Annotated in this window: 47 protein-coding genes and 4 pseudogenes; 41 read left to right on the top strand and 10 right to left on the bottom strand. The window is 54.1% G+C overall.

Annotation, left to right across the window (positions count from 1 at the left end; all coding sequences use genetic code 11):
• Window positions 1-179: 179 nt before the first annotated feature.
• Window positions 180-287: pseudogene (locus AC1DXW_RS21035) on the top strand (LysR family transcriptional regulator); the annotation flags it as partial.
• Window positions 288-340: 53 nt separating this feature from the next.
• Here the strand turns inward: AC1DXW_RS21035 and AC1DXW_RS21030 are convergent.
• Both AC1DXW_RS21030 and AC1DXW_RS21025 read right to left on the bottom strand, forming a co-directional pair.
• Window positions 341-976, bottom strand: coding sequence for a LysE family translocator (locus AC1DXW_RS21030; RefSeq protein ID WP_477757059.1), 636 nt, complete (start codon window positions 974-976; stop codon window positions 341-343).
• Window positions 977-1112: 136 nt separating this feature from the next.
• The gene (locus tag AC1DXW_RS21025) at window positions 1113-1730 is read right to left on the bottom strand and encodes a helix-turn-helix domain-containing protein (protein WP_477757027.1); all 618 of its coding nucleotides are present in this window, start codon (window positions 1728-1730) and stop codon (window positions 1113-1115) included.
• A gap of 45 nt (window positions 1731-1775) precedes the next feature.
• Between AC1DXW_RS21025 and AC1DXW_RS21020 the strand changes: the two genes are divergently transcribed.
• From AC1DXW_RS21020 to AC1DXW_RS21010, 3 genes are all read left to right on the top strand, one after another.
• A complete protein-coding gene (locus AC1DXW_RS21020; RefSeq protein ID WP_477760408.1) occupies window positions 1776-2471 on the top strand; it encodes a B3/B4 domain-containing protein in 696 nt (231 codons plus the stop codon).
• Window positions 2472-2709: 238 nt separating this feature from the next.
• Window positions 2710-3603 (top strand): dihydrodipicolinate synthase family protein, encoded by an 894-nt coding sequence (locus tag AC1DXW_RS21015; RefSeq protein ID WP_477760407.1) that lies wholly within the window; start codon window positions 2710-2712, stop codon window positions 3601-3603.
• A gap of 151 nt (window positions 3604-3754) precedes the next feature.
• The gene (locus AC1DXW_RS21010; RefSeq protein WP_477760406.1) at window positions 3755-4393 is read left to right on the top strand and encodes an FMN-binding negative transcriptional regulator; all 639 of its coding nucleotides are present in this window, start codon (window positions 3755-3757) and stop codon (window positions 4391-4393) included.
• Between the two features lie 358 nt (window positions 4394-4751).
• Here the strand turns inward: AC1DXW_RS21010 and AC1DXW_RS21005 are convergent, their stop codons facing one another.
• Window positions 4752-5234, bottom strand: coding sequence for a DinB family protein (locus AC1DXW_RS21005; protein ID WP_477757171.1), 483 nt, complete (start codon window positions 5232-5234; stop codon window positions 4752-4754).
• A gap of 381 nt (window positions 5235-5615) precedes the next feature.
• Between AC1DXW_RS21005 and AC1DXW_RS21000 the strand changes: the two genes are divergently transcribed.
• The 16 genes and pseudogenes from AC1DXW_RS21000 to AC1DXW_RS20925 all read left to right on the top strand — a co-directional run bounded on the left by AC1DXW_RS21000 (window position 5616) and on the right by AC1DXW_RS20925 (window position 21445).
• Window positions 5616-7019: a pyridoxal-phosphate dependent enzyme gene (locus AC1DXW_RS21000; RefSeq protein WP_477760405.1), complete on the top strand. Its 1404-nt coding sequence runs from the start codon at window positions 5616-5618 to the stop codon at window positions 7017-7019.
• Window positions 7020-7033: 14 nt separating this feature from the next.
• Window positions 7034-7471: an Lrp/AsnC family transcriptional regulator gene (locus tag AC1DXW_RS20995; protein ID WP_477756824.1), complete on the top strand. Its 438-nt coding sequence runs from the start codon at window positions 7034-7036 to the stop codon at window positions 7469-7471.
• A gap of 131 nt (window positions 7472-7602) precedes the next feature.
• Window positions 7603-8652: a homoserine dehydrogenase gene (locus AC1DXW_RS20990; RefSeq protein ID WP_123722605.1), complete on the top strand. Its 1050-nt coding sequence runs from the start codon at window positions 7603-7605 to the stop codon at window positions 8650-8652.
• Window positions 8653-8654: 2 nt separating this feature from the next.
• On the top strand, window positions 8655-10073 hold the full coding sequence (locus AC1DXW_RS20985) for an aldehyde dehydrogenase family protein (protein WP_477760404.1): 1419 nt from the start codon (window positions 8655-8657) through the stop codon (window positions 10071-10073).
• 99 nt (window positions 10074-10172) lie between these two features.
• Entirely contained in the window at window positions 10173-11711 is a 1539-nt protein-coding gene (locus AC1DXW_RS20980) for an amino acid permease (RefSeq protein ID WP_477760403.1), read from the top strand.
• A gap of 35 nt (window positions 11712-11746) precedes the next feature.
• Window positions 11747-12949: a trans-sulfuration enzyme family protein gene (locus tag AC1DXW_RS20975; RefSeq protein ID WP_477760402.1), complete on the top strand. Its 1203-nt coding sequence runs from the start codon at window positions 11747-11749 to the stop codon at window positions 12947-12949.
• 209 nt (window positions 12950-13158) lie between these two features.
• On the top strand, window positions 13159-13476 hold the full coding sequence (locus tag AC1DXW_RS20970) for a DMT family transporter (protein ID WP_477756799.1): 318 nt from the start codon (window positions 13159-13161) through the stop codon (window positions 13474-13476).
• Between the two features lie 462 nt (window positions 13477-13938).
• The gene (locus AC1DXW_RS20965) at window positions 13939-14721 is read left to right on the top strand and encodes a transporter substrate-binding domain-containing protein (RefSeq protein ID WP_477760401.1); all 783 of its coding nucleotides are present in this window, start codon (window positions 13939-13941) and stop codon (window positions 14719-14721) included.
• A gap of 57 nt (window positions 14722-14778) precedes the next feature.
• A complete protein-coding gene (locus AC1DXW_RS20960) occupies window positions 14779-15507 on the top strand; it encodes an ABC transporter permease (protein ID WP_064676932.1) in 729 nt (242 codons plus the stop codon).
• Complete coding sequence (locus tag AC1DXW_RS20955) at window positions 15504-16214, top strand: ABC transporter permease (protein WP_064676933.1); 711 nt, start codon at window positions 15504-15506, stop codon at window positions 16212-16214. The genes AC1DXW_RS20960 and AC1DXW_RS20955 overlap by 4 nt, the downstream gene beginning before the upstream one ends.
• Window positions 16215-16317: 103 nt before the next feature.
• A complete protein-coding gene (locus AC1DXW_RS20950) occupies window positions 16318-17079 on the top strand; it encodes an ABC transporter ATP-binding protein (RefSeq protein ID WP_477760400.1) in 762 nt (253 codons plus the stop codon).
• Window positions 17080-17091: 12 nt separating this feature from the next.
• Window positions 17092-17589: an Lrp/AsnC family transcriptional regulator gene (locus tag AC1DXW_RS20945; RefSeq protein ID WP_477756872.1), complete on the top strand. Its 498-nt coding sequence runs from the start codon at window positions 17092-17094 to the stop codon at window positions 17587-17589.
• Window positions 17590-17706: 117 nt separating this feature from the next.
• A pseudogene (locus AC1DXW_RS20940) lies at window positions 17707-18738 on the top strand (HAMP domain-containing protein); the annotation flags it as partial.
• Between the two features lie 72 nt (window positions 18739-18810).
• Window positions 18811-19596 carry a methyl-accepting chemotaxis protein gene (locus tag AC1DXW_RS20935; protein WP_477760409.1) on the top strand — a complete coding sequence of 262 codons (786 nt, stop codon included), beginning with the start codon at window positions 18811-18813 and terminating at the stop codon, window positions 19594-19596.
• Window positions 19597-20033: 437 nt separating this feature from the next.
• On the top strand, window positions 20034-20153 hold the full coding sequence (locus AC1DXW_RS20930; protein WP_477757070.1) for a hypothetical protein: 120 nt from the start codon (window positions 20034-20036) through the stop codon (window positions 20151-20153).
• 113 nt (window positions 20154-20266) lie between these two features.
• Complete coding sequence (locus tag AC1DXW_RS20925) at window positions 20267-21445, top strand: M20 aminoacylase family protein (protein WP_477760399.1); 1179 nt, start codon at window positions 20267-20269, stop codon at window positions 21443-21445.
• Between the two features lie 224 nt (window positions 21446-21669).
• Here the strand turns inward: AC1DXW_RS20925 and AC1DXW_RS20920 are convergent, their stop codons facing one another.
• The gene (locus AC1DXW_RS20920) at window positions 21670-22563 is read right to left on the bottom strand and encodes a LysR family transcriptional regulator (RefSeq protein ID WP_477755812.1); all 894 of its coding nucleotides are present in this window, start codon (window positions 22561-22563) and stop codon (window positions 21670-21672) included.
• A gap of 146 nt (window positions 22564-22709) precedes the next feature.
• Here AC1DXW_RS20920 and AC1DXW_RS20915 point away from each other — a divergent pair, with 146 nt between their 5' ends.
• Window positions 22710-23096 (top strand): DoxX family protein, encoded by a 387-nt coding sequence (locus AC1DXW_RS20915; protein WP_477755811.1) that lies wholly within the window; start codon window positions 22710-22712, stop codon window positions 23094-23096.
• A 168-nt stretch (window positions 23097-23264) separates the two neighbouring features.
• Here AC1DXW_RS20915 and alr read toward each other — a convergent pair whose 3' ends face one another.
• Window positions 23265-24548 carry an alanine racemase gene (gene alr, locus AC1DXW_RS20910; RefSeq protein ID WP_477755810.1) on the bottom strand — a complete coding sequence of 428 codons (1284 nt, stop codon included), beginning with the start codon at window positions 24546-24548 and terminating at the stop codon, window positions 23265-23267.
• Between the two features lie 388 nt (window positions 24549-24936).
• Between alr and AC1DXW_RS20905 the strand changes: the two genes are divergently transcribed.
• From AC1DXW_RS20905 to AC1DXW_RS20825, 17 genes and pseudogenes are all read left to right on the top strand, one after another.
• The gene (locus AC1DXW_RS20905) at window positions 24937-26310 is read left to right on the top strand and encodes a sigma-54 interaction domain-containing protein (RefSeq protein WP_477755809.1); all 1374 of its coding nucleotides are present in this window, start codon (window positions 24937-24939) and stop codon (window positions 26308-26310) included.
• 183 nt (window positions 26311-26493) lie between these two features.
• Window positions 26494-27642: an iron-containing alcohol dehydrogenase gene (locus tag AC1DXW_RS20900; protein WP_477760398.1), complete on the top strand. Its 1149-nt coding sequence runs from the start codon at window positions 26494-26496 to the stop codon at window positions 27640-27642.
• A gap of 76 nt (window positions 27643-27718) precedes the next feature.
• The gene (locus AC1DXW_RS20895; protein WP_477760397.1) at window positions 27719-29161 is read left to right on the top strand and encodes a hypothetical protein; all 1443 of its coding nucleotides are present in this window, start codon (window positions 27719-27721) and stop codon (window positions 29159-29161) included.
• 363 nt (window positions 29162-29524) lie between these two features.
• Window positions 29525-31240: a sensor histidine kinase gene (locus AC1DXW_RS20890; protein ID WP_477760396.1), complete on the top strand. Its 1716-nt coding sequence runs from the start codon at window positions 29525-29527 to the stop codon at window positions 31238-31240.
• Window positions 31241-31247: 7 nt separating this feature from the next.
• Window positions 31248-32597, top strand: coding sequence for a sigma-54-dependent transcriptional regulator (locus tag AC1DXW_RS20885; protein WP_458372948.1), 1350 nt, complete (start codon window positions 31248-31250; stop codon window positions 32595-32597).
• A 286-nt stretch (window positions 32598-32883) separates the two neighbouring features.
• Window positions 32884-34215, top strand: coding sequence for an ABC transporter substrate-binding protein (locus AC1DXW_RS20880; RefSeq protein WP_477756207.1), 1332 nt, complete (start codon window positions 32884-32886; stop codon window positions 34213-34215).
• A gap of 30 nt (window positions 34216-34245) precedes the next feature.
• A complete protein-coding gene (locus AC1DXW_RS20875) occupies window positions 34246-35565 on the top strand; it encodes an ABC transporter substrate-binding protein (protein ID WP_477760395.1) in 1320 nt (439 codons plus the stop codon).
• A gap of 75 nt (window positions 35566-35640) precedes the next feature.
• Window positions 35641-36537 carry a branched-chain amino acid ABC transporter permease gene (locus tag AC1DXW_RS20870; RefSeq protein WP_248687255.1) on the top strand — a complete coding sequence of 299 codons (897 nt, stop codon included), beginning with the start codon at window positions 35641-35643 and terminating at the stop codon, window positions 36535-36537.
• Entirely contained in the window at window positions 36537-37481 is a 945-nt protein-coding gene (locus AC1DXW_RS20865) for a branched-chain amino acid ABC transporter permease (protein ID WP_223531572.1), read from the top strand. Before AC1DXW_RS20870 ends, AC1DXW_RS20865 begins: the two co-directional genes overlap by 1 nt.
• A complete protein-coding gene (locus tag AC1DXW_RS20860) occupies window positions 37478-38260 on the top strand; it encodes an ABC transporter ATP-binding protein (RefSeq protein WP_223531571.1) in 783 nt (260 codons plus the stop codon). The genes AC1DXW_RS20865 and AC1DXW_RS20860 overlap by 4 nt, the downstream gene beginning before the upstream one ends.
• The gene (locus AC1DXW_RS20855) at window positions 38257-38904 is read left to right on the top strand and encodes an ATP-binding cassette domain-containing protein (protein WP_223531570.1); all 648 of its coding nucleotides are present in this window, start codon (window positions 38257-38259) and stop codon (window positions 38902-38904) included. The genes AC1DXW_RS20860 and AC1DXW_RS20855 overlap by 4 nt, the downstream gene beginning before the upstream one ends.
• Window positions 38905-38914: 10 nt before the next feature.
• Window positions 38915-40069 carry an iron-containing alcohol dehydrogenase gene (locus tag AC1DXW_RS20850; protein WP_223531569.1) on the top strand — a complete coding sequence of 385 codons (1155 nt, stop codon included), beginning with the start codon at window positions 38915-38917 and terminating at the stop codon, window positions 40067-40069.
• 17 nt (window positions 40070-40086) lie between these two features.
• A complete protein-coding gene (locus AC1DXW_RS20845; protein WP_223531568.1) occupies window positions 40087-41241 on the top strand; it encodes an iron-containing alcohol dehydrogenase in 1155 nt (384 codons plus the stop codon).
• Window positions 41242-41396: 155 nt separating this feature from the next.
• Window positions 41397-42668 (top strand): OprD family porin, encoded by a 1272-nt coding sequence (locus tag AC1DXW_RS20840; protein ID WP_477760394.1) that lies wholly within the window; start codon window positions 41397-41399, stop codon window positions 42666-42668.
• Between the two features lie 173 nt (window positions 42669-42841).
• The gene (locus AC1DXW_RS20835) at window positions 42842-43798 is read left to right on the top strand and encodes a cyclase family protein (protein ID WP_223502628.1); all 957 of its coding nucleotides are present in this window, start codon (window positions 42842-42844) and stop codon (window positions 43796-43798) included.
• Window positions 43799-44221: 423 nt separating this feature from the next.
• Window positions 44222-44461, top strand: a pseudogene (locus AC1DXW_RS20830) (histidine/lysine/arginine/ornithine ABC transporter ATP-binding protein); the annotation flags it as partial.
• 12 nt (window positions 44462-44473) lie between these two features.
• A pseudogene (locus AC1DXW_RS20825) lies at window positions 44474-44641 on the top strand (AsnC family protein); the annotation flags it as partial.
• A gap of 106 nt (window positions 44642-44747) precedes the next feature.
• On the opposite strand, the gene AC1DXW_RS20820 reads toward AC1DXW_RS20825, so the two are convergent.
• Window positions 44748-45488 (bottom strand): SDR family NAD(P)-dependent oxidoreductase, encoded by a 741-nt coding sequence (locus AC1DXW_RS20820; RefSeq protein WP_223531567.1) that lies wholly within the window; start codon window positions 45486-45488, stop codon window positions 44748-44750.
• A 193-nt stretch (window positions 45489-45681) separates the two neighbouring features.
• Window positions 45682-47019 carry an MFS transporter gene (locus tag AC1DXW_RS20815; protein ID WP_477755989.1) on the bottom strand — a complete coding sequence of 446 codons (1338 nt, stop codon included), beginning with the start codon at window positions 47017-47019 and terminating at the stop codon, window positions 45682-45684.
• A gap of 383 nt (window positions 47020-47402) precedes the next feature.
• On the opposite strand from AC1DXW_RS20815, the gene AC1DXW_RS20810 reads away from it, so the two are divergent.
• On the top strand, window positions 47403-48251 hold the full coding sequence (locus AC1DXW_RS20810) for a sugar phosphate isomerase/epimerase family protein (RefSeq protein WP_477760393.1): 849 nt from the start codon (window positions 47403-47405) through the stop codon (window positions 48249-48251).
• A gap of 124 nt (window positions 48252-48375) precedes the next feature.
• Here the strand turns inward: AC1DXW_RS20810 and AC1DXW_RS20805 are convergent, their stop codons facing one another.
• Both AC1DXW_RS20805 and AC1DXW_RS20800 read right to left on the bottom strand, forming a co-directional pair.
• Entirely contained in the window at window positions 48376-49656 is a 1281-nt protein-coding gene (locus AC1DXW_RS20805) for an OprD family porin (protein WP_477755286.1), read from the bottom strand.
• A 510-nt stretch (window positions 49657-50166) separates the two neighbouring features.
• Window positions 50167-51876 carry an FAD-dependent oxidoreductase gene (locus AC1DXW_RS20800; protein ID WP_477755285.1) on the bottom strand — a complete coding sequence of 570 codons (1710 nt, stop codon included), beginning with the start codon at window positions 51874-51876 and terminating at the stop codon, window positions 50167-50169.
• Between the two features lie 327 nt (window positions 51877-52203).
• Between AC1DXW_RS20800 and AC1DXW_RS20795 the strand changes: the two genes are divergently transcribed.
• Together AC1DXW_RS20795 and AC1DXW_RS20790 are read left to right on the top strand one after the other, a co-directional pair.
• A complete protein-coding gene (locus AC1DXW_RS20795) occupies window positions 52204-53046 on the top strand; it encodes an IclR family transcriptional regulator (protein WP_477755284.1) in 843 nt (280 codons plus the stop codon).
• Between the two features lie 456 nt (window positions 53047-53502).
• Window positions 53503-54708: a CaiB/BaiF CoA transferase family protein gene (locus AC1DXW_RS20790; protein WP_218497867.1), complete on the top strand. Its 1206-nt coding sequence runs from the start codon at window positions 53503-53505 to the stop codon at window positions 54706-54708.
• Between the two features lie 543 nt (window positions 54709-55251).
• On the opposite strand, the gene AC1DXW_RS20785 is transcribed toward AC1DXW_RS20790, so the two are convergent.
• A partial coding sequence (locus AC1DXW_RS20785) for a LysR substrate-binding domain-containing protein (RefSeq protein ID WP_477760392.1) occupies window positions 55252-55786 on the bottom strand: 535 nt, incomplete at its 5' end.

The following is a 55786-nucleotide window of genomic DNA, read 5'->3' as shown; positions in this document are numbered from 1 at the left end:
CACAGGTTTAGCGCATAACCTGTGGGAGCGAGCCCGCTCGCGAATTCGTCAGCCCAAACAACACTTACATCAGCCCATCCACTGATAGTCAGATAGGCCCTACAGAACAATCACTACCCCAAGAAAAACAATAAACCTGCCCCACGTAACAACGGAGGCCGGTGCGGAGTCATCCTTTCATGCGTCAACTGCCCTCGCTCAACATGCTGCGAGTCTTAGAAGAAGTCGCACGGCATCACAGTTTCAGCCAGACGGCGCTGGGTCTTAACGTTACCCAAGGCGCGGTCAAGTGGCTTACACAATCGATAGACTCTACATGCATAAACAGCCCAGACCCGGGCTAGGAGTTGGAGAACATCAGCTTTACTCCAGCTGCTCCGAAAACTAGCGCCAGGGTACCTTCGATCCATCGGCGTGCTCGGCGATATCCCCGAATCATGGGCGCGGTGGAGAAGACGATCGCATAGCCACAGAAGATAGTGACGCTAAGCACGGCGCAACCGGCCAGGATAATCCCGACCGTTTTTGGCGAAGCGTGCGGACCCAAGCCAAGGGTCATGGTAGCGATCCAGCCGAGCAGCGCCTTAGGGTTTGTGAGATGCATGAACAAGCCGCGCTGATAAAGACTGAAGCCCGAGACTTTTGGCGCGGCCGCTATCTCTTTTTCGAGCCGCTCATTGGACGTTAGAGCAGAGCGGCCTGCTTTGATGGCAAGGAAGAGCAGGTAAGCACCGCCAACTGTTTTTAAGACACCTAGCGCCTGCGCATACTGCGCCAGGATGGCTGAGACGCCCGTGGCTGCCATCGATCCCCAGAAAATCGAACCACTGATCACACCTGCCGCTAGCAGGAGCGCGGGCTGCCTGCCTTGGTTCATCGCGACGCCCATTATTCGCATGTTGCTCGGTCCAGGACTCGCGGCTCCAACAATATAGGCCGTGAATACGAGGAAGAGATGGTGGTAATCAAATGACATTAAAAGCCCCTTAACGAAGTTCTATGCCAGTCAGCGGCTCTGTTATTAGGAGCCCTATGACGGGGCGATGATGGCCGACCACAAGAGCCAACCCGGCGGACTCCTCTGTAAGCTTCAGCGCGATGCTGTCTGAACGTTAAATTTCACGCCCGGATTGGTGGATCTCCGTTACAGACATGGTGAATATCAGTTTTGATTTGCCTTTATTCGAGTAGGCATGAGGTACATCTGTTTTTGCTACGGCTGAGCAACCCGCAGAAACGCTCAGTTCGGTATCTCCTACTATGAAGTGGAGTGTCCCTTTCTCCACGTGAAGTAGCTCAGTTGTGCCGTGAGGGTGCCCTGAGGAGGCAAAGTTTTCGCCGGGAAACATTTCCCAGCGCCAAAGCTCAATCATGTTCGGACCACTGGTTCCAGCCAGGAGCCGAGCCGTCCCTCCCATGTTTCCTGTCCAGAGTGTGGGAATATCCTTGCTTTCGATGAGGTGGGCTGATGGGGCGTCGGACACGTTTACGACATCAGCAACTGAAAGGCCCAAAGCAGCAGCGATTTTGCACAGGATCGCGATGCTTGGGTTAGCCGTGCATTTCTCTATCTCGACCACCATGCCCTTGCTGACACCGGAGCGACGGGAAAGCTCGTCGAGAGTGATTTTCCGCTTCTTCCGTTCCTGTTTGAGCCTACGGGAAACTGCCTCGCTAACGGTTTGAACGTCGGCCCCGGTGTTGGTCGGTATATTGACTATTTTGGTCATTGATCGCTAGTATGAAGTGAAATTTAGGATTAAAGGGATTCTCTGATGCTGTCCGTACTGCCGTCAATCGACCAAGACGTAATCAATTTGGCACCTGAGTTCAGAGCGCTCAGCATTGTGGTCGAAGCTGCACCAATCGCCAATCCAGATATTGGCAAGGACGCTTTGGCTCGAGCCTGTCAATCAGTCACGGCGGGTGGTGCACTGTGGGCAGACGCTCACCTGACCGCTTGGGCGGATCTCTTCCGAAAATTCGGTGCCAAGCCGCRGCGCACCCCTTGCTCAGCTGAAGCTCTTCGCAAACGGGTCCTGCGTGACGGCAGTCTGCCGAGTATCGATCCAGTGGTTGATCTCTATAACGCCATCAGCATTGAATACGCAGTTCCTGTCGGCGGTGAGAACGTCGAAGCCTATGTGGGCTCGCCGCGACTCGCTGTTGCAGATGGATCGGAACCTTTCGACACCATGAAAGAAGGTGCTCCAGCCCACGAATATCCTGATGCCGGCGAAGTTGTTTGGCGGGACGATAAAGGGGTGACTTGCCGTCGTTGGAATTGGCGTCAGGGTGTTAGAACGCGGCTCAGTGCAGATGCGAAGCACATGTGGTTCATTCTGGAAAGTCTGCCGACAATGCCGCTCGAAGCATTGACTGAAGCAGGTGACAAGCTGATAGAAGGCCTGCAACTGATGATGCCAGGCGCTCAGATTGAGAGTGTGCTTATCGGTCCAGGTGCCAATTAGTAAATAAGCGAGAGGGTACGGGCTGCTTGTGGGGATGCATACGGGGTTATGTCCAATCTCGCCTCGCACGCAGCCTTTTTTATCGGTGGCAATCATGCCCCCCACATCACTTTGGAAAAGCCTGCAGCTGAATCGAAGAAATCTCCATGGTGCATGGAGTCGATTACTGAGCGATGTATGCTTCGGAGTCCGTCCTGTGGTCATCTAATTGCAGAATCACACAATGGAGTCCTGAACTATGTTTACCGGTCTTAGTGCATTTCCTTTGACGCCAATGAATGAGCGGGGTGTGGATGAAGGAGCATTTGCTCGCCTTGTGGAGCAACTGGTGGCTGCGAAAGTGGATTCTATCGGTGCGCTCGGATCTACAGGAAACTATGTGTACCTTTCTCGGATTGAACGCTCACGAGTCACGCAGTTGGCAGTAGAGGCAGCCGGGAATGTTCCCGTCATGGTAAGCATAGGATCGCTGCGTACACGTGATGTGCTGTTGCTGGCAGAAGATGCGCAAAAGGCGGGAGTCAAAGCATTGTTGCTGCCCCCCGTTTCCTATCAGAAGCTATCAGCTGAAGATGTTTTTTCGCTGTACGAAACGGTCATCGCCAACATCTCCGTCCCGCTATGCGTCTATGACAACCCCGGCACCACCCATTTCGAATTTACTGATGAGCTTCACGGGCGTATTGCCCGCCTGCCGAATGTGCACTCGATCAAGATCCCTGGCGTTCCCGAAGCACCAGATCAGGCCAGGGCACGAGTCGATCGCCTTCGGGCACTGATTCCGGAGCACGTAACGATCGGGGTAAGCGGGGATGCATTTGCTGCTACTGGATTGAATGCAGGCTGTGAGGTCTGGTACTCCGTCATTGGGGGCTTGTTCCCAAAAACGGCCCTGGCAATCACGCGTGCTGCGTTGTCGGGTAACGCCAAAGAAGCGACTCGCCTTTCCGAATCTTTGAAGCATCTATGGGCCCTCTTTACACAATTTGGGGGAAGCTTCCGCGTTGTTGCAACGGCGGCCGAGCTTCGTGGATTCACCCACTCTCCGAGCGTGCCATTGCCACTCAGAACCATAAGTGGAGCAGGGCGTCAGCAAATTGCTGCGGTGATCGACGAGCTCGAACTGAGCTGAGCAGTAAGTGCTGCGAACGCATCCGAAACGCCAAGCTGCATCTTTACAATGATACAGCTCAGCAGGCGCGGTAGGGCCGATGTTGAGTCGGCTTTGACCGGCGCAGTGGCCCCAATGTTGAGCGAGCAGATCAGTTATAGGAGCAAAGTGAATGTACATCCCCCCTCAGTTCGAAGAGTCTCGTGTTGGCGTTTTGCAAGAAGTCATTATGCGAAATCCGCTTGGGTCACTTGTCACTTGTTCGGGTGATGGGATTGACGCCAATCACCTACCTTTTGAACTTGTACTCCGCAGCGGAGCGCTTGGGGTGCTGCAGGCGCATGTGGCGCGGAATAATCCCCTATGGCATGAAGTCGCCCAGGGCAGCGAGGTGTTGGTGATATTTCGAGCTCAAGATGCGTATATATCGCCGCAATGGTATCCGAGCAAACAGGATTTCCATCAGCAAGTCCCCACTTGGAACTACCGGGTCGTGCACGCATTTGGTCGTGTGACGTTTCACGATGATGCACAGTACGTGCGTCGTGTCGTAGCAAAGCTGACCAAGTCTCATGAAGCAACTCAGCCCACACCTTGGAAAATGACCGATAGTCCCAAGGAGTACATAGATGCCATGCTGAAAAAAATTGTAGGGGTCGAGATCGAAATCACGAGGCTGGTGGGGAAATTCAAGATCGGTCAGGATGAGGAAGCCCGTGATATCCGAGGTGCTGGCGATGCTTTGGTCTCGCGTAATGAGCGAGGAATTGGATTAGCCATGCTTGAGTGCGCTGATAATAACGACATTTAGCATCTTCCTTCCCACTTACAAAAAGGCGTCTACTGAAATAAAGGAGCATTTCTATTCGTGACACGCTCCTCATAAAAATCGTCGGCACTTATGAATTTTATTTGCAGTGAGGACGCCTCAGCAGAAGGTGGCTTGCTGAGGCATTTTTTTGAGATCGCTGCTTCGGGCCGGCAGGCCGGCTTACTCAGTTTGAATCACACCGAAACCTCGTTCGACATTTGAGCGGAATTGTCTCAGGTTCCTTTTATGCATCCAGCGCTCGTCATATTGGGGGCAACTGATGCTTGATCGGGTATGCGGATCATCGAAAGATTTCCTATTACGTATCATTGCCATACATGGGGCGGCCCATCAGTGCCTAGAGCTTCAAAAACGTTGTGAAATGGTCCTTGTGATCCAGCAGTAGCTCACGAGGCAAGATAGTCGCCACACTTCCTCGATGCTGCAATCCGTGTGATAGCACGTGTGCAAGAACCTGCTCTTTCGTCATGTTGCCTGGTTTTCCATCCTTGAAAATAAACGCAACCGGATCAGACAGTTCGATTGTAGTGATCGACTGGGTGTAGTTCACAAACCATTGATTCGCTGAAGAAAAGCACTCTTCCAGTCGACCCAGGTCTTGTTTCTGTTCGGTCAGGATGGAGTCAAATTCATCCGGTTTTCCCTGCAGTCTGGCAATGAACAGCTGGTCAACAATATTGATATGGGCTAGCCAGTAGAGTGCTTCCTCCATTTCCGTTGGAAATTTTTTTGCCGCGGGGGCTTTCAAGCACTTGAACAGTTCCTCCTCAGACCATGCCTTGTATTTGTAAAGCGAATGAAGAAGGTTCGTGGCACCCATGGCGTTCTCCTGGATTTCTAATTTTCTGGCTGCCCTGGACCTTCTGATGGGGATGCGGATAGGGCTCCTTTCCGCAGGGGGATAGCCGTGCCCGGTCGGATAGATGGGATAGTCACTATATTGACTTTTTTAGTCAATAGTTGGTAGCTTGAACGGCAAGCGACGAAAGTGGCCATGTGGTAGCTGAGTGATGGGTGATTGGCCTGGCGTGGGCGATGTGCGACTCCTCACCATCTGCGTTTGCAGATGACGATGATCTCGCTCAACGCTTCAGAAGAAGGCCTCACATTGCACAGGAAAGGCTCACTGCAGCACTGAATTTCAGCAGGGCACCGCCTTACGGGTGGAAGGCTCAGAAAAGGCGAGAGGGTGTCTCAAATCATGAAGTACGTCAGCACACGGACGCCTGGTAAAGAATTCGAGTTCAGCGAGGTCCTCATGGGGGCGTACGCACCGGATGGTGGGCTTTTCGTTCCTAGCAAGGTTCCTCGCTTCAAAAGCGATGATCTCCTGAAGCTTGAATGGCTACCATTTCACGAACTGGCACGTCATGTAATCGAGCCGTTCCTAGGTGACTATATCCCTCAAAATGAACTGTCTCGAATTCTTGAGGAGACATTTGACCGTTTTAAAAGTATGGCTGTTGCGCCGCTCTATCAGACGGCTACCAATGAGTGGGTATTAGAACTATTCCATGGTCCGGCAGGGGTCTATCAAGACTTCGGTCTCCAATTGATGTCTCGTCTGGTTGAGTACTCTTTACTAAAGTCCGGAAAGAAAGCGCTTGTCGTTGGTTGCACTGGTGGAGACACGGGTGTCGCGGCCATCAAAGCCTTCAATGGCATGGAAGGTGTGACTGTGATTGTTCTGCATCCTTCCAGAGGAATAACAGATGAGCATCGGCGTCGCTTATTAGGCGCTGCCGAAGAAAATGTTATAAGTATTTTGGTTGAGGGTGATTACGCCGATTGTCATCAGCTGTGCGAAAAATTTCACAGAGGCATTAACGAAACAGGTCAACAATTAATATCTTTCAATTCGGTGAATTGGGTGAGGGTGCTGGCGCATCTGTCCTTCTACTTCTACTCGTCGCTTCAATTAGGTGCGCCTAAAAGAGAGGTGGCGTTCAGTGTGCCTACCGGAAATTTTGGTGCTCTCTATGCAGGCTGTATTGCAAGGGAAATGGGGTTACCCATCAGGCAACTCATTGTAGCAACGAATACCAACGCGGGTTTGCATAACTTTCTTCAGTCTAACCTCTATAGGCGTAATGAGATTCGTATTACCAACACGCCTTGCATGAATGTGTCGTTAGCCTCTAATTTCGAGCGGCTGCAATGGAGTATTCTCAATAGGTGCAGTGATAAAGTGGCTAGAAATATGGAGCTACTAGAGACGGATGGCCAAATTCAACTGGAACAGGATGAGTGGTTAGAGGCGCGAAAGCTATTTGATTCTTTGGCGGTAGAGGATGCAGAGGCATTTTCCTGTATTCATGAAGTCTTTGTTAAAAGTGGTTACTTGATCAGTCCCAATACCGCGATTGGATTACGAGCTGCGCGAATTAACAGGCGTAGCTTACTGACACCAATGATCTGCTTGGCCACGACGCATCCTTCAAGCTCTGCCTCAGTTCTGGCTGAAGCCGATGTTCAATCTCCAATGAGTGTGGTGAGTGCTCACCCCTTCTCTAATGACGAATGCATTTCAATTTCCAATGATGTTGGCATCCTTACGGAACTCATCAAGACGATATCCCAAGACACGAAGTCTCGCTCGCTATAATCCTGGAGTTAGAGATGAAGCGCGTTTTAGATAAGACGGATGAAAAAATACTGGAAGAGCTTACTCGTAATGCTCGACTTGCGCATAACGACATTGCCATGAAAGTTAATTTGTCTAGGAATGCTGTCAGGCTCAGGATTGAACGGTTGGAGCGGGACGGATATATCAGGGGTTATACCATAATCAAAGGTGGGCCACCTTCCGAGGTTGCGCCAATTAATGCCCTTATTTTTGTGTATCGAAAAGACCGAATGCGTGGTGCTGAAGTAGTGCGTTCAATTGTCTCAATGCCTGAGGTCGATTCCTGCAATGTAATGAGTGGTGACCTGGATATTGTAGTGACAGTTGAAGCGGCAAGTTCGGATTGTATTCATCGGGTCTGGAGCGACATATCCACGTTGCCAGGAGTTCTGAATACGGTTACGTCTTTTGTATTGTCTTGCACGAAGTAGGTTGCTAGGAAATCAAAATGCTCTCTCCTGCGAGCATTTTGCTCGCAACAATGATCGGTTTGCCATATTCGTATGAGCACTGCTGCAGTTTAGTATTTCAGTACCGAAAACATAACAATGAGGCCCATGTCGTGACTGAATATAAAATTGCTTTGCTTGGTTTTGGTGGTGTAAACCGGGCGTTGACGCAGCTCATTGCAGATAAGAATGAGCACTGGGCTAATGAATTTGGTTTTAAGCTAAAAATTGTTGGTGTCAGTGATCTTTACTTTGGCTCCATCATCAACAAGAACGGGTTGGATGCCCACGAATTGGCCGCAGTTCCTGCTGTAAAAGGGGGGTTTAGAACATTGCCAGCGGGCAGTGCTGAGCCTGCCAATGAGACGGTTATCCGTTTCTCGGGGGCCGATCTTATCGCCGAGGCGACGTTCACCAACCCTGTAGACGGAGAGCCAGCTACGACGTTCTGTCGCTGGGCTCTGGAAAAAGGTATCAGTGTGGTCACCACCAACAAAGGGCCGGTGGCGTTGCACGCTGAAAGCTTGAAAGCATTGGCCAGAAGCACCGGTGCCCAATTCGAGTTTGAAGGCTCGGTAATGAGCGGCACCCCCGTCATTCGTCTGGCTAAAGAGTCGCTGGCCGGCTCGGAAATCAGCGGGTTTAAGGGCATCTTGAATGGTACGTCCAATTTCGTACTTTCTAGCATGGAAGAAGGTCTCGACTTCTCTGATGCAGTCGCCAAGGCTCAGGAACTCGGTTACGCAGAAGCTGACCCCACCGCAGACGTGGAAGGGCATGATGTTCGTCTTAAAGTAGTCATTTTGGCGAATGAGCTTCTGGGGGCGAAGTTGACTCCGAGCGATGTCCTTTGCAAAGGCATCTCGGGGATCACGTCAAAAGATATCGCCGAAGCAACGAAAGCCAATGCCCGGTGGAAACTAATTGGCAGCGCGGAAAAAATGAGCAATGGCTCCATCACTGCATCTGTTAGTCCTCAATTGTTGCCTCAGGGGGACGCACTGGCCGGTGTGAGTGGTGCAACGAATGCAATTACATTTAATACAAATGTTCTGGGTCCGGTAACGGTTGTCGGAGCGGGTGCAGGTCGGTTTGAAACAGCATTCGCCTTACTCTCGGATATCGTCAGCATTCACAAGAACAAAACTAAGATAGGTAAGTGATCATGAATAGCTTGAGTCTTTCGCTCGCTGTTGATTATAAAGCCATAACAGTTTTGAGTCCGTATGATGGCGCTGCAGTTGGAGAGGTGACGGACATACCCGCTTCATTTGCCACTGCGATCATTGATACGGCGAAGCTTGGTGCGCTGATTGCCAAAGAACTTCCAAGGCACGAACGTGCTCGCATACTGGAAAAAACCGCTGCTTTGGTCGAGAGCGACAAGGAGGCGTTTGCCAGTCTGATTGTTGCCGAGTCGGGAAAAACGATCAAGCAGGCGAGAAAGGAGGTTTTACGCTGCGTCAATACGCTGAAACTGTCCGCTGAGGAGGCCAAGCGTAATGCTGGCGAAGTGATTCCGTTTGACTCCTATGTAGGATCTGAGTCCCGTCAGGGATGGTTTACTCGGGAGCCTTTGGGTGTAATTGTTGCAATTACCCCATACAACGACCCACTCAACTTGGTCGCTCACAAGTTGGGGCCTGCGATCGCTGGCGGTAATGCTGTTGTACTCAAACCCTCTGAGCTCTCTCCGTTATCTGCCATTAAGCTGGTGGCCTGCCTGAACGCTGCGGGTCTCCCTCCTGCGATCGTGTCCATTGCAACTGGGGGGGCTGCGCTGGGCAAGGCACTGGTCGCTCATAGAGCGGTACGTATGGTTTCCTTCACGGGCGGTTTTGTTACCGGTGAGCAGATCTCTCGCAATGCAGGCCTTAAAAAACTGGCGATGGATTTGGGGGGCAATGCCCCGGTTATCGTCATGGGCGATTGTGATCTGAATGAAGCCGTTGAGTCCTGTGTATCAGGCGCTTTTTGGGCTGCCGGGCAAAATTGTATCGGTACCCAACGAATTCTTGTTGAAGAGACAATATATGAAGAGTTCAAAAAGAAATTCGTTGTGAAGACAAGTGCTTTAGTCGTGGGAAATCCTGCTGACGAAAGCACGGATGTTGGGCCAATGATTACTGAAGCTGCTGCAAAACGCACTGAAGAAGTAGTTATCGAGGCAATGGATAAAGGGGGTAACCTGTTATTTGGTAATGTACGCCAAGGCTCGCTTTACTCTCCGACGGTCCTGGAGAATGTTAGCCAAAGCTGTAAAGTTTGGTGTGAGGAAGTATTTAGTCCGGTTGTCATTCTTCAACGCGTGGCCTCGCTTGATGAGGCGCTGACACTGGCTAATGAACCAGAATACAGTTTGCATGCGGGTATTTTCACCAGCAATTTGAATGTCGCCATGAAAGCAGCTAAACGACTCGAAGCCGGCGGCGTCATGATTAATGACTCATCTGACTATCGTTTTGATGCAATGCCATTTGGTGGTTCCAAATACGGCAGCATGGGGCGTGAAGGTGTGCGTTTTGCGTATGAAGATATGACGCAACCAAAAGTGATCTGCTTAAACGGTGTTGGCGGAAGTTGATTAAAGGATCGATGTGAATCCCTAGGATTAAATCTGGTCCTCGGCAAGGCTCTTCTGGTCGGTAGAGCCTTGCCCAATACAACAATAAAAGGTAACAAAATGAGTGTGAATGATCTTAATCCCACACGCGTGCCATCATCTGGTGCAACTCGAAAGAGAGACTTCAGCGCAGAAGATGCGGGCTATCAAAAGGTGCTCAAGCCTCGCCAGGTTCAGATGATTGCCATAGGGGGGGCAATCGGAAGTGGTCTATTCATGGGCGCAGGCGCACGACTCGCTGAAGCCGGACCCTCGCTTGTGTTTGTCTATGCAATCTGTGGCTTTTTTGCGTGGTTCATCATTCGGGCTATGGGCGAACTGGTGATGTATCGCCCATCCTCGGGCTCGTTCGTCTCCTATGCTCGAGAGTTCTACGGTGAGAAATGGGCTTTTGCCGTGGGATGGATGTACTGGACTGACTGGGTAATGGTTGCCATTGCAGATCTCACAGCTACAGCGCTCTACCTGAATTTCTTCAAAGCCTATGTCCCTTTCATGGGCGACATCCCTCAATGGTCCTTGGCACTGGGAGCATTGGGTTTTGTTACTGCGATTAACCTTGTCTCGGTAAAAATTTTTGGTGAACTTGAATTCTGGTTTGCCCTGATCAAGGTGGCTGCATTAACGACCTTCCTTGGGATCGGCATTTACATGGTGTTGTTCGGCACTCCGCTGCCAGGCCATGAGGTCGGGTTCAAACTGATTTCTGACAATGGCGGTTGGTTCCCATCAGGCCTTTTGCCCGCCGTAATCATGATCCAGGGGGTGATATTTGCGTATGGCAGTGTGGAGTTGGTTGGTACTGCAGCTGGCGAAGCCCAAGACGTTGCTACAGTCATGCCGAAAGCAATTCGGGCAGTTGTTTTCCGCATTATTGTTTTTTACGTTGGTTCTGTATTGCTGTTGGCAATGCTGCTCCCCCACACAGCGTACTCGGCGGGGGTAAGCCCGTTTGTGACTTTCTTCGGCTCGCTGGGGATCAAGGGTGCAGACGCGATTATGAACATGGTCTTGATTACCGCGGCCGTGTCTTCTCTGAACGCTGGCATTTACTCCACTGGCCGGGTGCTTCGTTCGCTGGCAATCAACGGATCAGCCCCTAGCTTCCTGGCCAAGATGAACCGTCAAGGTGTTCCGTTCGCTGGCATCATGCTGACGACCGTTGCTTCACTAATTGGTGTCGTACTTAACGCCATTGTTCCGGGGGAAGCCTTTGAAATCGCGCTGACACTCACTGCCGTTATGTTGATCGGTTCGTGGTCAACAATCGTCCTGTGTCAGATCAAGCTCTTCAAATACTCCCAGCAAGGTAATCTGGAGCGTCCGGCGTTCCGAATGCCGTTTGCACCTTACAGTGGTTACGCCACTTTAGTGTTCTTCGGTTTGGTTCTGGTTCTTATCGCATTGGATTATCCCGTAGGTACGTACTCTATTGCATCTCTTCCGTTTTATGCCGCCGCTCTTGTTGCTGGTTGGTACATGGTTCGCGGCCGTGTTCGTGCGATTGAAATTGGCGAATTGGTCTTTGATGAAGATCAAGAATTGGTCCGAGCAGATCAGGCCAATCATCCTGCTTTCACTCAACTTCAGAATCAATGACACCCAACAAAAAAGTAACTTTGGAGGAAATAGACATGCGTCCTGATAAAAAGAATCTGTCCACACTTTCGGCGGCTACACTCGCAGTTCATGGTGGTAACGTAACCGACATCACTACTGGTGCTGTTCGCACTCCGCTGGTGATGGCTAACTCTTATCTCTTGCCTGAAGATCCGGCCACGATGGACTGGTCCAGCCCAGACGGCCTTGTGTACACGCGGAACCAGGGGCATAACCAGGTATGCCTTGAAAAGAAACTTGCTGCACTAGAAGGCTGCGAGGCTGCGGTTGTATTTGCTACCGGCGTAGCCGCTTTGCATTCAGTGTTTTTCTCTTTCTTGAAAAGCGGTGACCACGTCATTGTCAGTGATATTACGTATCAGGCTGTATGGCGTCTTTTCGCGGAGCTTTTGCCTGAGCGTTATGGCATTGAAGCCACATTTGTCGACGTAGGTGACCTAGAGGCTGTTCGCCAAGCGATCCGCCCTAATACCAAACTGATCCATACCGAGACGATTGCTAATCCAACCACTAAGGTTGCAGATATCGCTGCGCTGGCTGAAATTGCCCATGCACACGGGGCACTGATTTCCGTCGATGCTACTTTCACTCCACCTCCGTTTTTCCGTGCCAGTCAGCACGGGGTCGACCTGGTCGTCCACTCTCTGACGAAGTATATCAATGGCCATGGTGATGCCATGGGCGGGGTGGTTATCGGTTCCACTCAGATGATTACCAAGATCAAGAATGACGCTCTTGTTGACCTCGGCGCGACCATCTCTCCATTTAACGCCTGGATGATAATGCGCGGTTCAGTCACGCTGCCTCTGCGTCTGAAACAACTTCTAAATACGGCTGAAAAATTGGCTGAGTTTCTCAATTCGGATGATCGTATAGCCTATATCTACTATCCGGGGCTTCCGTCCCACCCGCAGCATGAACTAGCCCGTCGGCAATTCGCAGGCAAGGGATATGGGGCGATGATGGCTTTTGCAGTAAAGGGCGATCCAGATACTCAGAATCGGTTCGTTTCGAATCTGCGCATCATCACTTCTGCAGTATCCCTCGGGCACGATGAGTCCCTCATCGTTCATGTGGGTGCGGAAGGCCGAGGCGGCTTTGACAAGTACCCTGAAGAGTTCCGTACCTACGGTCACCTTCGGTTCTCGGTGGGGCTCGAAGATCCGGACGATTTGATCAAAGATATTTCCCTGGCCTTGGACGAGACATTCAAATGATCTGAACGCCAAAAAATTGGTGGCACCTTTAGCGTTGGATGTACGGCATTGCTCAAAATATGGTCTGGTCGGTAACCCTCCTTTGCCCCCGTACCAGCGGGGGCTTTTTTAAGAGCCCGATCCATTATTTTTATTTTCAGGGGCGCGGCCCCAATACATGTAGGTTGTATTCGTCTTGGTTGTGACGGATCTTTCAATGGAGGCTTATCATGGCTTGGATATGTTTAATTTTTGCAGGGATACTTGAAGTTGTTTGGGCTTTCTCCATGAAGCAATCTGAAGGTATGACCAAGCTTGGGCCGACTGTTGTTACCTTGGTATTGGTAATGGCAAGTTTTGCTCTCCTATCATTTTCCATGAAAAGTCTACCACTTGGTACTGCCTATACAATTTGGACTGGCATTGGTGCTGTTGGCGCGTTTGCAGTGGGTATCATCCTTCTAGGCGAACCTGCGAGCCTTATGCGAGTTGTCGCAGCTGTCTTAATTGTCAGCGGTCTTGTAATGATGAAGCTGGCTTCAGCTTGATTTTTTCTGTTTCGGTTAGAAAATAAATTATAAGGGTTGGAGTGACGCCTCAGCATTTCCTGAGGGATTTCATGCGCTGATTTTTTGTTTACCTTTGCAAAACAGGTTTTCAGTCAAGCAGATTGCTCTCTGTTACGAGCAGTTTGCTCATAATATTGATCTGTTTGCCATATTTGGATGAGCGAGCCATCGGCGTACTATCGGTGTCCAGTACAAGGACATGAGGTCTTGATTATGAGTGAGTATAAAATTGCTTCGCTTGATTTTGTAATAAATGGAGGTGTATAGCTAAATTTCTATTGCCGTTGATTGAGTAACGCTTGTCACAGCTCTTAAATGGGCGTGCAGTAATGCAACTATTGCGGGGCTTATATCCGAAATGTAGTTGCCAAAAGAAGAATTGTTAAAGTCGTCAGATCGTTAACTGCCCTTAATCAAACTACAACATCTAGGGATTCTCATATGATTTCGCTTCGAAAGCTCCTCGTGTTAGCACTTTTCCCACTTTGCGCGAATGTCGCTCTGGCCAAGGAATACAAAGAACTGCGTTTTGGCGTTGATGCTTCTTACGCACCATTCGAGTCTAAAGCGGCAGATGGTAGTCTTGCGGGGTTTGATATCGATCTGGGTAATGCAATCTGTGCCAAATTGAAGGTCAAATGTACATGGGTCGAGAGCGATTTCGACGGCACGATTCCTGGCCTGAAGGCCAACAAGTTCGATGGCATTCTCTCTTCCATGACGGTGACCCCAGCCCGCGAGAAAGTCATCGACTTCTCAAATGAGCTGTTCTCCGGCGCAACCTCTTACGTGTTCAAGAAAAATTCTGGTCTGAGCGAAGAGGTTACTTCCCTTAAGGGCAAGACCGTAGGCTATTTGCAAGGAAGTATCCAGGAAGCCTATGCCAAAGCGGTTCTGGATAAGGCTGGTGTCAAAACTCAGGCCTATCAGAACCAGGATCAGGTTTACTACGACCTGGTTTCCGGTCGCCTCGATGCGGCGATCCAGGACATGCTGCAAGCTCAGCTGGGTTTTTTGAATTCCCCCCAAGGCACTGGTTATGAAGTCAGCAAGCCCGTTGACAGCGAGTTACTGCCAGCCAAAACAGCTATTGGTATCTCTAAAGGTAACAAAGACCTCAAGGCATTTTTGGATAAGGGCATCCAAGCGTTACACGATGACGGTACCTATGACTTAATCCAGAAAAAACACTTCGGTGATCTGAATCTCTATAGCGGCAAGTAAGGCCCCGGTGCCCGTCCTCGGGGCGGGCGCTTTATTATCGCGATAGGTTCCTGAATTATGTTCGAAATACTGTTGCAGGCCCTCGGGCTCTCCACATACAGCATGAAAGGGTTCGGTCCTCTGTTGCTGGAGGGCGCCTGGATGACCGTCAAGTTGTCAATACTCTCGCTGCTGTTGAGCGTGCTGCTTGGTCTTATCGGGGCCAGTGCCAAACTTTCCAGTGTCAAACTCCTGCGAATCCCGGCACAGCTCTACACTACCCTGATTCGCGGGGTGCCGGACCTAGTGCTGATGCTACTGATCTTTTACAGCCTGCAAACCTGGTTGACCGGGATCACGCAGGCACTGGATTGGGAATACATAGAGATCAATCCGTTTGTTGCCGGGATCATCACGCTGGGGTTTATCTACGGGGCCTATTTCACTGAGACCTTTCGCGGGGCGATGTTAGCTGTGCCCCGTGGACAGGTGGAAGCGGCCACCGCCTATGGCTTAAGTCGCACTCAGCGCTTTCGCTTTGTGGTCTTCCCGCAAATGATGCGTTTTGCTTTACCGGGTATTGGCAATAACTGGATGGTCATCCTCAAAGCCACTGCACTGGTGTCGATCATAGGCCTTGCTGACTTGGTAAAGGCAGCCCAGGACGCTGGTAAAAGCACCTATCAATTGTTCTATTTTCTGGTCTTGGCAGCGCTTATTTATTTGGTAATTACCAGTACTTCAAACTATGTCCTGCGTTGGTTGGAACGGCGTTATGCGGCAGGTTCCCGGGAGGCTGTACGATGATCGAACTCTTGCAAGATTACTGGAAGCCTTTTCTCTATAGCGACGGCCACCAGATCACGGGGCTGGCCATGACCTTGTGGTTGCTCAGTGCCTCAATCTTCATCGGCTTTTTGGTGTCGGTCCCGTTGTCCATTGCCCGGGTTTCATCCAAGTGTTACCTGCGCTGGCCCGTACAGTTCTACACCTACCTGTTTCGGGGAACGCCGCTCTATATCCAGTTGCTGATCTGCTACACCGGGATCTACAGCCTGGCTGCAGTTCGTGCACAACCGGTGCTCGATGCATTCTTTCGCGACGCGATGAACTGCACCATCCTTGCGTTTGCGCTGAACACCTGCGCTTACACCACGGAGATTTTCGCCGGAGCAATTCGCAACATGGCCCATGGCGAAGTCGAAGCTGCGAAGGCCTATGGCCTGACGGGTTGGAAGCTCTATGCCTACGTGATCATGCCATCGGCGCTACGTCGCTCGTTGCCGTACTACAGCAACGAAGTAATTCTGATGCTGCATTCGACCACCGTGGCCTTCACTGCAACCGTCCCGGACATTCTGAAAGTTGCTCGCGACGCCAACTCGGCGACCTTTCTGACCTTTCATTCGTTCGGTATTACTGCGCTGATTTACCTGATGGTTACCTTCGCGCTTGTCGGACTATTCCGCATCGCCGAGCGCCGTTGGTTGGCTTTCCTTGGTCCGGCTCATTAGGGCTTGGTACTCCATATGGCCGCTCATTAGGCCTCGGGCTTTGTCGCCGGCTGTCACAGCTGCACAGCGACGCCACATTTTCCCTTAGAGGATGATTGCGCACATGTACAAATTGACTGTTGAAGAACTGCACAAGAGTTACGGTAACCACGAAGTACTCAAGGGCGTATCTCTGAAAGCCAAAACTGGTGATGTGATCAGTTTGATCGGCGCCAGTGGGTCAGGCAAAAGTACCTTCCTGCGCTGCATCAACTTTCTCGAAACACCCAATGACGGAGCCATGAGCCTGGACGGCAAGCAGATTCGCATGGTCAAAAACCATCATGGCATGCAGGTGGCCGATGCCTCTGAGTTGCAAAGGCTGCGCACCCGTCTAGCCATGGTCTTCCAGCACTTCAATCTGTGGGGCCACATGACCGTTCTGGAAAACATCACGATGGCCCCGCGCCGGGTGCTGGGTGTCAGCAAAAAAGATGCTGAAGATCGTGCCCGACGTTATCTGGACAAGGTGGGGCTGCCAGCGCGTGTTGCGGAGCAGTTTCCAGCATTTCTCTCTGGCGGTCAGCAACAGCGAGTGGCGATTGCACGAGCATTAGCGATGGAGCCGGAGGTTCTGCTGTTCGACGAACCGACGTCGGCGCTGGATCCGGAACTGGTGGGCGAAGTACTAAAGGTGATTCAGGGCCTGGCCGAAGAAGGCCGGACCATGATCATGGTGACCCACGAAATGAGCTTTGCCCGCAAGGTGTCGAGCCAGTTACTGTTTCTGCATCAAGGCCGAGTCGAGGAGCAGGGTGGGGCAGAGATTCTGGATAATCCGCGCAGCGAGCGCCTTCAACAGTTTCTGTCTAATGGACTGAAGTGAATAGAGTTAACAATGAAAAGGAAGGAAAAAAATCCCGATTTTTCACGAACATTGGGGCGTATTGATGAGGCTATCATTGACGTATTACGCCATGACGGGCGCATCACGTACCAGAAACTAGCAACACTTGTGCACCTGACCGCAAGCCCTTGCCAGCAACGCGTACGCAAGTTGGAGAGGCTAGGGGTGATTCGCGGTTATGGTGCGTTCATCGATGTGCAAAAGGTCTCACCGGGATTGTCCCTACAGGTATTGGTCGCTATATCGAGCCAGAATCGGCGCACTGCACAAAAAGCCTTCGAAGCATGTGTAGATAACTGTCCTCAGGTCCTGGAGTGCCGGCTTATTGGTGACCCGTTCGACTATAGCCTACGCATGCGCTGCAAGGACATGAAGCACTATCGTGCACTTACGGAAGTTTGGTTGGAGAATGAGGAGCTGTATATCGAAAAACTAGTTGCCTATCCTGAGCTGGCGGTAGTTAAGCATTCATCCACACACTGCGACTAGCGGTGAAAAGTATCAAAAGATGCAGGCTATGCATGAGATGAGCCGGTGAAGGCCTGAACGGCTGTCGTTGGCGTTAAATAATAAAAACAGAAATTTTTAATCTCGGGTAAATTGCCAATGACTGTCCACTTAAGGTTCAGCCACAAAGTTCTGCTCGCCGCATCGCTCGTAGTCATTGCAGCATTCTCATTATTCACACTGTACAACGATTATTTTCAGCGTGACGCTATACATACAAACCTCGAAAGCCACCTTGAGGGGATGAGCAAAATTGCTGCAAGCAATGTCCAGGCTTGGCTGTCTGGACGTGTTTTGCTGATAGACACCGTCGCTCAGACTGTTGCCAACGACAATACGCCGGACAGTGTGGTGCGCCTGCTGGAACAGAAGACGCTGCTTTCAACATTTAACTTCACCTATCTTGGGGGTATCGACGGCAGCTTTGCGATGCGACCAAAAGACGAATTGCCCGCCGATTATGACCCGCGTACCCGGCCTTGGTACAAGGATGCGATGGCAGCTGGTGGTACGACTTTGACTGAGCCGTACCTGGATGCATCCACTGGCCAGTTGATGATGACCATCGCTACTCCGGTTCACCATGGAAACCAACCTCTCGGTGTGGTCGGTGGTGACCTGACTTTGGATACCCTGGCGAAAATTGTCAGTTCGCTCGATCTGGGCGGCATCGGTTATGCCTTCCTGGTCAGTGCCGACGGCAAGATACTTGCTCACCCGGATAAAGACTTGGTGATGAAAAATCTTATCGATATCTATCCGCAAGACACACCCGCTATCAGTACCCATTTCAGTGAGACTGAGCAGGCGGGTGTTCCTTATATTCTGATGTTCTCGCCGATCAAGGGGCTGCCCTCGGTCAACTGGTATATCGGTTTGTCCATCGACAAGAAAAAAGCCTACCAGGCGTTAGGCGATTTCCGCGCTTCAGCTATTTTCGCCACTCTGTTTGCCGTGCTAATCACGTTGCTTCTACTGGGCATGCTAATCCGCGTACTGATGCAACCTCTGAGGTTAATGGGCAAAGCCATGCGCGATATAGCCCAGGGGGAGGGGGACCTGACCCGACGTTTGGCCGTGCATTCTCAAGATGAGTTTGGAGAATTGGCCAGCGACTTCAACCTTTTCGTGGAGCGAATCCAACATTCAATACGCGAAGTCTCATCAGCGACCGAACAAGTCAACGAAGTGGCAAAGCGAGTGATGTTTGCCTCCAGCTCATCCATAGCAAATTCCGACGAACAGGCCAATCGCACCAACAGCATTGCAGCAGCGATCAACGAGCTGGGTGCAGCCGCTCAGGAAATCGCGTGTAATGCCGGTGATGCCTCACTTCAGGCGTCAGATGCACGCCTTCAGGCTGAGGGTGGCCGGCAAGTGGTAGCTCAGACGATCAACGCCATGAACGAGTTGTCAGGAAAAATACGTGCATCCTGCAGCAACATAGAGACGCTGAATGGTAAGACGGTGAGCATTGGTCGGATCCTTGAAGTGATCAAGGGCATTTCCGAACAGACCAACCTACTAGCGCTCAACGCCGCTATCGAGGCTGCGCGGGCGGGCGAGGCAGGTCGCGGTTTCGCTGTGGTGGCGGATGAAGTACGCAGTCTTGCCTACCGCACTCAGATATCGGCACAAGAAATTCATACGATGATTGAGGAGCTTCAGGTCGGCGCTCGTGAGGCGGTTTGCACTATGAGCGAAAGCGAGCGCTATAGCCATGAAGGTGTGGTTATCGCCAACCAGGCTGGCGAGCGACTAGGGAGCGTTACTCAGCGTATTGGCGAAATTGATGGCATAAATCAGTCTGTAGCCACTGCTACTGAAGAGCAGACCGCTGTAATCGACTCGTTGAATATGGACATCACCGAGATCAAATCCCTCAACCAAGAAGGCGTGGAGAATCTCCTGGCCACCTTGCTCGCCTGTGATGACCTTGAGCAACAAGCCAGCCGACTCAAACATCTGGTGGATAGCTTCCGTACTTAAGTTGAATACATCGAACGCTGCTGATTATTAATAGTTTTTCCTGCTCAGTGGGAACCCTGAGTTCTTGATACTGAGGGCCCATTGAGCAAACTGAATCGCATCGCGTTTCGGATGTATCTCCTTGCCTTAAACGAGGCCAACTCAAAAAGCCATGAGCAAATCGAACTACTTCGAGGCATTAAAATTCAATCACTCGATCAACAATATCCGACCTTTACGTGACCCGGGTTAACGATGGAACGAACTACACATAATGCTGCCTTTCTCAATCGGGTGATTCACCTACAAGCATCGTTCCTCGCAGGCCTGGGCGGAAACGAAAAGCCTATCTCACGTTTTTGTCGGAGCTAAGTGTTCATGCGCGTGAATTTCTGCGTAATAGACTTCAGCGTCAACCAAGTGATATCGAGGACTTGCTACAAGAAACATTCTTGGCCGTGTATAGCAGGCGCGAAACGTACCTCCCAGATCAACCAGCGACGGCTCAGGTATTTGCCATTGTGCGCTACAAACTCGCTCGAGGTGGGCGCGTCATGATGCGTTTCACGACTCGCTAGACAATACAGCTGCCTGCCAGTGATTGAGCAGAGTTTGCAGCACTTAACGTTGATGAGCTTTATATCCTCGCACTTTGCAGGCGAGCCTCCCTTACATGAAACAGGTGAAGTCCATGACCGTTCGACCCATGCTGCCGGGTATCCGTGCCATTGAAGCTGAAATGATTGAGTTGCGCCGTCAGCTTCATGCTTATCCGGAGCTCAGCCTTAAGGAGTTCAAAACCTCAGATCTGGTTGCTGCCAAGCTCGAGTCGTGGGGGTTTGAGGTGCATCGTGGCTTTGGGGGGACTGGTGTTGTAGGGCGTTTGCAGCAAGGTTGTGGAAGTAAGGTCATTGGTATTCGGGCAGATATGGATGCACTGCCGATTCAGGAGCAGACCGGATTGCCTTATGCGAGCCAGCATCCAGGCGCCATGCATGCCTGTGGTCATGACGGCCATACTGCAATGCTGCTGGCTGCCGCGCAGCACCTAGCCAACAGCCGGCAGTTCGACGGTACGCTGGTGGTCATCTTTCAGCCCGCCGAAGAAAGCGATGGGGGCGCTCAGAAAATGCTGGATGATGGTCTCCTGGAGCGATTTCCCTGTAATGCGTTGTTCGGTATGCACAACATGCCTGGGTTGCCAGTAGGGAAGTTGGGTTTTCGGGCCGGACCGTTCATGGCCTCCACCGATACGGTTGAAATTCGAATTGATGGTACGGGCGGGCATGGCGGAATGCCACATAAAGCCATTGACCCCATACTTACTGGAGGGGTAATTGTCATGGCTCTGCAGAGTATTGTGTCGCGCAATACGGATCCTCTGGAGACGGCGGTGATCACTGTGGGCTCCTTTCATTCTGGTGAGGCGCCCAATGTCATTCCGGGGCATGCAGTACTCCAACTATGTGTGCGCGCCTTGAAGCCTAACGTTCGTGCCGACCTTCTCAAGCGGATTGTCCAGGTTGCCCAAGCTCAGGCGCTTAGCTTCGGTGCCAGTGTCAGTGTGGAGGTTGATAGGGAAGAATCATTGCCACCCTTGATCAATGATCCTCAGCTTACTGCGTTTGCCCGACAGGTCGCTGTTGATTGGTTGGGTGAAGAGGGGGTGATTCAAGACATGGCACCTATTGCTGCCAGTGAAGATTTTGCAGTGATGCTTGAGCATTGTCCTGGCAGCTATCTCTTTATCGGTAATGGTGATGGGGAAGGGGGGTGCATGGTGCATAACCCTGGGTACGACTTCAACGATGACTGCCTGGGGACGGGGGCTAGTTACTGGGTTCGGTTAGTTGAACAGTTTCTGGTGTGAGTTGGTTGAGATCAGGTGCAGTACTTACCCGATCCAGTAGCATTTGTAAGTGAGAGACAGGAGCAGCACAGTCACCAGCGCAATGATTGCGGCACTGGTGAAAACCAGGGATTGCCTCCCCGGCAAGCCCCCCATGAATAAAGAAAGTAACTGTCCGGAAAAAATCGCAATTGAAAGGTACGCAAGGTTACGTTCCATCTGAAGTACGTCACTCCGCTCAACGGTCATGTGGTTGTCGGTCCAGGCCAGGAACGTTGAAGTGCTTCATTCAAAAAGCGGGTGAAGGCTTGCACCCGAGCGGTATGTCTCAGGTCCTGATGGGTGAGGACCCAAAGTCCCGTTTTGAGGGCGTTGAGTCCTACGAACGGGACCCGCTCTAGCCCGGGGGTTGAATCTCCCAAATAGCAGGGAAGTGCGGCTATTCCCAAGCCCCCCAGCGCTGCTTGCCTAAGGGTGACCAAAGAGTCGGCCTTGAAAACAATGGACGTTGCAGGAATGCTGGCACGCAGCCATTTTGCAATATCCATTTGACCAAGTGCGAGATCCGGGGCAAGCCATCGATTGAAGTGCGCCGGATCAACGCTCCCATGACGCTCAGAAAATCCCCTGGCAGCGTAAACGGCAAACCCGACATCGGCGATACGCCTACCGATCAATGCGTCGGGAGGACTGTCACTGGTTCGTATTGCTACATCTGCATGCCGTTGGGCCAGATCGCTGATGAAATTGCCGGTGGTGACTTCAAGTGATATCTCGGGATGGAGTTCACTGAACCCTCCAAGTGCCTTCGGTAAAATGGATGCCATCAAAGTATCGCAGGTGGTAATGCGGAGTATGCCCTCTAATCGCAGATCCTTGCCTTCGAGTTTGCGGGACAGTTCGCTGACGGCGATATTCATGATTTGTGCTGTCTGCAGTAATTCTTCTCCGGAGTCAGTCATTGTGTAGCCGGTCGAGAGGCGATCAAATAGTCGAAATGCATGAAGTTTTTCGAACGCATTGATACGCCGCAGCACGGTGGTGTGATTAAGATGAAGTGCGCGTCCGGCAGCGGCAAAAGACTTGTGTTCGGCAACGGCAAGTATCAGGCGTAGATCGTCCCAGTCCCAAGTGTGCATATATGCAGTCCGTAATAGCTAAATTGCAGATTGTAGGGTTGCTGATTACTCGCAACAATATATTCGGAAGGCAGCGCAACGTGCGCTGTCAGTGTTATTTTGGAAGTTGTATGGACGATTCTTAAGGTATCTCCTATGGTGTTTTATTGCTTCGGCTGACAGCTGGTATTGCGTTGCTGGCGCACTCTCTATATTTAAAGGTTCTCGTTTTTACAATGTCAGGTACTTCAAGTTTTTTTGAGTCGATTGGCTTGCCGGGTGTGTTGGCGTGGCTGGTTCTCGGAGTTGAGGTCACCACGGGTGCAATGCTGGTGCTGGGCTTTAAAACTCGCTATGCGGCCTTGGCGGCCATTCCTGTTTTATTGGGTGCCACCTGGGCGCACTCGGGTAATGGCTGGCTGTTCAGCAGTACCGGCGGGGGCTGGGAGTACCCGGCATTCTGGACGGCGGTGCTGATTGCTATCGCGCTGTGTGGCGATGGTGCTTATGCCCTAACGCCGCAGCGTGCATCGGATAAAAATGCCGCCAGCTGAAAGACGGAACAGACGTCCTGAAAAAACCATGACCGCTGTCCAGGCCGAAGCTCCGTTGCCAACTGAACTCTGGTGCGGTTTTTGGCCAACTGGCGGATCAGTGCAACTGCGCAATGAAAAGCCACCCTGATGAGGTGGCTTTTCATCACATGCTACGGGCCTCTTGCTTTAGTCGACCAGTATTCGAATGTTTGAGGTGCCCCACATGGTGTAAACATCGGCGAGCAGTGCACCGTTATTGATGTCTTCCAATTCAGCTTGTGTAATCTCGGCATCGCCTTGTTTGCCATAGAGCGTTACGGTATCGCCGGGCTTGACGTTTTTTATGTCGGTCACATCTACCATAACTGTGTTCATCGAGATTTTTCCGACTGTGGGCACTTTCACGCCATTGATGACGACAAAAGACTTGTTGGTAAACACTCGGCGGTAGCCATCTGAGTAACCTACTGGGATGTTGGCGAGCCTGGAGTCTCGAGTCAGTGTGAGGGTGCGGTCATAGCCCACTGTGTTTCCGGCAGGATAGGTGTTGACCGTAGCAACCTTGCTTTTGAGTGACATGACGCGTTTCAGCTCGGCGCGGCCGATCAAATCGCCGTAAAGTGCTCCGCCCACGCGCACCATGTCCAAGTGGGTTGCCGGGACGTCAAGCGTTGCGAACGAGTTGGCACAATGAACGGTGATTTCGTCACGGTTCAAGTGGGCAGTCTTGATGATCCAGTCCTGCTCCGACATGAACTTGTCATAGGCCTCCATGACGAAGGCCTTATCCTCGACGGCGAAATGCGTCATGATCCCGGTGACCTTCAGTCCCTTCATTGAGGTGATTTCCAGCACGTCTTTTTTGCCCTGCTCGGTGGCAAGCTCCAAGCCATTCCTACTCATGACGCCCGCATTGGTAACGAGATGAATTTTGATGGGCTTGCCATTGTGTTCTGCCAGCGTGCTGATGGCTCGGGCTACCTGTGCATTGCCGATAAGCTCTTCAATGTCATAAGGCAATGCGCTGACGATTTCTCCCTCCGTGGCTTGCCGAACGCGAATTATTTTTCCTGTGTAGCCCTCTTTTCTGGCAATTCGCGCTTCTTCATTACTCGCAATGCCGATGCAATTAATGCCCGCTTCCATGATCGTCGGAATCAATAATGCGATACCGTGGCCATAAGCATCTGCTTTCATCACAGCGCACAAGCTACTGCCTTTCGATAATCTGCTTTTTACGAATTCGATATTTTGCTTGAAAGCAGATTTACTGATCTCTAACCAGGCGTTTGTTTGGGATATTGTTGCATTTACGTCCTGCTTGAAGTTGTACTCCTGTAGCAGCGGTGCAGCGAAAGCCTGAGTGCCAAGTGCAATGAGACCTACTGCGACAAAGTGAGAAAATGTTGTTTTCATTATTTCATCATTTGAGTACTTTTTTGCAGGGGAAGTTAGTTCCGTGTTATTCACTCAATGCTACACCTTCAATGCACAGGTGCCAGTTGGCAAATGGCTTGTTGCATTGAGCTTTTTGCTTGTTGTAGCAAGCTAACTGCTCGTGATGGTTGTTCTGAAGTTAGTGTCTTTGCTGTTTCTTCCAGGTGGGCGGGGAGGTGTGGGAGCAGTTCGTGAGAGGGGAGGTAAGTGATGACTCTTTTCACTTGTCGGACGGCGACCTGTTCCAGCCAGCCCTTGAGTCAACGCCGGCGTCACACGCTTCTATTGGATTAGGCCCCATGCTCTTGGCTGCATGGAACCACTTCAAGGCTTCAATTGCTCTCTTGTCTTCCCGTCACTCTCCATCCCTCAACACAACGTTTACACTTAACGGCTCCGCACTCTCGAAGGAATCTCCCCGGTGAACGTCAACGACGCCAGTTTCGAAGAACTGCTCAACGCTTTGCATGACGGCGTCTACATCACTGATGGCGACGGCAAGACGCTGAAGGTCAATCAAGCCTATGAGCGCCAGACCGGGCTCAGTGGTGCTGATCTCATCGGCCGATCCATGCAGGAGCTGGTGAAGGAGGGCGTCCTCTCGCAATCGGCCACACTGCGTGTATTGCATGAAGGTCGGCCGGTGTCGGTGATGCAGAGCCTGAGTCAGGGCAAGAAATTGTTAGTTAGCGCCACGCCGATTCTCGACGCTGAAAACCGGATTTCATATGTTGTCAGTACCGTACGCGACATGACTGAACTGCTGCGCATGAAACACGAGCGCGATGAGTTGCAACAGCTTAAACAACTGCGCAACAGCACCGCCAAACTTCATGCTGGCCAACGAGACAACCTCCTGCGTTCTCCGCTTATGGCCGATCAGGAGGTTTCCGGCCGCGTCTTCTCGCTGGCCCGGCAGGTTGCCAGTAGCTCGGTGAAGGTTTTGCTTCAGGGAGAAACCGGCGTCGGAAAGACCCTCGTAGCGCAATTCATCCACAACGCCAGTCCGCGTGCCAGTGAACCATTTCTCGCCCTCAACTGCGGTGCACTGCCCGAGAATCTGATCGAAGCCGAGCTGTTTGGCTATGCGCCTGGAGCGTTCACAGGCGCAGGCCCTAAAGGCAAGCGTGGCCTACTGGAGCTTGCGCATCACGGAACATTGTTTCTCGACGAAATTGGTGATTTGCCACTCCCGGTGCAGGTCAAGTTACTCAAGGTGATCGAAGAAAATCGCTTCATTCCTGTCGGTGGCCTGGAGTTGAAGGAGGTCGATGTGCGCATCATTAGCGCCACCCACCATGACCTCACACAGTTGGTGGCTGAAGGACGTTTTCGCGCTGACCTGTATTACCGGCTCAACGTGGTGCCGATCAACATTCCGGCACTGCGCGAGCGCAGTGAGGAAATCCCGCCGCTGCTGCATTACTACCTCGACAGCTTTAATGTCCGTTATCAACGCCAGGTTCAATGGAGTCTCGAAGCCCTCGATCTGATGTGCGACTACGCCTGGCCCGGCAACATCCGCGAGCTGATCAACATCGTCGAACGGCTGGTGGTGACCAATCAGACCGGGACTATTGAGGCGCTGGACATGCCTGAGGAGATCCTCAACCTCAACCCGCTGAATACCGATGACAGCCGCTTACCGCTGCGCAAGGTATTGGAAAATGCCGAGCGCAGTGCGATTCGTGCCGCGCTGCGTGTGCACAAGACCACGCGCCTGGCGGCCAAGGCGTTAGGCGTGAGTCAGGCGACCGTGGTGCAGAAAATGAAACGCTGGGAACATTCTGATTAGGATTTTAATCAGCCCCGAATAAATCGATCAGAAAACTAATCAGGACTGACCGGTAAAACCCCCTCCTGTTTTCGTGCGAATCGCGCAAAGGCCCACGCCACAGGGCTTTGCGGGTATTGGCACGTCTTTCGCTAACGCATATGGCACGTCTTCCAATAAAACAACATCCTCTGGACGAGCACTATGAACATCTCTGCTTTCAAAATCGCCAACAAATTGATCACTGGACAAGGCGCTATCGAGCAGCTTTCGGCTGAACTGACTCGCCTCAATGTCAAAAACCCGCTGATTGTCACCGACGCCATTCTGTTGGAATCCGRCACTGTTGATCTGGCGCTGGCGCAACTGGGTGGGCGCCGTTACGGCATTTTCGATCAGGTCAAACCGGAGCCTGAAATTGCCATCGTTGAGGACTGTACCCGCACCTATCGCAAGGGCAGCCACGACGGGTTGATTGCTGTGGGTGGCGGCAGCGCAATCGATATCGCCAAGGGCGTCGCGGCGTTTGCCGGACATGAAGGCCCGCTGGCCGAACTGTTCGGTGTCGATCTGGTGAAACGCAAAGGCCCCGTGCTGATTGCCATTCCGACGACCGCTGGCACCGGTTCGGAAGTGACCAACGTGGCCATCTTTTCTGACAAGCAAGCGAAGCTGAAGAAAGGCATTGTCAGCGACTACCTGCTGCCTGACGTAGCGCTGGTCAGCCCGATCATGACCCTGACTTGTCCGCGCAGTGTGACAGCGGCCAGCGGTGTCGACGCGCTGGTGCATGCGGTCGAGTCCTATCTTTCGGTGAATGCTTCGCCCATCACTGATGCCATCGCGCTGGGTGCGATCAAGCTGATCGCCAAGGCGTTGCCCAAGACTTATGCCAATCCGTCCAACCTCCAGGCCCGCGAAGACATGGCCACCGCCAGCCTGATGGCCGGCATGGCATTTGGCAACGCCGGGGTAGGCGCGGTGCATGCGCTGGCGTACCCGTTGGGCGGCCGGTTCAACATTGCCCACGGTGTCAGCAACGCCTTGCTGCTGCCGTACGTGATGGAGTGGAACAAGATGGCCTGCGTCGAGCGCTTCCGTGACATCGCCGAAGCCATGGGCGTGCGTGTCGCCGACCTGAACGACAAGGAAGCGGCGGATCAGGCTGTCAAAGCCATGGCGGATCTATGCGCCGCTGTGGATATCCCAACCGGTATGCGCAGTTTCAACGTGCCTGAGGATGCCATCCCGGCGATGGCCGAAGAGGCCAGTAAGATCGACCGCTTGATGCGCAACAACCCGCGCAAGTTGACCGCCACCGATATTGAGAAAATCTACCGCGCAGCCTACTGATCCCGAAAAGCCGCGACGCCCCAGCCTGGCGGTTCGGGCGTCTGCCATTACAAGACCAATAAAACAGGTGCACTCAATGTCCAACTCTACTGCGCAGCGGAGCGAAAGCCCGTACATCCCGCTGGGTCCTTTCAAGGTTCGGTTGCCGTTTATTCACTACAAAATCGAGCTTCCGGACTACCTCCAAGGCTTGCTGATGTGTGCCGTGGATCTGGCCGCCATTCCGCTGATGACCGAACTGCTCGGCATGCCATTTGAGGTCGCGTTGGCTGTCGTGATGCTCAACGGCTTGCTTTACCTCGTGCACCATTTGCTCGGTGACCCGACCGTACCTGGCTGGATCACCCCGGCGGTACCCCTGTTGATGGCTTACTGTGCTCAATTTCCAATGGGCCCGGAGCGTGTCCACGCCTTGATTGCCTTCCAGTTGATGTTGGGGGTTTTTTCAATTGCCCTAGGGGCTACCGGGATGGCGAAGAAGGTTGTGGAGTATGTGCCCTCAGCGATCAAATCCGGGATTATCGTCGGTGCCGGCTTGAGTGCGGTGATCGCGGTGTTCCAGGTTGGCGGTAAATTCAATGTGCTGCCCTGGACCATTTCCATTGCGGTCGGCATCGCCTTCTATCTGATCTTCTCCCAGCACTTCAACGAACTGAAGCAGCGCAACCGCTTCTGGTGGAACTTCGCCAAGCTCGGCATCTTGCCGATCATTCTGTTGGCGGTGGTGATTGCGCCGCTTTTCGGTGAGGCGCCATGGCCAACCATTCAGTGGGGCATCAGCAAACCGGATTTCGCCGGGTTGTGGAGCAACTACACCGTGTTCGGTCTGGGCATGCCGCCACTGTCGATGTTCATCTCCGCGTTGCCGACCATGCTGGCGGTGTACATCATTGTCTTCGGCGATGTGCTCAGTGCGAAATCGCTCCTCGATGAGGCGGAAACTGTCCGCACTGATGAAGTCGTCGACTACAACGCCGATCGCTCTCACCTGATCTTCGGCGCGCGTAATGCGTTCATGAGTATCTTTGGCCCGGATGTCGCCATGTGCGGCCCAAAATGGGCGGCGATGCTGGTGGTGGTGATCGAGCGTTTCAAAGGTGGGCCGAAGGCGATGAAGTCGATCATCGGCGGTGTCGGGTCGTTCCGTTGGGGGACCAACACCGGTCTGCTGTTGTTGCCGGTAGTGACTCTGGTACAGCCGATTCTCGGTGTTGCTCTGTCGCTGACGTTGCTGATCCAGGGTTATGTGAGTGTGCGTCTGGGCATCCTTGAAGCTCGTAGCCAGCGCGACTTGGGTATCGCGGGCGTGATCGGCGCGGTACTGGCGATCAAGGGGGCGAGCTGGGCATTCGGGATTGGCGTTGTGTTGTGCTTGCTGATCTACGGCAAAAACTTCTTCAAGGGCGAGGTGGATGGGACATTTGCCAAGGATCTGAAGGCGGCGCCTACCAAGCCAGCCAAAGGTGCTGAGTCGCCCACGGCTACTAAGCAGGTAGCAGAAGAGGCTATGGCTGACTGACAGGCCTGAGTCGCTCAATCTGACACTATTGCGGTGAGCTTCCTCCCACAGGTTTGGTATTGATCACGCCCTCTGTGATCAACACTAATCCATTTGTGGGAGGAGCCTCGGGCTAACTCCAGCACGCCTTAGCCGCGAAAGAAAGTTCGCCTTGCCTTCGTCATGCGAGCGATACCTTCCAGGTTAGCGATGGTGATCGGATTGCTGCGATCGTGAAGCTGTTAGCGTCAAGTGTGTCGCAGAATATGCGGGGAGGAGGGTAGCTCCGACAATTCGCAGTCGTACTTCCACCGAGACGAATAGACAGATACAAGCTGACGTCCCTATGCTGGCAGCGACTTTATAAAAACAATCAAAAAAGCCATGAACCGCACTGCTTACTTCTGCTTGCTACGCAAGTGGCTCGCCCGGCCGCACGGCAGCCTGGTGGCACGCTATACCTTGCTGTCCGTGTTTGTGATGAGCATCGCCCTCATTATGCTGGCAGTGCTCTATGAGCAATTGGCCAAAGATTTGCTCAATCGCTTGACTGGTGAACGTCTGGACGCCCAGGCCTTGTCCACGGCGAACCGCTTGTCATCATTTCTCGATGATCGCTTTTACCAGGTCTCGGCATTGTCCAATCACCCGAACATGCCGGGGTTTATTGCCGATCAGTCCGCCCCCGGCAGTGACGTGGAGTCTTTGCTCAAGATCGAAGCGGATTTTCCGTTCCTGTATGGCGTGTTGTTTTTCGATGAACAGGATCATTTGGTCAACGTGCTGCCGGGGCAAGCCGCCTCTGGTGAGCCCTATTGGACCAACACTCATTGGTCTATCGCCGGGCTGCCGACCCAGTGGGTCGGTGATATCGAAGTGATCGGGCCATTGCTGGCCGAACCCGGGCGCTCGGGTGGCTTCTTGATCCGCAAGACCATCCGCAATGGTCGCACCGATCACCGTGTGCGCATCGCCTTGCACCTGCGCCTTGCATCACTCACCGAGTTGCTCGTCAGTGCCGGGATGAGCGGGGTGGTTGCGCCGTTGCTGCGGGTGCCAGGCGGTGCCTTTATCGACCCCACCGGGCGCGCGGTCGAGGCGCCGAATCAGTGGCGTGACGGCCCCCAGATAATTCCCGGTTGGCAACTGGTGTTCAGAGTGCAGCCTGGGGCCATCCTTAAGCCGTTGAACGATGCACGCTGGTGGTTGTACTGGATAGCTGCTGGTTTTATCGTGTTTATCCTCATAGTGTTTTTTACTCTGTCGCGACAGTTGCGCTCGCGGGTCAGCACCTTGTTACAGGGCGCTCACCAGTTGTCCATGGGCGACCTCAGTTATCGCCTGGCTGAACAGCCCCGTGACGACGAAATCAACCATGTAGCGCGGGCGTTCAATGTAATGGCCGCGCGCTTGGCGGACATGTTGGAAAACACTGTGCGGACAGAAAATCTCGCGGTACTGGGGGCCTTTGCCACGGGCGTGGCCCATGAGGTGCGCAATCCCCTAACAACCATGAAAACTACAGTGCAAGCCTTGCTGCGCCGAGAAGAAGAACCCGAGCGACGCCACTTGCTGACCGACCTGGGCAAGGAAATCGACCGCTTATCCCATGTCACCAGCGATCTGTTGGAATATGGGAGGCCTCACCCGGCTCAACCCGAGGTGGTTGCCGTGGCGCCGTTGTTCGAGCAGATCGTCCAGCTGGCAGGGCCGGACGACCCGCAATTGCTGTGCGAAACAGAACCAGGCTTGCAGCTTTACGTCGACCCGGACCAGATCCGGCAGATCCTGGTCAACCTTTGTTTGAATGCCTTCCAGGCCTGCGACAACCAGAGTCCCGTGCGCCTGTGCGCCCAAGTATGGGGTGGGCAGGTGCGGGTCATGGTCATTGACCAGGGCTGCGGTATCTCCGAGGCGGACTTGCAGCGCATCCGCCAACCGTTTTTTACCTCCAAGGCGCGGGGTACCGGGCTGGGGCTGAGCATCAGCCAACAACTGCTGGAAGCCAACGGTGCGCGCATGGACATTATCAGTACGCTTGGCGTAGGGACTCAGGTGATCCTGGACTTCCCCGCGCCCCCAGGGAACGAGGCGAAGTAAACCACCGATGACTGACATTCACGTTTTGATAGTAGATGACGAAGAAGCGCTGGTGCGTTCCCTCAGCTACGCCCTGCGCGGCGAAGGAATGCGCATCAGCACGGCCGGCAGTGGTGAGGCAGCGCTGGAGCTGTTGGCGGGGGAGACCACCGGCATCGATATCGTGCTGCTCGACCTCGGCTTACCGGGCATCGATGGCCTGGCCACGTTGGACGGTATACGCCAGCTTCACGCACAACTGCCGGTGATCATGATTTCCGCTCACGGTGATACCCGCGCCGCCGTACAGGCAGTGAAAAGCGGCGCCACTGACTACCTTACAAAACCTTTTGAACTCGACGACCTGCTGGCGACCATCACCAGCACCTTGTCATTGGCCAGATGCGAAGAACCCGCAGTGGCGGTGAGTGATGAACTGGCCGCTGGCCTGCTTGGCCATAGCCCGGCGATGAGCACCTTGCACGCAGCGGTGGGGCGCATTGCCCGTAGTTCCGCGACACGGATTTTGTTGCTTGGAGAATCCGGCACGGGGAAGACTTTGGTCGCCCAAGCCCTGCACAACCATAGCGGGCGAGGTGGGCAACCGTTTATCGAGGTCAACTGTGCGGCATTGCCGGAGCAGTTGATCGAGGCAGAGTTGTTTGGTTCGGAAAAAGGCGCGTATACCGGCGCTCACCAAAAGCGTGCCGGGCTGGTCAGTCAGGCCGATGGCGGCACGCTGTTTCTCGATGAGATTGGCGAATTGCCGCTGGCGCTTCAAGCCAAGCTCCTGCATTTTCTTGAGAACGGCAGCTACCGAGCCGTGGGCGCCAGTGCCGCGAGTAGCGCGGATGTGCGGGTGGTGGCGGCGACCAATCGGGATCTGGCCGATGACGTGCAATCGGGACGCTTTCGTGAGGACCTGTTCTATCGCCTGAACGTGATCACACTGGATATTCCTTCACTGCGCGAGCGCGGTGAAGACGTGCTGTTGCTGGCCCAGCATTTCGCTCGGCGCCAGGCTGTGGAGGAAGGGGTCGAACCGATCCGCTTCCTGCCGGACAGCGCCCAGGCATTGGTCCGTCACCGCTGGCCGGGGAATGTGCGCGAGCTTAAAAACCTGGTAGAACGCTTGACCATACTGTCACCGGGGCAGGCGATCAGCGTGGCGATGTTGCCGCCAGCGTTGCAAGGCCTGCAGATCGAGCCACTGGTACTGGGCGAGCAGCTCGAGCTCGCCGAGCGTGATCTGGTCACCGATGCTCTGAGCCGCGCATCGGGCCATAAGGGCCTGGCAGCAAGCCTGTTGGGGATTTCCCGGCACGCGCTCAAGCGCCGTCTGCATCGCCTGGGACTGGATCGCTCGACCGAGCGGTAACCGCTCAACAATGCGCGCAGGTTGAGCGCCAAGCGCTCAATACAATCGTCGCAAATCTCAGTAGCCGCTGCCGAGGCAAGTGGCTGCGATCAATTTCAAGCGCGCTCACCCCGGGCGCCCAGGTATGCCTGGCAGACTGCATTTCCAGGCTGGCGGCCGCTTGCGTCCCGATCGTAGCCACTTGCCTCGGCAACGGCTACAAGCTTCTCAGCCTTTCTGGCACACCCTTTGCTCTATCCCTCTGGCTAACTAACAAGAGGCGTTGCCAACGCCCTAAAGGATACTTATGTCTCTGCCACGTCCATGGTTTTATTGCTCGCTCACAGTCTGCAGTCTTTTGCTGAGCGTTGTTGCCTCGGCTCAGGTCGGCCGCGTGGAGTTGGGCGCGGCCGCCTCTCAGGCGGACCTGACGATGGGCTGCCTGTACCCGATGACCGAGCGCGCAGCGATCTACGGCCAGGACAGCATCGCCGGGATCCAGATTGCCCTAGGCGAGTTGCAGGCTCAGCGCGAGGCCGGCCAGCAAGTGCCACGTCTGCGCGTGATCATCGATGACGATCAGTCCAAGGCTTCCTATGGCGTAGGCCTGGCGAAAAACTTCATCCACCAGGACGGTGTGCAAGTGCTGTGCGGTATGGTCTCRTCCGGCGTGGGGCTGGCGGTCAGTCAGTTGGCCAAGCGCGAGAAAGTACTGATGATCGGCACCGACCATGCGTCCTCGCGCATGACCCTGGAAAACGGCCACCCGTACTATTTCCGCGTCACCAATGACACTTGGACCTCGATGGCCGCCGGTGCCCGCTACCTGCAAGCCCTGCAACAACAAACCGGATGGAAACGCCTGGCGTTCATAGGCCCGGATTACGAATACGGCCACGTGTCCCGCGATGACTTGCACGAAGCCTTTGCCCAACTGGGTGTCAAGTTCGAGGACGTCACCGAACTCTGGCCACGCCTGTATGAGCCTGACTACTCCGCCTATATCGCCGCTCTGGAACAAGCTAAACCCGACATCATTGTCTCGGCCCTGTGGGGCGGTGACTTCCAGGCCTTCGTCAAGCAGGCAGCCAGCACCCGGTTGTTCGCCACCTCGCGCCTGGCCAACTTCGACACCGGTGGTAACTACGATTTCCTGGTGTCCTTGGGCGACCAGGCTCTGCCGGGGCTGATCCTCTCGGCACGGCACCATAACAACTGGCCGGATACGCCGCGCAATCGTTCCTTTGTCGAGCGCTTCCAGGCCATCAACGGTCGCTACCCGACCTACGCCGCCGAAGGTGCCTACACCGGTGTCATGGTGTTAGCCAAAGCCTATGAAAAAGCGCTGGGCAGCGTCGACTCCCAGGAGTTGATACGTGCCTTGGAAGGCTTGGAAATTGCCTTGCCAGAGGATCCGCCCGGGTTCGTCTCAAGGATCGATCCGCAAACCCATCAGATCCAGCAGACCCAGGCAATTGGCACTCCGGTGCTCAACAACGATTACCCGCCCGCCAAGGTGATGCTGGGTAATTGGGTGGTGTATTCCGCCCAGGAACTGCAGCAGAACAGCGCAACCATCAAGCGTCGAATGAACGCTGAAAGCCCTAACTCGAAAAAGAGTCGTCCCGAGAGTCCCTAGTCAATTCATCAATCGAAAGTGGAAGCACAGATGAACAATTATAAGAAAAACATACTGAAGCACCGTTTGACCCTCGCTATTACCGCTGGCGTTGCCCTGTCCATGGGCTCCTCGGCCATGGCTGCCGAGAACGGTAAGTTTCGTATCGGCGTGGTGACTTTCCTATCGGGCCCAGCAGCCGGGCCGTTCGGTGAGCCGTCCGCGAACGCCGCCAAAGTGCTGGTGGAAGGGCTAAACCAAGGCAAGCTCCCGGCGCCTTACAACACCATTGGTATCAACGGTGCCGAAATCGAGGTGGTGATCATCGACGAAGCGGGCGGCGCGGCTAAACAGGTCGAAGAGTTCCGTAACCTGGTGCAGCGCCAGAAGGTCGATGCAGTGGTGGGCTACATTTCCTCCGGTGACTGCCTGGCCATTGCGCCTGTGGCCGAAGAGCTGGGGGCCATGACCGTGTTTTACGATTGCGGCACTTCTCAGCTGTTCAATGAAGACAAGACACCGCAGTTTGTGTTCCGCACCGGCCTTGATGCGGCCGTGGACAATATCGGCGCCGCCCGTTACCTGTCCAAGACCCGCCCCGACGCGCAGAAAGTTGCCGGCATCCAGCAGAACTACGCCTTTGGACAAGACAGCTGGAAAGACTTCACCCACTCCATGGAGCAGTTGATGCCCAAGGCCAAGGTGGTCGAGTCGCAGATGCCTAAGGTCTTCCAGGGCCAATACGGCGCCGAGATTTCCGCTCTGTCGGTCAAGCGCCCGGACATCATCCACTCCAGCTTCTGGGGCGGCGACATGGAAGCGCTGGTGTTGCAAGCCAATGCCCGTGGTTTGTTGGAAGACGCCACCGCGGTCCTGACCTGCGGCGAGTCCGCCCTGGACCGCTACAAGGACCAGGCTCCCAACGGCATGGTCATAGGTGGCCGTGGCCCGTTTGGTGCGTTCGCGCCGGATAACGAACTCAATCGCTGGTTCAAGGACAAGTACCAAACCGCGTACAACACCGCGCCGACTTACCCGGCGAGTAAAATGGCCCAAGCCATTCTCGGCCTCAAGCACGCAGCGGAGAACGCCAAGGTTGAACCGGGCAAGATCCCCGCGCCGCAGGAAATCGCCAAGGCCTTCAAGGGCGCGACCTTCGAGTCAGTGTCCGGCACGGTGCAAATGGCCCGCGCCGGAGGGCATCAGGCGATGCAGGGCATTTCCTATGGCGAGTACCAGTACGACAAGGCGAGCAAGAAAGGCGACGTGCAAAACGTCATCGCCTTCTCCGGCGAATGCGTGACGCCACCAGACGGCACTGCCGCCCTGGAATGGATCAAGGCTGGCTTCCCCGGTGCCCAGTGCAACTGATCAACCTCGCTTGATTGTTCCGAAGTGGCGGCCCGTCCGGCGTCGCCACCTTTATGCCAAGGTAGGACCTCTATGATGAGTCTTTTCGCGGTGCTGATTGACGGCACCATCTATGCCTCGTGGCTGTTTTTGGTCGCGGCAGGGTTGACGGTGATCTACGGGGTCATGCGGATCCTGAACATGGCCCATGGCAGTTTTTATGCCATTGGCGCCTACACCGCAGCTTCGCTGGTGGGCTGGTATTTCAATAACGGTATCGGCCCGGTCTGGGCCGGTTACCTACTGATGCTTGGCTGTGCCGTGGTGGCCGGGCTGATCGTTGGCCTGATTATCGAGCGTGGGCTGCTCAAGTTTATGTACGGCCGAGACGAAGTGCTGATGGTGATCATCACCTACGCGCTGCTGCTGGTGTTGGAAGACACCATGAAAATGATCTGGGGCGTGAACCCCTATTTTGCCTATCAACCCTACGCCGAAATGGGCCGTAGCGCCTTGGCCGGGCTGAAGGTATCCAATTACGACCTGATGCTGGTAGGCGTGTCGCTGGTGCTTGGACTGGGCTTGTACCTGTGGCTGGAACGCACCAACCAGGGCAAGGTCCTGCGGGCTGTGATCCACGATCGTGAAGTGGCTATGGCCATGGGTGTCAACGTCAAGCGCATGTTCACCCTGGTCTTTGTGTTGGGCACCATGCTCGGCACCTTGGCCGGTGCCTTGACCGCTCCGGCTATTTCCGTAGCGCCGGGCATCGGCGTGGAAATCATCGTCCTGGCCTTCGCCGTGGTGGTGATCGGTGGCATGGGCAGTATCGAAGGCGCGGCGGTAGGCGCCTTGCTAGTAGGGCTGAGCCGTGCGGCGGCGGTGCACTATGCGCCGGAGTTCGAACTCTTTGTGATTTACGGCGTCATGGCGCTGGTTCTGGCGGTACGTCCGCAAGGCCTGTTCGGCCGCGTGCTTGCGAGGAAAATCTGATGCGTATGGATAAAACCGAACTGATTCTGCTGGCGGTTGCAGCGTTGCTGGCCGCCGGTGGCTGGATTGCTCCGCAATGGCTGGTGTTTTTGCTGACCATGGCGTTGGCCAAGGCCATGGTAGTGCAAGGCGTGGTGATGCAGATGCGCGCCGGTCTGGTGACCTTTGGCCAGGGCTTGTTCTTCTGCGTTGGTGGTTATGCCGTGGGCATGAGTGGACATTTCCTAAACATCACCGACCTAGCCGTGTTGCTAATGATCGGCGTTGGCGTCGCGGTTTTATTGGCGATGGTTCTAGGGCTGCTGATGACCCGCTATCGGGAGATTTTCTTCGCCATGCTGTCGTTGGCGTTCTCGATGATCCTCTATGGCGTGCTGGTGAAAAGCTCGGCCCTGGGCAGTACTGACGGCTTCAACGTCAAGGCCTGGACCCTGTTTGGCTGGTCGCCGGCCGCCGGGCAGGGACCGCTGGTTTTGTTCATGATCATCGTTGCCAGTTCGACGGTGCTGGCGGTGTTGCTGCATCGCTACAGCCGCAGCAATGCCGGGATGATGTGTGAAGCAATTCGTGAAAACGAAGTGCGTGTCGAATACCTCGGGCAGTCCCCACGCTGGGTGCTTTACATGAACTACGTAGCCGCCGCGGCCGTTTCGGCATTGGGCGGTGGTTTCATGGCCTTGTCCGCCGGGCATATCGACCCGGAAATGGCCTACTGGATCACCTCCGGTGAGTTCGTGTTCATCGCCTTACTCGGCGGCACCGCCCACGTGGCGGCACCCTTTATCGCCGCCATCGTGTTTGCCGTGGTGCGCACTTACGCCATCGAACTGGTGCCCCATAGCTGGCAGATGATTCTGGGCTTCACCTTACTGGCGATCATCGTGTTCCTGCCCAAGGGCTTGTGGAGCCTGTTTACCGGTAACGCTAGGAGGGCTAAAGCATGACCTGCATTCTCGAAACCCAAGGTCTGTGCAAGGAGTTCGGCGCAGTCACTGCAGCCAAGGACGTCAATGTGCGGATCAACAAAGGGGAAGTGGTCGGTGTGATCGGCTCCAATGGCGCCGGCAAGACCACTTTCATCAATATGGTCACAGGTTACTTGAAGCCGAGTCGGGGCGAGATCCTGTTCAATAACCAGTCGATCATTGGTCGCACACCTCGAGCGATTACCCGCTCGGGCATGGCCCGCTCGTTCCAGGTCGCCCAACTGTTTGCGCAATTGAGCGTGCTAGACAACCTGCTGATTGCGGTGGCGGCGGCCGAAAGCCCGTTTCCAGCGCTGCTGGTGCCTATGCGCAGCGCCTCACGGATTGCCCGTGCCGACGCCATTCTTGTCGAGTTCGGCATACCGCAGTGGCGTGACACTCTGGTCACCGCGGTGCCGCAAGGAGTGCGCAAACTTATCGACATTGCCATGGCCTTGATTGGTGATCCGCAGATGTTGCTGCTCGACGAACCCACCAGCGGCGTTAGCGCCGAAGAGAAAACCGCGCTGATGGACACCGTGATGCGCGTCGTTGCCGAGCATCAAGTAACCGTGCTGTTCGTCGAGCATGACATGGACGTGGTACGCCGCTATGTGTCGCGCATTCTCGCGTTCTACAGCGGTGAAGTCCTGGCCGACGGAGCCCCGGAAAAAGTCTTGGCCAATGCGCAGGTGCAGGAGTTTGTCACTGGCGGCGCCAAGGCCCACGACAAGGCACAAAGGAGTGCCGTGAAATGAGCCTGGAAATTCGCAATCTCAATGTATCGATTGAAGGCATACCGATCCTCAATGACGTATCGCTGTCCATCGGTCCCGGGGAAATGGTCGGTCTAATCGGCCACAACGGCGCGGGTAAGACCACCTTGATCCGCGCCATCATGGGTTTGTTGCCCACGGACCGCGGCGAGATGTTTTTTGGCGGGCAGGACCTGCGCGCGCAGCCGGCCTTTACCCGCGCCGCAGCGGGTATCAGCTACTTGCCCGAAGACCGGCGCCTGATTCCGTCGCTGACCGTGGAAGAGAACATCATGTTGCCAGTGTGGGCCAACAAACTGGTCGACAGCAAACAGCGACTGGACTGGGTCTACAGCCTGATTCCAGAGATCGCCCAGTTCCGTGACCGCAAGGCGATGCAGTTGTCCGGTGGCCAGCAGAAGCTGGTGGCCATGGCCCGGGCACTGATGCCGGGCAATCAACTGTTGATTCTGGACGAACCTTTCGAGGGCGTAGCGCCGGTCTTGTCTCGGCGTTTAAGCGAGGTGATTGCCAAGCTGGGCCAGGAAGGCCTGTGCGTGTTGATCTCCGAATCCGATGACACACATTCTGCCGACCTGGTCGATGCGTTGTTTCGCATCGAGCGCGGCAGCGTGACAGCAGGGTAGGGGCAGCTGTATGTCGACATTTAACTTTGAAACCACGCCACGTGTGATCTGTGAGATCGATGGCGCGTTGCGCCTGGGCACCTTATGCCGCGAGCTAAAGGCCGAGCGGGTATTGCTGGTCAGCGATCCGGGGTTGTTGCGCGCCGGTTTGCTGGATGCACCCTTGCGAGCCCTGCACGAAGCCGGGGTCGACGCGACACTGTACAGCGATGTGCAGGCCGATCCGCCGTCGGAATCGGTACAGCACGCGGTGGATGCCGCCCGTAACTGCCGTGCCCAAGCAGTGATCGGCCTGGGCGGTGGCAGCTCCCTGGATACCGCGAAGTTGGTAGCCTTGCTCTGTGGCCGCGAACAGGCGCTGGAGTCGATCTACGGTATCAACCTGGCCCAAGGCCCGCGTTTGCCATTGATCCAAGTGCCGACCACGGCGGGCACGGGCTCGGAAGTAACGGCAGTGGCGATTGTCACTACCCCCAGCCATGAGAAAAAGGGCGTTGTCAGCCCATTGCTGTATCCGGATATCGCGCTGCTGGATGCCCGACTGACCGTCGGCTTGCCGGCAGCCGTCAGTGCCATGACCGGTATCGATGCCATGGTCCATGCCATCGAGGCCTACACCAGCGTGCACAAGAAGAATGTGCTGTCCGATGGCCTGGCAATGCAGGCGTTGCGCCTGCTGGCGGGCAATCTGGATCGGGTCCTGGCGACGCCGGGGGATTTACCGGCCCGCTCCGACATGCTTCTCGGCTCGATGCTAGCGGGCATGGCCTTTGCCAACTCGCCGGTGGCGGCGGTGCATGCCCTGGCGTACCCGTTGGGCGGCCACTTCCATGTGCCCCACGGCTTGAGCAACGCCTTGGTGCTAGTGCCGGTGCTGAACTTCAATCGTCCTGCAGCCGAGGCGCTGTACGCGCAACTGGCGGCGGCGGTGCTGCCAGGGCAGCGCTTTGCCAGCGAGGCGTTGGCCTGCGATGCCTTTATTGAGTTCATGACCCGGTTGGTGGAACGCATGCCGTTTGCCCAGCGGCTACGGGACGTGGGCGTGACTGTCGACGACCTGGATCACCTGACCGATGACGCGATGAAGGTCGAACGCCTGCTTATCAATAATCCGCGCCCGGTAACCCACCAAGATACCCGCGCCATCTATGCCTCGGTGCTGTAAACAAAAAGGACTGACCGATGAGTTATGAATTCAGAAGCGTGCCGCGCATAGTCTGCGAAGAGGGCGCGTTGCACAGCGTGGGCAAGGTGCTCAAGGATCTCGGTGCGCAACGGGTGATGCTGGTGTGCGATCCTGGCATTGTCAGCCTGGGTTTTGTAGTTAAGGCCCAGGACTCGCTTGAGGTGGCTGGCTGCGCAGTCACAGTGTTCGACCAAGTGGTTCCCGACCCTTCGTCCGCCGTGGTCAAAGAGGCCGCCGAGCAGGCCCGACAATTCAAGGCCGATGGCGTGCTGGGGCTCGGCGGCGGCAGTTCCTTGGACGCCGCCAAACTGGTGGCGTTGCTGATCAACAGCGAACAGCCCTTGGAGGAGTTGTATGGAACCGACAAAGCCCAGGGACAGCGGGTACCGCTGGTGTTGGTGCCGACCACGGCAGGCACCGGCTCTGAAGTGACTTGGGTCTCCGTCATCACTGACGAGCAACAGCGCAAGCAAGCGGTGTATTCGTCGCAACTGATGCCGGACGTGGCGGTGCTCGACCCGCAACTGACACTCGGACTGCCGCCCAGAGTCACCGCCGCCACCGGTTTGGACGCCATGGTGCATGCAATCGAGGCCTACACCAGTCGCACACGTAAAAACCCGATTGCCGATGGCTTGGCCTCCGCCGCCTTGGGGTTGCTGAGCGCCAACCTGCGCAAAGTATTGGCCAACGGTCAGGACGTGGCGGCGCGTACAGCGATGCTGCAAGGCTCGCTGATGGCGGGTGTGGCCTTCGTCAACGCCTCGGTGGCGGCTATTCATGGGTTGGCCTATCCGCTAGGGGCACGCTTTCACATTCCCCACGGCCACGCCAATGCCCTGGTGATGGCGCCGGTACTGCGTTTCAACCTGAGCGCGGCGCAAAGCCAATATGCGGAGCTCGCGACATACCTGTTGCCGGGCCGCCATTTCGAGCACGAAGCCGAGGCAGCCGAAGCCTTTGTCCAGGCAATTGAAGCGCTGGTGGCCGACAGCGGGCTGGAAACCCGGCTGTCGAAACTGGGGGTGGACGAACCCGCCCTCACCGAAATGGCCAACTCCGTGGTGATGAACCTGCGTCGCCTGATCGACAGCAATCCCAGGGACATGACCGCGCAGGACGTAGAAGCCCTCTACCGCAGCATCTTCTAACCGACTGACGCGCATCGCCTGCTTACAGGCGGTGTGCTGAAGGGGTACGCACCCTAATTTGAGGGGCCGTATCAGCTTGCCCTCCCTTTTTTCACCTCGTCTGTCAACGCAGAGGGGAGGGTTTTGTGCGCTTTTTAACCATGAGAATAAAAATAATGAACTGCAGCAATAAAAACAGCCGCATGTTGGCACCTGTCGTCGGTACCCATGTCTTAGGGCTGGCGCTGGCCGCGTCTGCCTTTCCGGCCGTTGCCGAGGGCTTTCTCGAAAACGCCAAGGCGAGCCTTACGTCGCGCAACTTCTACATCAACCGCAACTTTACCAACCCGGCTTACCCGCAGAGCAAGGCCGAGGAGTGGACTCAGAGTTTTATCCTCGACGCCAAGTCCGGCTTCACCCAGGGCACCGTGGGTTTTGGTGTGGACGTGCTGGGGCTGTATGCGCTCAAACTCGATGGTGGTCGCGGTACCGCCAACACCCAGTTGCTGCCAGTGCATGACGATGGCCGTCCAGCCGATGATTTCGGGCGACTGGGCGTGGCGTTGAAGGCTCGGCTGGCAAAAACTGAACTGAAGGTCGGCGAATGGATGCCGGTACTGCCGATCCTGCGTTCCGATGACGGCCGCGCCCTGCCGCAAACCTTCCGGGGTGGCCAGGTGACTTCCCAGGATATCGACGGTTTGACCCTGTACGGCGGGCAGTTCCGCGGCAACAGTCCACGCAACGACGCGAGCATGGACGATATGTCGATGACCGGGAGGGGCGGGGTTACCTCCGATCGCTTCAACTTTGCCGGGGGCGAGTACAGCTTCAACAGCAAGCAAACCATGATTGGCCTGTGGAATGCCGAGCTCAAGGACATCTACAACCAGCAGTTCATCAACCTGGTGCACAGCCAAACAGTGGGTAGCTGGGTATTGGGCGCCAATCTTGGCTACTTCATCGGCAAGGAAAGCGGCAGCGAGCGGGCAGGGGAGCTGGACAACAAAACCGCCTCCGCCCTGTTCTCGGCCAAGTATGGCAGCAGCACCTTTTACCTGGGCTTGCAGAAGGTCAGCGGCGACAACGCCTGGATGCGCGTCAATGGCACCAGCGGCGGCACCCTGGCCAACGACAGCTACAACTCCAGTTACGACAATGCCAAGGAGCGGTCCTGGCAGTTGCGTCATGACTTCAACTTCGTTGGTGTGGGCATTCCCGGGTTGACCCTGATGAACCGCTACATCAGCGGTGAAGACGTGCACACCGCGACTGTGAGTGACGGCAAGGAGTGGGGCCGGGAGAGTGAGTTGGCCTATGTGATCCAGAGTGGCAGCCTGAAAAACCTGTCGCTGAAATGGCGCAACAGCACCCTGCGTCGCGATTACAGCAGCTTGGAGTTCGACGAGAACCGTCTGATTATCAGCTACCCCTTCTCGGCGCTTTAACACCGCTAAACAGATCGCACGCTACGCCAGCGGCTACAGACTTTTGTAGCCGCCGCTCGTTTGTCATTAAGCGAGCACTTTCATTTCAATGTTTTGTATGTCTTGAGCGGTAAGGACGCAAGGCGCATTAGTCGTGCGCTTCAATAACCACCGTGACTGAAAAGGAAAACATCATGACTACTGCAGTTCCTAAGATGGATGATTTTTTGAAGGACGCTCCTTCTAACTGGGGCAAGTGGGGAGCGGAAGACGAAGTTGGCTCTCTGAATTACCTGACCGCGCAAGAAGTCATGCGCGGGGTTGCGCATATTAAGACGGGAAGCGTATTTACTTTACAGCGTATGATCGGTGATCCCGCAGGCGATCCGGTTTGGCCAGGCCGTACCCCGGCGGAACGTACTATGGTTCTCGATGAGTCAAGCTGGGACAATGATCATGGCCCATGTTATCCCGGCGGGTTGCACTACGCTGATGACAAGATCGACGCGTTCCTGCAAGGCTCCACGCAATATGATGCGCTTGGCCACCTCTGGTACGGCGGGAAAATATGGAACGGCTACGACGCGCGAACAACTGTGGGTGGCCTCGACAAGGCCAGTGTCGCACCTATCGGCGAGCGAGGAGTGGTCGGGCGCGGCGTATTACTGGATATGGCACGGCATCGTGGCAAGCGCATGCTGGATAAAGGTGAGACATTCACTCACATGGATCTTATGGCGTGCGCAGAGGCTCAGGGCCATACGATCGAGCCCCACGATATCCTGATTATCAGGACTAACTTCCTTCAAGCTTTCTATGAGCAGGGCGAGGCGTTTTACGACGGATTCTGCGAGCCAGGGCTTACATATTCGGAGGAGCTTGTTCGATGGTTCCATGACAAGGAAATTCCAAACCTTGTCACCGATACCATCGCCAATGAGGTCACGACAGACCCAGTATCAGGTGTGGCTCTGCCGCTACACTGCGCTTTGATGCGTAATCTTGGTATCGCCTTTACGGAGATCTGCGACCTGGAAAAGCTAGCTGAAAGTTGCGCGAAAGACAGGCAGTATACTTTCCTTTATGTGGCAGCCCCGCTGAAAGTACATCGCGCTGCCGGATCACCGGTCAATCCGGTAGTGATCAAGTAGTCGTTTATGCTGGGGCAGGTTTACTCCTGCCTCAGCATATGTGAAAGCCGCCGACTCCTGTCTCAACCTAGTACATTCGCTGGCTCGGTGATAGAAAACCCATCCGTGGCTGGGCGATCTCTATGGCTCCTTTGTGAGTTTGGCAAGAGTCGAGCCAGGCACGCGACTTTCATCTAACAACGTTTGCTGCGACCAGCTAGGCCGAGTGATTGCTCGAACCCTCGAGCTATTTACCTGGCGATGCAAGTATGTTGCGGCCTAACTCCAGCCACGCCTTAGCCGCGAAAGAAAGTTCGCCTTGCCTTCACCATGCGAGTGATACTTTCCAGGTCAGCGATGGTGATCGGATTCCTGCGATCGTGAAGCTGTTAGCGTCAAGTGTGTCGCAGAATATGCGGGGGAGGAGGGTAATTCCGACACCCAGATTCGCCTACATCGGCGCTGGACCCTGAGGTGTGGGAGAAGTGCAGAAAGTCATCCAACGGCTTGCAGAAGAAGGTCGGACCATGATCATGGTGACCCATGAAATGGGTTTTGCCCGCAAGGTCTCGAACCAACTGCTGTTTCTTCATCAGGGCTGGTCGCGGAGCAGGGGGGGCAGAAATTCTGGGCAACCCCCGAAGCGAGCGTCTGCAGCAATTTCTGTCCAATGGATTGAAGTGAAAAACCTTCTATATGAGTAACGGAAGACATACCCTCAGGACTTTCGAGCCGTTGGGGCGTATCGACGAGGCAATTATTGATGTGCTGCGTCACAACGTGCGCATCACTTACAAAAAACTTGCCTCACTTGTTCATTTGAGTCAGAGACCTTACCAGCAGCGTGTACGTAAGTTGGATAAGACTAGGGGGGAGCGAAAAACAGCATTACTGACTGAATAGCATCAGTCAGCAAATGCGAAGGTACTATGTGCAAAAGTACAGAACTGAGTGAAGGGCACTCGCTGAGTCAATAAGTTGCACGTCCACCCGAGAGGTCGAATGTAAAGCCAGTCGTAAAACTACACTCGGAACTTGCAATCCACGCAACCATCGCGGCGACTTCTTCGATCTTTACAAAGCGGCCCATCGGAATCTTGGCCTTGATGGTTGCGATGAACTCAGGTGTAACTTGTTTTAGGAGGTCGGTTTCGGCCATTGTCGGAGCGATACAGTTCGCCAAAACTCCTGAGTCGGCTAACTCCTTTGCGATGGACTTCGTGTAGGCAATGACCCCCCCTTTTGCTGCAGCGTACGCACTACTACCAGGATTGCCTTCTTTGCCAGCGATAGAGGCTACGTTGACAATGCGACCATATCCATTCGCCCGCATTTGCGGAATCGCTGCGCGGCAGGTGTTAAAAATTCCTGTGAGATTGATGTTTAGCACTCTCTGCCATTCGTCAATAGGGTATTCCCAAGTCGGGCTAATAACTCCGTTGATCCCCGCATTGTTCACTAAAATTTCGATTTTTCCAGTGACTGCAAGTGCTTCACCAAATGCTGTTTGAACTGCATTTGGATCTGAAACGTCGACGCATTGATTTAAAATCGGAGTAAAACCTGCTTGAGCAACATCAAAATCGTTGAAGTTGATATCCCAAAGGATGATCTTCTTGCCGTCTGCGGCTAACCGCCGTGCGATACCTAGGCCAAGCCCTCGAGCGCCGCCTGTAATCAGTGCTGTCTGGACTACATCTGTCGTACTCATTTTCTTCTCCCTCGATATCCGCGTCGGGTGTATTGATCGTATTTTAAGGACGGTATAGCCACCGTCTTGCTTCAATGGTGGCTACGCCGGTATTTCGTCGTCGTAGACGCTGCGCAACGTTGCGGTAGACAAGGTGGCTAATAATGTAATTTCAACTGCCGAGCGTCTGCGCCTTGAATCATCCGTAAAGGTCTCAGTCGTGCAAGTTGACCCAGCGGTATGACCAGAGGCTGGTCAACCCGCCGGCTAGGCAAAGACCACCGAGTAACAGCGCAACAGGAAGATACGAACCATTCGCATGATTGATTAACAATGTTGCTATCAATGGCATAAATCCACCGGTTGCACCGGCGAGGGCATATCCAAAGCCCGCTCCGCTATAACGAACTTTTGTATCAAATAAGCCCGAAAACCATACAGGCTGGACCGCTGTTGCCATATTATGGCAAATATTGATTAAGAAAAAAAAGCCAAGTGCTATTAGCGGTATCGAACCAGTTTGTAAGGCGTGAAAAAATGGGATGGCCGTAATCGCGCCGACTATGGAGGCAATTATGTAGAACCATCGAATTCCAAAGTGGTCCGCTAGTTTCGCAAACGTTGGTAGGGTAATCATCGCGAGCGTCATCGAGATCATTGATGCCACCATCACGCTGTCAGGTGAAGCTGTCGTGTAATTAGTGACGTAGGCCAAGGAAAAAGTGAAGGCCAGATAATAGGTGCTTTGATCGAGTAATCGCATACCGATGACCGCAAGAACTTGCAGGGGTCTCGTTTTGAGCACGATGCTTAGTGGGGCAGCTACTTCTGTCTGATGCTCTTTAACTTCTTGGAATTTTTCAGACTCTGGAACGGAGCGACGTATCCAGAGTGCGAACAATGCAAGAGAAATACTGAGCAGGAAAGGTATCCGCCAGCCCCACTCCAGGAATTGCTCGGGTGTCGTCAGCTTCTTACAAAGGAAAAAGACGGCGGTACCAATTAACAGACCGATGAAGGATCCAGTCTGTACACCGGCAGATAGAAAATTTCGGCGTTCCTTGGGCGCGCTTTCAACGGCCATCAAGGCTGCTCCTCCCCATTCTCCTCCCACAGCGAAGCCTTGAATTGCACGCAGTGCCACCAGCATGATCGGCGCCCATATACCCGCCGTCTCGTAAGTTGGTAGGGCGCCGATTAGCGCGCTGGCCAGCCCCATGATCAGCACAGTGAGCATGAGCATTGTCCGCCGCCCCATCTTGTCACCGAAGTGCCCGAATACGGCCCCCCCCAGTGGACGAAAAAGGAAACCAACGGCAAAGGTGCTGAGCGAAACTAGAAGGCCAGTCGTGGGCTCATCAGAAGGGAAGAACAAGGGGGCGAACACAGTAGCGGCAGCGGTCCCATAGAGGAAGAAGTCGTACCAGTCGACAATAGCTCCCACAGTGCCGGCGAGCGAAGCGCGACGCGCATCTGCAGGTGATTTAGGCGTTGGAAGAGCGGCAGTATGCGGCGATCGGGACGAACTCTGCACGTCAAGGTTGGTTGTCATCCTCTGCTCCAATTTAATTGTTATTAGTTCCGGTTGATATGACACAGCCAGATGTAGGCGGGCGACAGAGGGCATCGATGTTTTTGATTTGTTTCGGTCACCCGTTGAGCTTATAGTGGCACAGCCAGGGAGAAAGTGGAATAGTATTCCAGTAGTGCAGGAAGGTTATTCCATATTGCGTTCGATAATCGCCCAGCCTTTTGCTTGGTAAGCAAAAGGCTGGGCGTCGGGAGCTGCAACTGACGATAGACGGTAGAGGCTTGCCTAGCGTTAATGGGCGAAGTGCCACGCGTCATCATTTTCTAACGCGCTATCTCCTCCCACAGCTAAAAAATGTATCACAGAGAAATAACGCTTTATTTTGAATCAAGAGGTAGTCCTTTATGAGTGGTAATTCTGATACTCGCAGTATGTCATTGGCCAACCTAACAATAGGCCGAACTCCCCAGCCTGAACTAATTCATACAGCTGCAGACGCCGGATTCGGGAAAGTTGGTTTGCTTCTGATGACCGCCACCACCCAGCCTCTTCAATACGAAGTCCTGGGCAGGCCGCAAGTAATTAGCGATATCAAACAAGCTCTTCGTGATACAGGAATTGGTGTGTTTGACATTGAGGCGTTCGTTCTTTCGCCGGAAACTAATCTCGAGAAATTCAAGCCTGCGCTGGAATTGGGGGCGGAACTTGGTGCCACCCATATTTCGTCGATTGGAACAGAGCTTAGCGCTACTGCTAAGTTTCTTTCAGACGAGCAGCGAGTTGACCTTTTTGGGCGCCTATGTAATGAAGCTGCCAAATTTGGATTGACAGTGGGTGTGGAGTTTATGCTTTACCGTGATATAAAAACATGGCAGGAAGCGTTGTATATGATTGAGGCGGTCAATCCCTCAAATGCTGGATTGATTTTAGATGTACTACATTTCTTTCGTGGAAGTGGAACACCCTCGGACATCAAAAAGATACCTGTCGACCGAATCGCATATGCGCAGCTGAGTGACTGCTCGAATATTTCTCCATCAGTAGAGATGCTTGCTTTGGAGGCGCGTACGTCAAGGCTTCATTTAGGCGATGGCATAATTCCTTTGAGGGAGATAATCATGGAACTCCCGAAGGATCTCCAGTTAGTTATTGAAACGCCAGTTTCTGCCGAACTGTCTCTTTCTCCGTCTAAACGAGCCATCTCAGCAGCACAGCGGAGCGCTGATTTCTTCAAGACCGGTAAGAAACTCTAGTTTCTAAAGGATATGTATATATCAAAATCTTGTTCGTGATCTTGATTTTTGGTGTTTAAATATATAGGCCCCGCGCTAAGCGGGGCTTTCTTGTTAAAAAAATAACGCGGCAAGCTCCAAATGCCTATAGTAGTGAAAATGGGTAGTTGATGATCAGCCGGTTTTCGTTGAAACTGTTAGTGCGACCCCAATCGCGGCGCATGGTAGAGGTGCGCCACTTGAAGTTCAGTGTTTTCAGTGGGCCTGACTGGACAGTGTAGGCCAGCTCGCTCTCGCGCCCCCACTCGCTACCATCGTCGGTACTGCCGTTATGTACATTATTACCACTGATGTATCGGTTCATCATTGTTAGGCCGGGCACGCCGAGGGCGGCGAAGTCATAGTCATGACGCAGTTGCCAGGAGTCTTCCTTGGGGTTGTCATAGCTGGAGCTGTAACTGTCGTTAGCCAGCGTACTGCTGCTGGCACCATTGACGCGGAACCATTCGTCGTTGCCCATAACCTTCTGCAGGCCGACGTAAAAGGTGCTGGCGCCGTGCTTGGCGGAGAACATCCCGGAGAAAGTGCGGTTGTCCAGGTCGCCGGCCCTGGCGCTGCCGTCTTCCTTACCCCAGAAGAAGCCAAGGTTGGCGCCCAGCAGCCAGTCGCCAAGCGGCTGGAAGTGCTGTGCCTGCAGGTACTTCTGCTGATAGATGTCCTTCAGCTCTGCGTTCCACAGTCCAACCAAGGTGCGGTTGTCATTGAAGCGGTATTCTCCTCCAGCGAAGTTGAAACGGTCGGACTTGAAGTTGGGGCGAGTATTGAGGCTCATGTCCTCCATGCTTGCGTCGTTACGTGGGCTGTTCTGGCGGAACTGGCCGCCGTAGAGGGTGAGGCCGGCAATTTCCTTTGAGGTAATCTGGGTACCCTGGAAGGTCTGGGTTAGCGAGCGACCGTCGTCGGAACGCAGGATCGGCAGCGCCGGGGCCCATTCGCCAACCTTCAGTTCGGTCTTCGAGGTGCGCGCCTTGCCGGCTACCGCCAGGCGACCGAAGTCATCGGCTGGGCGGCCATCGTTGTGCACTGGCAACAGTTGGGTGCCGGCGGTACCCTTGCCGCCGTCGAGCTTGATGCTGTATAGGCCAAGCACGTCCAGGCCAAGGCCGATGGTTCCCGGAGTGAAGCCGGACTTAACATCGAAGATGAAGTTTTGTGTCCATTCCTCGGCCTTGGCCTGAGCGCTGTCATTGACGAAGTTGCGGTTCATGTAGAAGTTGCGCAGCGTCAGACTGGCTGCGGAGTCTTCGATGAATCCCCCTTCAGCGCCTGACGCTGCCTCCCCCAGAAATCCTGCCGCAATAGACGCAGACAAATAAGTAATCGCCCTATAAGTATATTTGGTCCGAGTAGAGTTCTTATTGTTCATTTTGTCATCTTCCCATGTGGAACCCCCTATCGACGGATAAGGAGAATCCGTCACGCCTGCCTTTGGGGCTGCGTGGTGGCACGTAGGAGCTCTTTTAAAGGATGGTGCACCCACCCGTAACATCAGCTAATCAAGCTTGTCGCGATTGCTCGTGGAACTCTGTCGCTTTGCCCACGGCCTTAAACGGGGGCCAGCGTCTGTGAGGGGGTTATCAGGAACTGCGCGTACCAACACATCCTTAGTACTGAGAATGCGGAATAATGCAGGCGGTGATTGGAGCGAATACCATCACTCCAGCTTGCTGCTGCATTAGTAAGTTACGGCACAGAAAGCTCACCAAACCTTACCATTGCTGCTCAAGAGCAGTTGCCCCGCTCTTGCGAATACAGAGCCGCAGAACATCGCCTCCGCTATGATGAGTATTTGCTGAGGAATTGTTCGGATGGCACGTAGAAATTACGCATCTCGTTATTTTGTCGCGAGGGCGCTATTTATATGTTGTTCCATCGGTCATTCGTAATCCTGAACTCCGGCGGCATGTCGCCCCGCAATATATCCAAAGGTCACTGCTGGTCCCAGGTTAATCCCGCCAGAGGGATAGAGGCCACCCATGATACTTGCCATGTCTGCTCCAGCGGCATAGAGGCCTATGATTGGCTCATTGTTGTCTCTAAGCACTTGGGCCGATGCGTTAGTTCTCAAACCTGCGAATGTTCCGAAGCTGCCAGGTAGTACTTTGACTGCATAGAAAGGACCATGCTCGATCGGTGCCAAACAAGGATTAGGGCCAATATGCAGGGGGTCACCGCTTTTACGATTGAAAGGAGTAGCGCCACGCTCAAAAAGAGGGTCTTCGCCGAGCCGCGCGTGGTCGTTAAAAGAACGAATGGTCTCTGCAAGACCTGTTGGGTCAATGCCACATTGCTGTGCAAGTGCGGGAATTGAGTCCCCGCGCTTTAGATAGCCGCTTCGAATATAGGAGCCGACAGGAAAGGGGAAGGGGCGTGCGTGACCTAGTCCATAACGTCTTTGAAAGCGATGATCGCAGATGAGCCAAGAAGCGACTTCTTGATCTTCTGGGGCAGCAGAAATCATTGCTGTTGTGTAATCGTAGTACCCGTTCGCTTCATTTACGAAGCGTTTGCCATTGGCAAGTACCCCGATACTACCAGGCTTCGCACGGTCGATAATGTGTGGGAAATGACCTGTACTTCCATCCCTATAGACCAGTCGTGACACTGGCGCCCACGCAGCTGGAGAGGCGAGGTCTGTCGCAAGTTCCCCGCCTGCAGATTCGCCAAGCGTGACACCGTCACCACTACAGCTTTCGGGTGGTAGAGCAAGATGCTCAGTGCCCGACGGAGTCCGTGGAAAATACAACTTACGGCGATCAATATCGTTTGGGAAGCCGCCAGTAGCCAACACGACGCCTCTTGTAGCATGAATTTCCATTTCGCCGGTTTGGGTACCAATGACTGCGCCACGAACAGCTCCATCTTCGATAACCAGGCGCTTGGCCGGAGCCGACTCAATCAAAGTGACTCCTAATTTCTCGGCGGACTTTGCCAGACGCGCAACCAGCGCGACGCCATTTACAAGTTGCATCGCGCGACCATGAAATGCGAGATCCAATAAGTGTCGAACGACCCGTCTCGCGACGTGAACCACCGACTTTAGTGAGCGCGTCAGGCTGAGAAATGCAGCAAGATCTGAGCCCGCCATGATTGGCATACCCATCACCGATGTCTCTCGCATTGTTCTTCGCAGACGGTTCATTAGGGGGCCGACTGCTCGACCATCATACGGGGCCGCAATGATCTGGTGGCCCCTTACGGCAGCACCGGGAGTATTGCCATGCATGTCCGGGATTTCGTTTCCGTCGACAAAGCGCAGCTCTGTGTGGGTTTCGAAAAATGAAACCATATTCGAACAATTATTGAGGAAGGCGTCGATACGTGCCTCGTCGTAATGAGAGCCGAGTTCGTTCCTGAGGTACATCCGCGGTTGCTGAGGATCTTCATGTATCCCAGCTCGCTTTGCGAGTGGGTTGCCGGGAACCCACATCCATCCCCCAGACCAGGCGCTAGCCCCGCCGAACACTTCGTCCTTCTCCACGACGATCACACTGAGGCCGTGCCACGCAGCGGTAACTGCAGTGGCCAATCCAGCGGCTCCAGACCCAATCACCAACAAGTCACAGCACAACGCACGCTCTGCCATTTTCGCCTCCAAAAAAATATTCTGAAGAGAACATAATGGAAAAGTGTTCCACTGTCACTGGAAATAAATTCCTGTTTGCGAGAAAAAATATTTTATCCTCGGTGTGGCTGGTCCTGTCAGCCGTTATTTCAAGCGGTCTTGACGCTCGGTCCGAGGCTGGCCAAGGGAGCGTTACGAATGTCTTTCTGAGGGTGGAGCTAGCAAGCATGCTGGTGAGTACTACAAGATCACGTTTCCTTGCTTTTGTGGTAAACCCGTCCATAGGAGGTGGAAAAAAATTCCAGTATGATTGGCGGATTACAATGACTGCATGCACGGAGGTTGTTAATGGTAAGTGCGTCGGATTTACAAGGACCAAGCTATTCCGGGGTGCTAGATCGCGGATTGGCAGTAATTGAGTTGCTGTCCGGGCGGGCGGAGGGAATGTCGTTGACGTCGATTTCGGAGGTTTTACGCATCCCTCGCAGTGCGACACACCGGCTTATGACTTCGTTATCGGAACATGGCTATATACGTCAGGAGCAGGATCGCGGCATATATGTTCTGACAACAAAGCTACAGGTGCTGGCATTCAGGCATCTGGCATCAAGTGGATACATCGACGCCGCTCAGCAGGTCCTTGATCGCCTTGCCGAAAAAACTGGAGAGTTGGTTCGCCTTGCGGTCGAAGACAATGGGCAGTTGATTTGGGTTGCTAAAGCCCAGGGCGCTCGATTCGGACTTCGGTACGACCCTGACATGGGCATGATTTCAAAGCTTTCATGTTCGGCGACCGGGTTCGCCTGGCTGTCGAAAATGGAGGACAAGGATGCCATCGCGGCTATTGAAGAGCAGGGTTACGGAACACCTGGGGACTTTGGTCCGCGAGCGCCACAGACGGCCGCCAAGGTATTGGAGCATATACACGAGGCTCGTAAGCGAGGCTATGCGATTGGGATACAGACTTTTTCGGATTGGATGGCTGCGATCGCGACCGTATTGATTCACCCCCTAAGTGGGAGACCAATAGGTGTGGTGAGCGTGGCGGGGCCCCTTTCTCGGCTGACTGAAGACCGATTACACGAACTCGCTCCTCTTTTGATGGCATCTGCTGAAGAAATCAGTCAGTTGATTCCTGGTTCTCCGTCTCTGATGAGCCCGGGCGCTGCCAGAAAGACAATAAGGGCCTGAACCCGGTCATTTTAGGGGACGTGATAACCTAATCCTTGATATGTTCCGTGACATGTGCCGAGAGGATAGGGGACTCACCCTCAGTAGACTAGTGATGGAAGACCTGTAACTTGGCTGAGGAGAAGGGGGGATCACTTTCATTGAGGGGCAGCCCTTAAAGCGTTCCCGCATTGCCAAGGTTCAGGCAGACATTGATGAGGTCGATGCTGCGCAGAAATCTGCGCATGTTTTACTGCTGTCGAGCTCTAGGCATCATTCGCATCGAATGCAGAGGATAGTCTATTGACGCCGATGCCGAATTGACCCATGTGCCGACGCAAGACTGACCTACCTCCAAAAAGGAAAAAATTCAGCACAGGCAACGGTTCGCGAGGATTAGACTGGGTAAGTGACATTTCGGCAATGGGGTTAATTCGGCGTCGGCGCCAACACTCAGTTGCCGGGCAGGGTGAAGTCATGTCGATTAAATCTGAAATACCCAACAAAGGGCCTCTAAGCGGTATACGTGTAATTGATGCGACTCATATGTTGGCAGGGCCTTATTCAACTTGGCTGCTCGCGATGCTCGGGGCTGATGTCATCAAGATTGAGCGGCCGCAAGGCGGGGACTACACCCGCAGCGTTGCGCCGTTCAAAGACGAGGAAAGTATCTACTTCAATAGCGTCAACCGGAACAAACGCAGCGTCGCGCTGAACTTGAAAGAGGAGGAGGGCAAAGCTGTTCTTCGCCAGTTACTGACGACGGCTGACGTGTTCATTGAAAACAACCGGGCGGGGGCGATGGAACGATTGGGGTTCGGTTATGAAGCCGTGAGTGAGTTGAACCCGCAATTGGTTTACGCCGCAATTTCAGGTTTTGGGCAGGATGGCCCTTATAAACATTTGCCATCTTTTGACGTGGTCGCACAGGCGATGTCCGGCATGATGAGCATTACCGGTGAAGAGTTCGGACCACCTGCACGCGTGGGCATTTCGCTAGGCGATATCGGGTCTGGCTTATTCACCACCGTCGGTGTGCTGGCAGCGCTGGTGGGCAGGGGGCAGGAGGGCGGAAAGGGGGCGTTTATCGATATTTCGATGCTCGATTGCCAGCTGGCAATGATGGAAAACGCTGTTGCACGCTTCCTGCAGGTGGGTGATCTTCCGCGCCGTCTGGGGAGTCGCCACGCGCTGATCGCGCCGTTCCAGGCTTTCGCTACCGCCGACGAACCGATTGCCATCTGTGTTGATACCGAAGAGCAGTGGCAACGGATGTGCATCGCGATGCAGCGACCTGAGTGGATAGATGATCAGCTGCTGCGTGACGGTCCGCTGCGCGCGCAGAATCACGCTCATCTGGAGTCCTTGATGACTTCGAGATTACAAGAGCGCGGCCGTGAGTACTGGATGAAGTCGCTTCAGGAGGCCGACGTACCCTGCAGCCCGATCAACACGGTCGCCGAGGCAATCGCCGATCCGCAGGTGCAACATCGCGGCATGATTGTCGAGGTGCCGGCCCAATCGGGAAACTGCTACGTCAAGCATCCGGTGCATATGCCCTACACCGAAATGGTCGAAGAAAAACCCTCGCCGGGTTTGGGGGAGCACAGTGTCAGTGTTTTGCAGGAACTGGGCTATTCAGATGGACAGATCTCGGCATTCAAAGCTAGAGGAGTGATCTGATCTTTAAGGGGAGCCGCACAACTCTGACGTCCGAGATGCTGTGGAATTGCACGAGTTGGTTGATCCCATGAAGGTGGCGACGTCGCTGTCGCCACGTACGCTGGAAAAGACAGAATCAAGTCTCGTTAGGTCTATGCCAAGGGCGATCGCGTGCGACCGATCAATCCGCTGAACTTGTACATGCTTCGGTAACGCCTCGGCATAATATATCCAGATATTCTTCGGAAATTTTTTCGGGGGGCAAGCGATTTTTCATCGCGCGTTCCCACGCAACGGCCGGCGGCATATTTAATGTCTTATGCTTCCTCTGCACGCCGAATCCTAAAGAAAGCACACACCACCAAAAAGCTGAGTGGACGCTCTGTTTCTAGCTAAGGGGAAGCGTTTACGATCGCTATTCACATATTTGGATAGCGATAAATTCTAATATCATAGCGGTGAAATTTCATCATTTCCCTTATTCAATAAGCRTAGGTTTATCCTCGTAAATTGCCGCAATCATTGAAGTGAGGGAATGATTAGATTGCGCCAATATCACGCCCATCAACTCATATACTTGTCGAAAAGAAGCTTGACCAACTGGCGAAGCCATATATTTCCGGGGTCATGATGATGGCGCGGGTGCCAATACTGTCGCAGGTGCAAGCTGGGGGACTTGATCGGGGTTTTAATTACCTTGACCGCATTGTAGCGTCGGAATGTTTGCCCCAGGTCACCGGGCACGGTTGCGATTAGATTCGGGTTTTTCTCCAGTATCATCGGGACCGTTATAAAGTGTGGGGTTGTAAGGTAAATTTCTCGTTGATGCCCCAATTCGTCGATAAACTGGTCGTAGCGTGTACTACTGTCTGACAGAACGACGGAAACATGTTTCATGCTCAGGAATTGTTCAAGGTCTACTTCGTTACCAGGGTACATGGTACTGACGATAGAGCAAAAAGAGTGTTTAAACAGTTCTTGTTGAAAAAGGTTAGGGTCCTGGATGTAGTGTGATCCTATAGCCAGGTCTGTATCACCTCTCTCCAGTGAGTTAGCTATATGCTCGGTGGGTAGTTGCGATGTTCGTATTCGGCAATGA

Source organism: Pseudomonas sp. P4_C4 (assembly GCF_056402055.1).
The sequence above is the reverse complement of the archived record's forward strand: the minus strand, read 5'-3'. Positions and strand labels throughout refer to the sequence as shown.

What these genes read in the sequence shown, in the direction of transcription:
- AC1DXW_RS20995 (WP_477756824.1), top strand. Translation starts at nt 7,034, where the DNA reads ATGAAGCGCGTTTTAGATAAGACGGATGAAAAAATACTGGAAGAGCTT.
- AC1DXW_RS20955 (WP_064676933.1), top strand. Translation starts at nt 15,504, where the DNA reads ATGATCGAACTCTTGCAAGATTACTGGAAGCCTTTTCTCTATAGCGAC.
- AC1DXW_RS20950 (WP_477760400.1), top strand. Translation starts at nt 16,318, where the DNA reads ATGTACAAATTGACTGTTGAAGAACTGCACAAGAGTTACGGTAACCAC.
- AC1DXW_RS20890 (WP_477760396.1), top strand. Translation starts at nt 29,525, where the DNA reads ATGAACCGCACTGCTTACTTCTGCTTGCTACGCAAGTGGCTCGCCCGG.
- AC1DXW_RS20845 (WP_223531568.1), top strand. Translation starts at nt 40,087, where the DNA reads ATGAGTTATGAATTCAGAAGCGTGCCGCGCATAGTCTGCGAAGAGGGC.
- AC1DXW_RS20800 (WP_477755285.1), bottom strand. Translation starts at nt 51,876, where the DNA reads ATGGCAGAGCGTGCGTTGTGCTGTGACTTGTTGGTGATTGGGTCTGGA.
- AC1DXW_RS20985 (WP_477760404.1), top strand. Translation starts at nt 8,655, where the DNA reads ATGAATAGCTTGAGTCTTTCGCTCGCTGTTGATTATAAAGCCATAACA.
- AC1DXW_RS20850 (WP_223531569.1), top strand. Translation starts at nt 38,915, where the DNA reads ATGTCGACATTTAACTTTGAAACCACGCCACGTGTGATCTGTGAGATC.
- AC1DXW_RS20790 (WP_218497867.1), top strand. Translation starts at nt 53,503, where the DNA reads ATGTCGATTAAATCTGAAATACCCAACAAAGGGCCTCTAAGCGGTATA.
- AC1DXW_RS21030 (WP_477757059.1), bottom strand. Translation starts at nt 976, where the DNA reads ATGTCATTTGATTACCACCATCTCTTCCTCGTATTCACGGCCTATATT.
- AC1DXW_RS21000 (WP_477760405.1), top strand. Translation starts at nt 5,616, where the DNA reads ATGAAGTACGTCAGCACACGGACGCCTGGTAAAGAATTCGAGTTCAGC.
- AC1DXW_RS20970 (WP_477756799.1), top strand. Translation starts at nt 13,159, where the DNA reads ATGGCTTGGATATGTTTAATTTTTGCAGGGATACTTGAAGTTGTTTGG.
- AC1DXW_RS20875 (WP_477760395.1), top strand. Translation starts at nt 34,246, where the DNA reads ATGAACAATTATAAGAAAAACATACTGAAGCACCGTTTGACCCTCGCT.
- AC1DXW_RS20980 (WP_477760403.1), top strand. Translation starts at nt 10,173, where the DNA reads ATGAGTGTGAATGATCTTAATCCCACACGCGTGCCATCATCTGGTGCA.
- AC1DXW_RS20975 (WP_477760402.1), top strand. Translation starts at nt 11,747, where the DNA reads ATGCGTCCTGATAAAAAGAATCTGTCCACACTTTCGGCGGCTACACTC.
- AC1DXW_RS20795 (WP_477755284.1), top strand. Translation starts at nt 52,204, where the DNA reads ATGGTAAGTGCGTCGGATTTACAAGGACCAAGCTATTCCGGGGTGCTA.
- AC1DXW_RS20870 (WP_248687255.1), top strand. Translation starts at nt 35,641, where the DNA reads ATGAGTCTTTTCGCGGTGCTGATTGACGGCACCATCTATGCCTCGTGG.
- AC1DXW_RS20855 (WP_223531570.1), top strand. Translation starts at nt 38,257, where the DNA reads ATGAGCCTGGAAATTCGCAATCTCAATGTATCGATTGAAGGCATACCG.
- AC1DXW_RS20865 (WP_223531572.1), top strand. Translation starts at nt 36,537, where the DNA reads ATGCGTATGGATAAAACCGAACTGATTCTGCTGGCGGTTGCAGCGTTG.
- AC1DXW_RS20925 (WP_477760399.1), top strand. Translation starts at nt 20,267, where the DNA reads ATGACCGTTCGACCCATGCTGCCGGGTATCCGTGCCATTGAAGCTGAA.
- AC1DXW_RS21010 (WP_477760406.1), top strand. Translation starts at nt 3,755, where the DNA reads ATGTACATCCCCCCTCAGTTCGAAGAGTCTCGTGTTGGCGTTTTGCAA.
- AC1DXW_RS20840 (WP_477760394.1), top strand. Translation starts at nt 41,397, where the DNA reads ATGAACTGCAGCAATAAAAACAGCCGCATGTTGGCACCTGTCGTCGGT.
- AC1DXW_RS20920 (WP_477755812.1), bottom strand. Translation starts at nt 22,563, where the DNA reads ATGCACACTTGGGACTGGGACGATCTACGCCTGATACTTGCCGTTGCC.
- AC1DXW_RS20935 (WP_477760409.1), top strand. Translation starts at nt 18,811, where the DNA reads ATGTTTGCCTCCAGCTCATCCATAGCAAATTCCGACGAACAGGCCAAT.
- AC1DXW_RS20835 (WP_223502628.1), top strand. Translation starts at nt 42,842, where the DNA reads ATGACTACTGCAGTTCCTAAGATGGATGATTTTTTGAAGGACGCTCCT.
- AC1DXW_RS20945 (WP_477756872.1), top strand. Translation starts at nt 17,092, where the DNA reads ATGAAAAGGAAGGAAAAAAATCCCGATTTTTCACGAACATTGGGGCGT.
- AC1DXW_RS20885 (WP_458372948.1), top strand. Translation starts at nt 31,248, where the DNA reads ATGACTGACATTCACGTTTTGATAGTAGATGACGAAGAAGCGCTGGTG.
- AC1DXW_RS21015 (WP_477760407.1), top strand. Translation starts at nt 2,710, where the DNA reads ATGTTTACCGGTCTTAGTGCATTTCCTTTGACGCCAATGAATGAGCGG.
- AC1DXW_RS21005 (WP_477757171.1), bottom strand. Translation starts at nt 5,234, where the DNA reads ATGGGTGCCACGAACCTTCTTCATTCGCTTTACAAATACAAGGCATGG.
- AC1DXW_RS20815 (WP_477755989.1), bottom strand. Translation starts at nt 47,019, where the DNA reads ATGACAACCAACCTTGACGTGCAGAGTTCGTCCCGATCGCCGCATACT.
- AC1DXW_RS20805 (WP_477755286.1), bottom strand. Translation starts at nt 49,656, where the DNA reads ATGAACAATAAGAACTCTACTCGGACCAAATATACTTATAGGGCGATT.
- AC1DXW_RS20895 (WP_477760397.1), top strand. Translation starts at nt 27,719, where the DNA reads ATGTCCAACTCTACTGCGCAGCGGAGCGAAAGCCCGTACATCCCGCTG.
- AC1DXW_RS20960 (WP_064676932.1), top strand. Translation starts at nt 14,779, where the DNA reads ATGTTCGAAATACTGTTGCAGGCCCTCGGGCTCTCCACATACAGCATG.
- AC1DXW_RS20965 (WP_477760401.1), top strand. Translation starts at nt 13,939, where the DNA reads ATGATTTCGCTTCGAAAGCTCCTCGTGTTAGCACTTTTCCCACTTTGC.
- AC1DXW_RS20810 (WP_477760393.1), top strand. Translation starts at nt 47,403, where the DNA reads ATGAGTGGTAATTCTGATACTCGCAGTATGTCATTGGCCAACCTAACA.
- AC1DXW_RS20820 (WP_223531567.1), bottom strand. Translation starts at nt 45,488, where the DNA reads ATGAGTACGACAGATGTAGTCCAGACAGCACTGATTACAGGCGGCGCT.
- AC1DXW_RS21025 (WP_477757027.1), bottom strand. Translation starts at nt 1,730, where the DNA reads ATGACCAAAATAGTCAATATACCGACCAACACCGGGGCCGACGTTCAA.
- AC1DXW_RS20860 (WP_223531571.1), top strand. Translation starts at nt 37,478, where the DNA reads ATGACCTGCATTCTCGAAACCCAAGGTCTGTGCAAGGAGTTCGGCGCA.